Below are 57671 nucleotides of genomic sequence, written 5' to 3' on the forward strand. Positions count from 1 at the left end.
CGGCCTCATCGGTGTCCGTGAGCGCCCCTGCACGGGTGTTCTCCCGGGGGATCACGGGCACCGCGATCTCCGCCTCGACGATCGGCGTGTCACCGTTCGGCTCCGTCTCCCCCACCACCGGGGTGGCCGCCGAAGCCGCAGTCGCAGCCACCGCTGCCCGCTCCCCGGCGGCCCGGGCAAGACGCGCCGCCCTGGCCTTGCGCAGGGCGATCCGGGCCCGGGCGGTGCGGGCCGCGTGCGTGGCGCGGGCGAGCCGTGCGGCCCTCTTGGCCTCGGCGGCGCGTTCCGCCGCCAGCTCGGCCTTCTCGCACGCGGCGTCCAGACCGACGAGTCCCGCCTCGCGCACCCGCTCCCGCAGCACGGGCCGGACCTTGCCCTCGATCTGCCGGATGCGTTCCCGGGTGACACCGAACTCACGGCCGAGGTCGTCCAGGGTCGAGGGCTCGTCCCCGTCGAGCCCGAGCCGCCGCACCAGGATCCGCGCCTCCCGTTCGGTGAACGTGTCCACCACGGCCAGGACGCCCTCCGCGAACAGGGCTCCCACCACCTGCCGCTCCACCGACGGCAGGACATGGGTCTCCGCCACGAAGTCCGCCAGGGTCGCGCCGTCGCCGATGACCCGGTCCAGGGAGTCGGTGCGCCGGGTGAGCTTTCGGATCTCCTGCACCTTCTGCAGGGTCATGTCGCACCGCACCGCGACATCGGCGTCGTCCGCGCGCCGCCCCTCGGCCGCGAGGGCGCGTTCGGCCCTGGCCACCTTCCGCATCTGTTCGTGCATGTGCACCGGGACGCGGATCAGCGCGCCCTCGTCGGCGATGGCCCGGGTGACGGACTGCCGGATCCACCAGGTGGCGTAGGTGGAGAACTTGTTGCCCATGGTCGGGTCGAACTTCCGCGCCGCCCTGAGCAGACCGAGGAAACCGTGCTGGAGGAGGTCCTCGTAGTCGAGCCCCTGGTCCAGATAGGGCCGCACCAGGGAGTGCACGAGCCGCTGGTTGTGCACTACGAGGCAGTCCCGGGCACGGACTCTGAGGTCTTCGGCAGGGAGGGCCTTCAGTTCGCCCTCGTCCGGTTCCCGCGCGATACGGTCCGGTCCGCCCCGCAGCAGCACGGCCAGGCCGACCTCCGCCTGCGCGCTCAGCAACCGGCTGCCGGGGCGCCGCACCCGTCGGTCGGTGTCCAGGACGGCGTGCGCCGCGGCCACCGACTCCGCGAGGTCCCCTCGTGACACGTCCCCCGCGGACGCGTCCTCCCCCAGGTCGGGCGCCTCGGCTTCGACGTCCTCCGCGCCGTCGGACGCGTCCGGCTCCTCGGTCTCCTCGCCATTCCCGGCGCCCGGCTCCCCCTCCGGGTCCCGCACCAGAGCCCTCGCACGGAGCTGAGCGGCCTCGTGCGCGCCGAGCCCGGCGAGCCGGATCACTCCGTCCACGACCCTCGGAGTCACATACCCGTCGGCGTCCGCGTAGCGGGCCAGCAGGTTCTGTACGAGCGACAGGCGGGGGAACACGTTTTCCGCGCGATCCCGTGCAACCTTTTCACCACCGCGCTGGTCGCCCCCTGCGTGCATCTGCAATTCCCTCACGGGCAGCCCAAGCCGGGCCAGTTCCTGACGCAGCCGTTCCCGCTCGGCGTCCCCCAGGGCGAGCGCCCGCACGCTCTCGGCGAAGACGTGCTCCGGGACGACGCCGTCCACGGCCGCGCGCCGCAGCCGCGCCAGCACCTCACCGAGCGCCGCACGCAGACCGGACGATCCGGCGTCGACCGCAGACCACCGCGCCATTAGTTCACCCCTAAACTTCCCTCAACCACCCACGCTAGGCCCTGCGCGTTGATGATGTCAACGCACTGTCACCTATCGATTTGATCGCCCTTCGTGTACGGTTTCGCCTGCCACCGCTTCCCCTCTGTCACGATGGGTGGGCGCAGCGACACGCGAGGGGGTCCTGTCCGTCAGGGGCAGGGCGGGACGCGTACAAGGGGGAAGCAGCGAGTGAGGTTTACCCCGGTCCCTGCACGGCGATCGCCGCGTGCATCCCGACCACTTCCCACTGCGACAAGCCTCTTCAGGAGCAGGCGATGAGCAACGAGATTCAGCTGATCAGTGACGGTGACGGACTCGCAGTCATGGGGAATGCGACGGATGTCGAACGGTTCCTCGCCTCGGAGGTATTGCCGTCGAAGGACCTCGGGGTGCAACGGCTCAAGTCCGTCTTCGGTACCGGGGCTGCGGTCGCGCAGGCGGGTTCGGACATTGTCGCCGACTCGGGTCGCTGGGTGAAGCTGACCAAAGAGTCCGCGGAGCGTGTCAAGAAGTTCGGGCTGATGCAAAGCAAGACGCCAGGTGTCAGCCATGCGATGGTGGGAAAACCCGGCTCGATCAAGAATTGGCTCCAGGTCGAGAAGGGGGCCGGCTCGTTCCTGACCAGCCCTGCACGTCTGGCTGGTGTCGCGGGGGTCATGGCGCAGCTCTCGATGCAGCAGACCATGGACGAGATCACCGACTATCTCGCCACGATCGACGAGAAGGTCGACGACGTGCTCCGCGCCCAGAAGGACGCTGTGCTGTCCCGCATGATCGGAATGGACCTCGTGATCGAGGAGACCATGACCATCCGAGAGCAGGTGGGCCTAGTCTCCGAGGTCACGTGGTCGAAGGTACAGACCGCGCCGACGACGATCGCGGAAACCCAGGCGTACGCACTGCGTCAACTCGACGCCCTGGCGGAGAAGCTGGAGAACAAGCCCAAGATCGGCGATCTCGCCACGACGGTCAAGGAAGTCGAGCCCAAGGTTCGGGAGTGGCTCGCTGTTCTGGCTCGCTGCTTCCAACTGCAGGACTCGATCGCCGTGCTTGAACTCGACCGAGTTCTGGACGCGAATCCGGATCAGCTGGACCAGCACCGCCTCGGGCTTCGGGCTGCCCGACAGAACCGGCTGGATCTCATCTCACGGAGCACCGAACGCCTGGTGGCCCGGATGAACTCGGCTGCCGACACTGCCAACGCGAGGGTGTTGCTGTACCCGACCAAGTCCCCGGCTGTGGTCCAGTCGAGCAACCATGTGGTGACCGGCGTCCATGACTTCCATGCGCGGCTCGGGATCGAGTCCGGTCGCCAGTCGTCGGAGGCGAGACGATGGGTGGAAGCGGCGGCGGAGGTGAAGGACAAGGCGCTTGAGACAGGGGCGAAGGGCGTCGATGTCGCCAGAAGCCTCGGCAACGAGACCCTCAACCGGGCCGGCTCGGTCAAGGGCAGGCTCTCCAGCGAGATCGCCGAGCGAGCACGCCGCCTACGCGGGAACGAAAAAGAACGCGACGAGGAAGACTGAGTGAGCGTCGACCGCCCACATCGTGGGGCGAGCCATCAACCGCCCACCCCACAGCCGACCTCCGTCAGTCCCGCGCCACCGCGAAGCCCACGAAGCGCACCCAGCCCTCACGTTCTACGGCAAACGGCCGTCGGGCCACATCCTTGGAGTCCCGTACGTGGACGACCCGCTCCGTGACAGCTACCTCCACGCAGTCGTCGCCCTGTGCGCTGCTGTAGCTGGACTTGAACCAACCGAGTTCGGACGTGTTCATAGCGCTCCTCTGATCCGCATCAGCAGGCCCACGGAGTCCTTCGGGGAAAGTGCCTGCGAACGCAGTCTTGCATAGCGCATATGGATGCGGCTCACCTCTTTCGGGCCAGCGATCAAGCGGCCGTTCTCCTGGCCCTCGGAGTACGCCCGCCAGCGGCCGTCCGGCATCTCCAGCAGTCGTACAGGCCCCGAAAGGCATGCATGTTGCTCGCTGTCCGCAGGCATGACCTGAACGGTGACGTTGCGCAGAAGGCCGAGCTCAAGGATGAGATCGAGCTGCTCCGCCGTGACTTGCGTCCCTCCCAAGCGGCGCATGAGAACGGCCTCTTCGATGACGAAGTCGAACGTCGTGTTGGGATGTTCGCGGAGCAGTTGCTGACGCTCCATGCGCACCTGGACGGTGGTCTCCAGAGCATCATCCGACAAGGGTGGAATCTCGTTCTCGCAGAGAGTCCGTACGTACCCCTCCGACTGCAACAGCCCAGGGACCAGCCGACACTCATACGTGCACAGACTCACCGCCGTACGCTCCAGCCTGGCCCACTGCCGGAACCAGGCCGCCAACCCCGCGTCCCCCCGAGTCAGGAACCGCGCCGAGTGCCGCAGCGCCCCCGTGTTCCCCAGCGCCTCCTCCGCCCGCTCCACGAAGGACGCGTCCGGCATCCGCCGCCCCAACTCCACCGACTCCACCGTGTGCTTGGAGTACCGGACCAGCTCCCCGAACTGCACCCTGCTCAGCCCCGCGTGCTCCCGCAGCGCCTGCACGACCGCCCCGAACGTCCGCAGGCTGTCCGACGGATCCGGCTCCCGCTCGCACTCCCCGCCCGGCACCGCCGGCTCCACATGGTCGGTCGTCATCCGAGGCCCACCTCCAGGTTCGCGCACACCGGCTCCCTCTGATGAAAAACGCCGGGAGCAGCCAAGAGGACACTCGTACAACCCACCCATCATCCCCGTACGGTGACGCACCGTACGGGGATGGCATCCCGCATAGACGCTCACGCGAGAGCTGCGTGTCCGCAACCGGAAGGGACCTTTCGCCGTGGAGGCGAGCCCCCGCCCCCACCCTTGACCCCGCCACCACACCACCGACGCGCCGACCGCCTCACGGCAAGGGCATCTCCTGCTCGATCCACTTCGTGATCGACGGGCGCGAGGGGTGCCAGCCGAGGTCGTGAGCCCGGGTGGCACGTACGCGGCTGTTGGCGCCGAGGGCGTACCGGGAGAAACCCTCCCCCCACGCGGCCGCAGCGGAACCCAGATCCCACGGCTCCACCGGCCCCAGACCCAGCCGACGGGCGATCGCCTCACCGATATCGGCGAACGAGGCGTCCTCGCCGCCCTCCACGAAGTAGAAGCCCGTGGCCGCGGGGTCGGTGAGCGCCAGGTGATACAGGTCGGCCATGTCATCGAGGTGCACCGTCGACCAGCGGTTCAGGCCGCGTCCGACGACGCGGACGGTCTTGCCGGCCTGGGCCTGTGTGACCAGTGGCGGGATCAGCACGGTCTGCGGGCGCGGTCCCGTGCCGTTGCCGTAGATCAGTGAATTGCACAGCACCACCGAACGCACTCCCGCCGCACCGGCATCGACGACGGAGCGGTCGATGGCGTACCGGGCCCGCCGGATCTCGTGGTCCCCCGGACTGAAAGGCTTCGCGTCGTCGAAGACCACCTCGGATGCGTACTGGCCCTGGGCGTCGTCACCGATGACGCTGGTCCCGCTGGTGTGGATCAACACCTTGCCCGAACCCCGCAGGGCGTCGACGAAGGCGGCCACAGCGCCGCGGTGGTCGCTGTGAGCGGCGTTGACGACCGCGTCGGCGCGGTCGGCCTCTCGCTTGAGCAGCGCCGCGTCGTCGAGGTCCCCGACGACCGGTTCGATGCCGGCGGCGGCGAGGGCGTCGACCACGCCGGGCGTGCGGGTCAAGCCGCGCACCGTATGCCCCTCGCGGATCAGACGGCGGGCTACGGCTCCGCCGATGTAGCCGCCGGCACCTGTGAGAAAGACGTCCATGATGACTCCTGGCGATGTCGGGGTGGCGGGGGTGTCAGCTGCGGAAGCGGCCTGCGGCACGCAGGGCTTCATCCAGCGGCAGGCGCTGCTGTCGGTCGCCGAACTCGCAGATGCGAGTGATGCGCCCCTCGTGGACCGTCACCTGGAGGCAACGTGAAATGCGCACCGGGGTGCCGTTCTCCAATTCGCCCGAAGCGGTGGCGGCCAGAGCGAAGCCGTGGTGGTCGACATGGAGGGACCAGATGCGGTCGGCATGGTTTCTCACGAGGTCGGCGGTCGCACGGAGCATCCGCAGCATCGCACCCGCGAACTCCTTGCCGGGAAGTGACACGGTCTCGTGATCGAAGCTGTGCCAGACCTCCACGGTCTCGGCGAAGAGCAGATCGAACTCGGGGTCGACCTGCGTCAGGCCGTATGTTCCTGCGAACCGGCTGGCGACTTGGCGCACAGCGGCCAAGCAGGCGGACGGCTCGGAGTCCTGCTCGTCGGGCCGGCCCGCAGCGGCTGTGGCTGCGGCTGTGTCACTGCTGGTCATCGGTTGCCCTCTCGCACCTACCCCCATGCGGTCAGGGGCGCTCGAGAACCAGCGTCCGCGCCGCCGTGCCAGTTCGCGAAGGCGCCTTGCCGCTATGGCAAAAAATGCCGCGCGTGGGGGGAGCCGTCCACGCACGCGCGGGTCGTCGGCGGTGCGTACGCCCCGAAGGCGCGATGTCCTTCGGGGCGCGTGGCAGGGGTTCGGGTTCAGGCGTTGTAGCCGCCGTGGGCGTCCAGCACCGCACCCGTGACGTACGACGCGGCGGGACTCGCGAGGAAGGCGATCGCCGCGGCGATCTCGTCGGGGTGTCCCATGCGCTGCAAGGACAGCGAGCCGACCAGGACCTTGAGCGTCTCGGGGTCCGGCGGCTCCATGCCGCCCTCCATCAGTCCGGCCTCCACGACGTTGGCCGTGATGTTCCGGGGTCCGAGGTCGCGTGCGACGCCCATGGTGTACCTCTCGATCCCGGACTTGGTCGCCGCGTAGTCGGCGATGCCGGGAGCGCCGACCCGGGAGCCCAGTCCTGAACTCACCGTGATGATGCGGCCGCCCGTGCGCAGCACTCGGGAGGCGGCCCGGATGACGGCGATCACGCCGAGGTAGTTGGTGGCGTGCATCCGGTCCAGTGCGGCGGTGTCGGCGTCCGGGTCGTCCACCGTGCCGGCCACGGAGATCGCCGCGTTGTTGACCAGGATGTCCAGGCCGCCGAAGTGCGCGACCACGTCGTCGATCAGCGCCGGCGCCCGGCTCGTGTCCGCCTGGTCGGACTGGAAGGCGACGGCCTTGGCTCCCTTGCCGTGCACCTCGTCGACGACGGCCCGCGCCTGCTTCTCGGAGCTGACGTAGGTGAAGGCGACGTCGGCGCCCTGCTCGGCCAGCAGCCGTACGGTCGCGGCTCCCAGTCCGCGCGACCCTCCGGTGACCAGGGCGACCTTGCCCATGAGTGGCTTGCTCATTCTTCTCACCTCGTTGATTGACCCTTCCCGGCAGTCGCAACACTAATTGTTACGACAACTTGTTGCAACCTTCTCTGTTACGACTGCGCCGTCGTAACATGAACCGTTGCGGCCGAGAGGAGGGGTTCATGAGTGCCAACAGCAGGCTGACCATCGCCGCCCACGCGCTGGCCTGGATCGGCCTCTACCAGCGCCAGGGCCATGAGGTCGCCACCTCCGAGCAGATCGCGACCAGCGCGAACACCAACCCCGTGGTGATCAGACGACTGCTCGGCGAACTGCGCAGGGCCGGGCTCGTGGAGTCCCGGCGGGGTGCTGGCGCGGGCTGGTCGCTGGCACGCGAGCTGGAGTCGATGACCCTGCTCGACGTGTACGAGGCGGTGGAACCCGGCCCACTGTTCGCCATGCACCGCACCACCCCGAACCAGGGATGCGTGGTGGGTCACGGCATCCAGCCGGTGATGCAGGGCATCTACGAGGGCATCGAGGAGACCCTGAGACACGAACTGGCCCGCGTCACGCTCGAGACCGTACTCAGGGACGTACTCGCAGCACCTCGCTAGCCTCCCCGTCACGCCCTGACAGCACCCGGATCCCCCTCCACGCCCAGGCCGGTGAACAGCCTGGCAGCCGGTCACGCCGAAGACGGTTGCGCCCTCTCCCGCTCCGGGGCCGGCTTGCCGGTTCGCGCTCGCCTTGACCGGGCGACCTTCCAGGATCCGGTGCACGCTGGATCCCGAGCCGCTGGACCGGATCACCGCACGGCGCGCGGAGCTGGACGAAACCGAAGCCGCTCCGGAGGTCTCGACACACCGTCGGACCTGGTCAGGGGAGCCCGGACTTCCCGAGCCGACAGGCATCGGAGCGGGTGCCCGACACTCGCACCCCGCACAGCATGTGTCCGTACGATGACTCGACGTACGGGGCTCTCCTCTGGAACGCGCCCCCGCGCGCCCGCCACGGTGGCCCCATGAGCACAACCACCCCACAGCTCCCCGCCGCCGCGCGGACGTTCACGCAGCAGTTCTCGTCCACCCGGCGCGGTGCCCGCCTCGCCCGCCTGCTCGCCTACGAGCAGCTGCGGACCTGGCAGGTGTCACCCGGCGTCACCGACCGCGCGGAGCGGATCGTCGCGGAGCCGGCCGCCAACGCGGAGCTGCACGGCCACGTTCAGGGCCGCGACTTCCGCCTCGCCCTCACCCACGACCCGGCCGCCGGCGTCCTGCGCATCGCGGTCACCGACGCCCGCGGGGACCGGTTCCCCTCCCCCGTCACGGACTTCGTCACGCCATTGGACGACGAGTCGGGCCGGGGCCTGCTCATCGTCACCGCCCTGACCGACCGCTGGGGCAGCGAGCCGTGTCCGCCGGGCGGCAAGACCGTCTGGGCCGAGTGCGCGTGCTGAACGCCGTCATGTCCGCCGACCCGCTCGATGGGGTGAGGCCGCCGTCGCTCAGGTCTCCCATCAGCGATGAGAACGGTATGGTCGACGGTATGGCAACCAAGAAGTACACCGTCACGCTTCCCGAGGAACTCGCCGAGGCCATCCGGGCGGAGGTGGGCCCCGGAGGGTTCAGCCGCTATGTCACGCAGGCCATAGAGCGTCGGCGGGAGCAGGACCGGCTCGGCGAACTCGTCGACTGGCTGGAGACGGAATACGGCCCTGTCACCGAGGAGGAACTGGCCGCGGCCGAGGCCGAGCGCAAGAAGATCGAGCACGCCCATGCGGAGAGGGTCCGTGCGGAGCGTGTCACCGAGCAGCAGAAGGCCGGACAGGAGCGGCACGTCGCGTGAAGAACAGCATCGTCTATCTGCTCGACTCCGAGGGCCTGTCCCAGACCGTGCGGGGGGTCACCGCGATGAAGGGGCGCCTCAAAGCGGCCCACCTCTCCGGCATCCGCGTGATGACCACGTCCATGACCTTGATCGAGGCGTACGACGTACGGACCTACCTCCCGGCCTGGCACCGGGCCCTCTCCCGGATCCACGTCGAGCCGGTGACCGAGGACATCGCCAAGGACGCCGTCGAGCTGCTCAAGGAAGCCGGCCTCCACGGCCACAAGTACGCTATCGACGCGGCCCTGGCCGCCGTCGCCCTGCGACAGCCGGGGCCGGTCACGGTCTTCACCTCCGACGAGGACGACCTGCGCAAGCTGTGCGGGGACCGTGTGGTCGTCATGGGCCTGTGACCTGCCTGTCCGCTGCCCCACCCGCCTCGGGGGCGGAAGCGGCGGACAGGGCACGGGCCGACTCAGCGGGCCTCTCCTCGTCCTCGATCCGACAGGCGGCGCCGGCCACGACCAGCAGAAGTCACCAACCGGGACAACGGCTCCACCAGCACGAACCCCAGCCCTCGACGTACTCGCTGCCGCTGGGCGAGTCGAGGATCTGGAGCAGCGGGTCACGCGCCAAGGTGTCGAGCACCCATGACAGTTCGTGACGGCTCACTAGGTCCACGGGCCGTGCCTCGATCCCGTATACGGCGCCGAGCACCGCGCCCGTCGCACAGGCGACGGAGTCGCCGTCCGGCGCTCCCGCCGCGAACCGGAGTGCGGTTCCGAAGTCGGCTCGGTCGGGGGAAGGACACCGCGGCTCAGACGCAGAGGCCGCCGTACAACGCCGAAGGCGCGCCGGAACACCGTCACGAGGTGATGACGCCCGTCGCCGCGGCCCGGTGAACGGGGTCATCGGCACAGTGCACCTCCTGACTGACGCCGCGAACGGCCGTCCGGCGGACAACGTCCTTTCACGCAAACCGTGCTGATGAGTCATGTGCTCCCCCGGTCTCCTGCTCCCCGTGACCACTGTCCACTCTTGACGGTCCACATCGGCGATAGTACACACCCTGCAAAAAATAACTTGTTGACATAATCAACGCACATGCCTCATGCTCCAGTTCGCAACGGCATGACCAGCCCAGCCGCACCCACGTGCCTCAGCTGCCGTGCGCCCACCTCCGCTCACCGTCCCCGGGAGAGACCGTGAATCCGCAGAACCACCCGCAAGGTCCGTCCGACATACGGCCGTTGCGCAAGCGCAAGAGACTGTGGGCCGTCGGGGCCGCCCTGTTCGCCCTGGGAGCGATCGGCGGCACCCAGACCGCGCAGGACGAGGTGGACGCCGCCCAGGCCCTGGCCGCCAAGCCCGTGCCGACCGTCACGACCACCACCACGGCGACGGCGACGGCGACCGTCACCGCCGAGCCGGAACCCGCCCCCACGGTCACCAAGACCAAGAAGGTCACCACACCCGGCCCGACCGTCACCGTCACCAAGACCGCCCGGGCCGCCGCCGGATCCGGCACCAGCAGCAGCACCGGCAGCGACAACGGGACCTGCTCCATCACCTCCAACTCGGGCAACTGCTACCAGGCTGGGCAGTACTGCCGGAACAGCGACCACGGGGCCACGACGACGACCGCGGGCGGCACCCGGATCACGTGCAGGTACAGCTCGAACGCATGGCGCTGGTCCTACTCCTGACGGGCGGCACGGCGAGGCCGCGAGCCCGCTCCCGACGGCGCCCGCCTACAGGGACGGCTTGGTGCCCGGCACCCAGTCGAAGCCGAATCCGTAGGCGCGACCGAGGAGTTCACCCGCAAGGCGGCGCGACAGCTCGCCCTGCGCGCCCCCTCCCGTCCGGACCCGGTCGTCACGGACACCTGGTGCCAGCCCAGCCTCTACGGCGAAGCCCAGAAGTCGCTGATGACTCGCACCGAGGCCTGCCTCTTCTACGACATATCGTTCGTGGCGGAGACCAAGGCCCAGGACGGTGTGGTCCCGGTGAAGTACGAGGCGCGCTACGAGGTGCACTTCCAGGTCAAGACCGACGCCCACGGCGACTCCATCAAGACGTGGGTGCAGATCAACCCGGTCTACAACAACTTCCCCGGCGACGAGAACGCGGTCGTGATGGGCGCCGGTGATCCGAACGCCTGGTTCGACTCGATGTGCGTGAGCGCTGCCTGCAACGCCGGCGGCGACAGCAACCGGCAGAACATCGACTTCTACGGTGATCTGACCTGGAAGGGAGGCATCAGCGGCAACACCCCGGTCGACACCCACATGGCCACCGGCACGGCCGACCACAAGTGGAACGGCAGCGTGCAGAACGCTTCCGGCACCACCGACGGCGACCTGTCGGCGATCATGGCGGTGTCCTTCAACGCACGGCCGGTGACGTACGTGGACCCGCCGCCCGGCATCGACGGCAGGAAGCGCGAGTGGAAGGACGACTACACGGGCTGGCAGTCCCCGAGCCTGATCGTGGCCTGCGATAAGGTCGCCTTCAACGGCACCCCGGGATGCGTGCTGCCCCAGTACGCCCCCACCTACCGGTTCAACACCGCCGCCTACCCCGAGGCGGCCGCGCACGCCTGGGTGATCCAGAACAAGTCCAAGATCGCGGGCGTCGGGCAGAGCTGGGACGCGCCGCTGAAGTACCTGGCGCCGCAGGCCCGCAACAAGGAGGCCTACGAACCGCAGCGGAGCCGGGACGCGATGTGCACCCGGTACCAGGGGGCGAAGTCGGCGAGCACCGGGTGGGTTCCTCGCAAGACGTTCCTGCCGCATCCGAAGACGGCCCTGCACCACGTCGGGCCGCATCTGGACGAGGTGAACTGCGACGAGTTCCCGTTCGCCTCGACGTACCAGTCCGCCGGCATGAAGGCGGTCAACGGCGGCCTGAACGAGGCCCCGAACGGGGGCGCCGACTGCATCCAGACGGTGTCCGCCGTCGCCGACGACGGGAAGACGCACTTCCTGGACGACACCCGGTACGACGCGCCGTCGTTCACCGAGAACTGCGGCCGCTCCTCGATGTCCGGTGATGTCAATCAGGGTTCGATGCGGCCCTTCGGCGAGTTCGCCAAGGCGATGCGGCTGCTCGACACGCAGGACTACTTCCTCGACCCGGGCAACGCCTGGTTCAAGGGGTGCGACACCTCGAAGGCCGTCCTGGTCTGCACCATGGCGAAGCCGTAGTCACTCCGCTGTGAAGCCGGCGGGGCCCGTCCCGATCCCTCGGGGCGGGCCCCGTCCCGCTCAGTGCAGCGGTTGCCAGTCGGCGTGCGTCTCGTCCAGCCTCGGCAGCTCCGGGTCCTGCCAGATGAGACAGCTGTGGACGATGCCGGGCACCTGGGATCCCATCCGGCCGGCCGGGCCCTCGATGAGCGTCTGACGGACGGTTTCGAGATAGACGGCGAGCGTCGGATACGAGGGCTCGTTCATGTACACGCCCTCATAGCTGGTCCATTCACCCAGACCGGCCGCCGACAGGTACAGACCGGCATCGGTCGCCTCGGCGTAGTTGCCGAAGGGCGCCACCCACTCCACGCCCTCCCAGTAGTCCTTGCCCTGGGGATCGAACCCGGCGAGGCGCGGCCTGATCGACTGAGCGGGCGTGAGCAACAGCCCGTGGGGCAGGAACCGTCCGGTCGCCACCTCGCCCTCCTCGTCCAGCTCGTCGAGATCGAGCTGCCGTACCCCGCCGGCCTCCGCCCACAGGGCCAGGAGGTCGGGCGGGAAGCGGAAGTCGCAGCGCTCCCCCAGGCGGCCCTGCGCCTCCGCGATCTCGTCCGCCGCGGCAGGCGGCAGCAGGGAGGCGTACGAGGTCGGGGCGTGCACCCGCAGCCACTCGGTCAGCCACCGCCAGCCGTCCACCGTCCGCCGTACGTCTTGCGCGTTCACAGGTCACAACCCTCCGCAATCGGCTCATCAGCCGGACGCCCCACCGTACCGAGCCAACTCGCACGTCCACAGCCGGAGTGGATCGTCGAGCTCGGTATCGGCGCCGGCTTGCCGCCCCCCGCGGGTGGCGTGACCTCCTTCGGCGCCGCCTTCCGGCTACTGAAGGACACCATCGAGATGGATCTCGCCGCGCTGAAGGCGGAGAGCCACGACGTGTACCGGCCCGTGGTGCTCTCCCCCGAGCCCGCCGTCCACTCCCTGGACTGCGACGGCTTCCGCCGGGTGGGACGCGCGGCGGTCCAGGCCCAGGCCGCCACTCCGGACTGGAACGACCCGCTCGCGTCCTCCACCGACGCGACGGTGGACACGGACGCCTACAAGACGGCTCCGGTGGCGAGACGCATCGTCGCCCGGCAGCCGTACGTCAGACCGGGCCAGGACCTGGAACTCGTCCCCGGCTGCCTCGACGACCGGCAGAGCGACGGAGTGCGCAGGCTCTTCGCACAGGCCGCCGGCGAGCGCGGCAGCCGGCCCCGGCCGGGCGAGTGGCGGACCGTGTTGGGCGAGTGGCGGACCGTGTTGGGCGAGTGGCGGACCGTGTTGGGCGACCGCGGCGTCATCAAGCTCACCGCGGCCACGCCCCGGGCCCGGCCCGCCGTCGACCGCACGGTCCTGGACAGAGCGCGCGACCGGACACCGATCAGGCTGCGAGGGCCGGTGCAGTAGAGGACTACCGGTTGCTGGGAACCGGACGCCGGCTCAGGCTGACGCCGGTTCCCAGCGGTAGGCGCCGGCGGCCCCGCCGTACGGCCGCAGCAGCGGCTCCAACTCCCCGCGGATCAGGTCCGCGTCCCCCTGCGGCAGCGTCAGCGATGCGCGCCGCATGCGCACGCTCCACGTCGCCGGGTCCGGGAAGACCGACAGCCGGGGCACCAGGTCGCGCAGGACGAGACCGTCGCGGAACGGGGCCAGGCCGGACACCTCGATGCGGCAGCCCTCCGTGAAGGAGCGGTCGCCGAAGACGACCGGCTCGTCCAGCGCCCGTACGGGAGTGGCGACCGAGGCCCGGGCGATCACACGGCCCAGGTCACGGGTCGGGTTCCGGAAACAGCCTCGCGTCGTGTAAAGGAAGATCTCGTCACCCTCTTCCAGCGTCCGCGCCACCTTGGTCCGCCCGGCCGGGAACGCCATCCGCTGCTCGGTCACCACCCAGCTCAGGGCGGCCCGGTCTCCGATGATCAGCAGGTGCGAGGACGACATGCCGATCACCTTACCGAGGCCCCGGGCTCTCCCTCGCCCTCAAGGACGGCCTGTTCCACGTCCTGACGACCCATCCCGGGCTCGCCCGCGACCTGCACGGTGCCGCCGAGGCCTTTCCCACGGCCGCTTCCCCCGCCGCTGTGCTCCACGCCCTGGACCGCATCCGCTGCACGAGGCTCAACGCGCGCTATCGCGCGGCCCGCACCCGGGCCCGCCTCATCCTGCGCGGCGGTGGTGTGAGCGATCTCCTCACCGACCGCGGCATCGCGGCCGACGGACTGCTCCTGCGCATGCCCGCTCTCCGGGAGGCCGTCGTCCGGCGCCTCATGGTCGAGGCCGCCGCCCGGCACGGCGGTCGGGTCCTCCCCGGAAGAGGCGGTGCCGGAACACCGTTCGCGGGGACCTGGGCAAACCCTCCGCCTTCCGGCCCGACGTACTGTGTGACCGCCACGGCGTCAGCGCCGCGGACGTCCATCCAACTGCTCACCTACGGCGCCGGCTACAGCTCCCGCACCCGGCGAGCGCCGTCATCGCGCATCCGCGACCCGGTGGCCGCGCCCATCGCCTGCTGGAAGCCAACAGCCCTCGGGGCATGCTCCACGTCATCGGCATCGGCACCGACGCGCACCCCGAGCAGGCGGTCACGTGGATCGGGGACGCGCTCTTCTGAGCCGACCGCCACCAGCAGGCGCATCCTGGCGGTTCTCCACCACCCCCTTGTTCAACACGCGTAACCGATTGCCGTATCGAACACTCCTTCATGTGTACACATTTTCGAATTAACCTATTTCACTTAACTCGTTGACGATGCTCACAAGCAAGCGCCATCCTCTTGAGGCAAACAAGATGTCCATCGTTCTCAGGCGCACCTCATCTCGCGCTCCCACGAAAGGGACAGTCGTGACTGACCAACTGCAGACCTCCGCCGACTCGCCGACCTCCGTACGGGAGCTCCTCCTCGACCGACTCGACGGTTCGGACCTCACTGCCGAGGCGCGGTCCCTGCTGCGCGATCTGCTGCCGGACGAGCGGGTCAGGAGCCGCGAAGGGCGAGCGGGGCCGGTGCAGTTGCGGTCCATCACCGCGGCCGGCTGGCGAGGCATCGGTCCGCGGACCACCCTCGAACTGCCGCCCGGCCCCGGCCTGGTCGTCGTCGCGGGGCCCAACGGCTCGGGCAAGTCGAGCTTCGCCGAGGCCGCCGAGACCGCGATCACCGGACTCAATTCCCGCTGGGAGGGACGGCGGGCCGGCGACTGGCAGAAGGGCTGGCGCAACCTGCACAGCCCCGACGTCACGCCCGAGGTCGGAGTCGAACTGACCGTCGGCGAGCACGGCGAGGCCGTCACCGTACGGCGGAGCTGGTTCGGGACCAAGGTCGGCGAGGCCCGGACCGGGGTCGAGGGGGCGGACGGCTCGGAGCGGAGCCTGGACGAGGTCGTCGATTCCGAGGCGTTGGAGCTCGCCCGGCCCTTCCTGCCGTACAGCGAACTCGGCTCGATGATCAACGGCACACTCGGCGGGCTGCACGACGCCTTCTTCAAGCTCCTCGGGCTCGAGCTGCTCGCCGAGTTCGACGGCCGGGTCAAGGACGCGGTGGGCGAGTGCGAGCAGACGATCAAACGGGCTGACGCGCTCACCGTCCAGCTCCGTGAAACGCTGGCCGCACTCGACGACCCCAGGGCCCGCGAAGCCGCGCAAGCCCTGTCGGGCGTCCGGCCCGACCTCGACCGGGTGCGGACGCTGCTGGGCGGCCGTGCCCCGGCCGCCGAGGCCGAACTGGCCCGGCTGCGGCAGCGGGCGAGCCTGGCCGGGCCGGATCTCGCGGAGGTCGGCGGAGCCGTGGCCCGGCTGCGGAAGGCCGCCGCGGGGGCCGAAGAGGCCCGGTACGGCAGTGCCGAGGAGGCCCGACGCCTGGCCCGGCTGCTGGAGACGGCCATCGAGCACCAGCGGCGCTCCGGAAGCACGGACTGCCCCGTCTGCGGCACGGAGAACCGGCTCGACCGGGCATGGGCTGAGCAGGCGCGGGCCGAAGCGGAGCGGCTCCAGGCCGAGGCCGCCGACGCGCAGGCCGCCCGGCAGGACGTGGCGGTGGCGGTACGGGCCGTCCACGACCTCGTACAGCCGGTCCCGGTGTGGCTGCGCGGCGAGACGTCCCCGCTCGCAGCGGTGTGGCAGGAGTGGGCGCAGTGCCGGGACGTCACGCATCCCCGCGAGCTGGCGGACCGCGTCGAGCGTGCCGCGGCCACCCTGGACGACGCCTGCCGGCAAGTACGGGAGGATGCCTCCCTGCGCCTCGCCGAGCACGACGGCGCCTGGCAGCCGGCGGCCGCGCGGCTCGCCGAGTGGCTGGTCGCGGCGGAGGCCGCGGAGGTGGCACGGGAGCGGCGCAAGCACACGCGGAAGGCCCGCGGCTGGCTGCGCCCGATCATCGACGAACTGCGCGACGAGCGGCTGCGTCCCTTCGCGCAACGGTCGCAGGAGGTGTGGCAGAAGCTGTGCGAGCACAGCAGCGTCACGCTCGGCTCCGTCACCCTCGCCGGCACCCCCGGCCGCGGCAAGGTCGAACTCGGCGTCTCCGTGGACGACATGGACGCCCCCGCCTACAGCGTGATGAGCCAGGGCGAGCTGCACTCGCTGGCACTGTCCCTGTTCCTGCCGCGCGCCACGCACGCGGCCAGCCCGTTCGGGTTCCTCGTCATCGACGATCCCGTGCAGTCGATGGACCCGGAGAAGGTCGAAGGGCTGGCACGGGTTCTCGACGCCTGTGCCCATGACCGGCAGGTGATCGTCTTCACCCACGACACCCGGCTCCAGCAGGCCGTCGTCCACCTCGGCATCGAGGCGACCGTCCTGCGGGTCACCCGTCAGCCCGACTCGGTGGTGGGCGTGGAGACGGTGACCGACCCGGTGGAGCAGGCGCTCAAGGAGGCGCGGGACATCTCCCTGGACCCGAACCTTCCGCAGGGCGTCGCCGATCACGTGCTGCCCGCCATGTGCCGGGTGGCGGTGGAGGCGGCCTGTCTGGAGACCGCGCGGCGCCGACTGCGGGACGAGCGAGGGCTCGGCCTGCGGGACGTCGAGGAACGCGTCGCCTCCCTGGACCGCACCAAGACGTACGTGTCCCTCGCTCTGCTCGGGGACGAGCGGCAGCACGCCCGTGAGGCCGTCGAACGGATCTGCGCGGGCGGCTGGGCCCTGGTCGAAGTCTTCAACTCCGGTGCGCACGCGCCCCTTCCGACGGTGGAGGACCGCAAGAGACTGGTGCGCCGGACCGAGGCGCTGGCGGTGGCCATCCGGCGCAGCGGCGACTCCGAGGGCGTCGGAGGTGTCCGGTGAACGCGTCCCCGCAGGCCCTCGTGACCGCTGCCCGCAACCTCCTGCTTCCCGAACCCGGCACCGTGCACACCCTGGCGCCCGGTCTGCGCGCCCGCGCCGCCGCCGTGCTGCTCCGGATGGCGCTCGACGAGGCCCTGGACGCGTACTGGCGGCGGGTCACCCCGTCGATGACCCGGGTCGGCAAGCACCGGCTGCTGTGCCTGAGCTGGTACGCGGGCCACGAGACGGCCCGCCGCTGCCACACCACCTGGTCCGCGCTCAGTGCCGCCTGCCACTACCGCACCTGCGAACTGCCTCCGGCCCCCGCACAGATCCACACCCGTCTGCGGGAGGTCGCCGACCTGCTGACCGCACTCGGCGCCGCGGAGGACTGAGCGGTCGCCCCGTACACCCCCGCACGTCTCCGGACACGAGGATCCCGCCTTGGACACCCGCCGATACCGCATGGTCGTCACCAGCGGACTGGACTACGTCATGACCGGCGCACAGGTCGACGACCGGCTGCGCCGATGGCTCAGGGAACCCCCGAAGAGCTACGACGTCGACGCCTTCACCGAAGGCCGCAACGAGATAGCCTGCGGTGTCACCCTCGACCACGACTCCACCACCGGCGCATCGGGGGCGTACGGCCGCTGGCGGCTGCGCGAGACGCTGCCCGGCGGAACCTGGCAGACCACACTGCTGATCCGCCAGGCCGGAGACGGCCCGACCAGGGTCCAGCTGGACGTGGAACACCTGCCGGACGCCCCCGAGGACGTTCCCGTACCGGCCAAGACGCCCAGGCTCGCGCGCAGTCTCCTCGAGGTCCTCGACGCACGCGACGGCCGCGCCGACGTCACGGCCGAACCCCAGGTGGTCGAGGCGGAGGACGTCGACGCCGTCATAGACGAGCTGTGCGACGAGACACGGCGCCTGCCGGTCGTCGTGGCCAGCACGCCGTACGGAGCCGACTTCGACACCTGGCTGGAGAACAGCGTGGACCCGCTGGTCCGGCCCCTGGCCGGTCTGGCGATCCTCTACGTGCTCACCCCCGAGGCGGAGGCCCGCTTCAACCGCGCGCTGGAGTACCACCGGGTCTACGGCGGCGGCGTGCGCACTTACCTCCCGGGAGTCGACCCGGCCTGGCCCGCCGACGGGCAGCGGCACCGGGTGATGTCCCGCCGGCTGATCACCGACCGCCCGTCGCAGGCCCGCAGGATCATCGCCCAGCTGCCCCAGCGACTGGCCGCCCGTGCTCCCCTGCCCGCCGAGCTCGACTCCGTGCCGGTCATGCGGACCCGCACACCGGGTGACTCCGCCGCGCCCGAGCTGGAACGGCTGCGCGTCGAGAACGAGGTCCTCCACGAGATCCTGGAGGAGGCGGGGCGGGAACAACGAGTACGGGCCGACGAGATCCGCGACCTCAAGTACGAGCTGCGCAAGGCCGAGGACAACGAGACCCTACTGATCGCCGAGTACGACGAGCAGTACCGGGAACTGCACTCCGTTCGGGCGCAGTTGCAGGTGCTGCGCAGGCAGATGGTGGAGCTGGGCGCCGCCGCGGCCGCGTACACCCCGCTCACCGCGCCGGAGGACGGCCCGGAGTCCTTCGAGGAGCTCCTGCACCGCCTCGACGCCCTGCCCCGCCTGCATTTCACCGGCTCCCGGAAGGTGACGCTCGACCTCGACGCGCAGGCGTACGGCTCGTCCTGGGTGCGCATGACCTGGGACGCGCTGCTGGCGCTCGGAGACTTCGCCCGGGCGGCGACCGCCGGGCAGGTCGGCCGGGACTTCAAGCAGTGGTGTGCCGACGCCCCGGGCGGGGTCCGCACGATCTCACCCCGCAAGATCGTGCGGGACGAGTCCAAGTCGGTGAAGGGCAACTCCAGCTGGCGCCGGCAGCGTACGTTCCCCGTGCCGGAGCACGTCGATCCGGAACGGAAGGTGTTCATGGGCGCGCACGTACGCGTCGGCGGCGGCAACACGATCGCCCCGCGGCTGCACTACTTCGACGGGGCCTGTGCCGAGTACGGCATCTACATCGGGTACATCGGGCCCCATCTGTCCAACACGTTGACGTGACGGACCGCTGACCACCCGGAGGCGTTCAGCGAGTCAGCTGTGGACCGGCCCTCTCGTCATCGGGGACCGGCCCACTGATGCCGGCGTCGCAGCAGGATCGTCCGTGTCTGCCAGTACGCTGCAGACGGATCGACCAGCAGGTGCGAGAGGGTCTCCTGGCCGACGAATATCCGGAGTTCCGGCTCCGGCTGCCCAGTGGTGACGGCATCGACCGGGCACGCGGAGTGCTCCTGGACGAAACGGGCACCAACGGCAGCCGGAAGTTCCTCGTTCGGGCCGGTTCTCCGGCGCGGGATCATGTGATGCCCTCGCTGGGCAAGCATTTCAGAGCACCGACCAAACGCCGTGAGGAGCTCCGGGCACAGGGCTTGCTGGTGCCGTCGGTGCGCCGGCCCGGCTGGCTGGAGCTGACCGAGGACGTGGTGTTCGGCTCCCCCCTCCTTCGCCGCCGTCGTGCTGGTCGGAGCGCCGCGCAACGGGTGGGAGGAGTGGCGGACCGAGGACGACAGACCCCTGTCCGACTTCATGTCCGGGGTGTGGGCGGGTCCCCGTCGGACCTGGCTCGTACGCGGCTCCAACGTCACCGGTCTGGACCTGGTCCAGCGCCTGTGGCTGCCCGAGGGACGCGTCACCCTGGCCGCCTCCCGTCTGCGGCAGGGCGTTCGGCAGGGCGTCAGCAAGGACGAGCTGCGCACCCTGGTCCAGGAGGACTACGAGTCGACCGCCACGTACAGCCAGCGACAGCAGCTCGTGGAGGACCTCCACGCCTTCCTGTCGCGCATGAAGCCCGGCGACACCGTGTGCACGATCTCCGGCAGCCGGCTCTACGTCGGCGAGGTCACCGGTGAGGCCGAGCAGACCGAGTCCGAAGACCGCCGTTCCAATCTGCGGCGTCCCGTCGAATGGCAGCCGACCGGTTTCCCGTACGACGACCTGCCTGAGGAACTGCAGCAGAAGCTGTCGATCCAGCACGACGTCGTCGACCTCTCCTCCGTGCAGGCGCACGTCGAGGGCCTCGGCCTCACCGACCAGGAACTCGCCGAGGAGGCCCAGGCGACGGAGCGGGATCCCAGCGTGGAGATCCCCGCGCTCGCCGCCCGGCGCGAACTAGAACTTCCCGAGCCCCCACATGCGTTGGCGGCAGAACTGCTCGTCCACGACGTGGCGTGCTGCGCGAGGTGCGCGACCTGCTCTGGGACGAGCGGCAGCTCGTGTTCTACGGTCCGCCCGGCACCGGCAAGACCTACCTCGCTCTCAAGCTCGCCGAGTTCCTGGGCGGCGGCCCCGAACAGGTCAAGCTCGTGCAGTTCCACCCCTCCTACTCCTACGAGGACTTCTTCGAGGGGTTCCGGCCGCAGGAGGACCCGGAGACCCGTGAGGTGGCGTTCCGGCTCACCGCCGGGCCGCTGCGCGAGCTCGCCGACCTGGCGTCCCGCGAGGGCAACCGCACCCGGGTCCTGCTCACGACGTACACCAACGCCCTGGCTGCGGCCCTGCGCGAGAACCTGTCGCTGCTCCTGGACGGCGACGGGGAGTTGCTGGAGCGGGTGGACGTGACCACGGTCAACGCCTACGCGCACGGCGTCGTGGCCCGTCTCGACGGCAGGGCCCCGCGCCCGTCGGCGACCGCGAGGAGCGGCAGGTGTGGCAGCGGGTGGTCAAGAAGCTCGGGCTGCCGTGGACCGAGCAGTTCCTCGCCCAGGAGTACCGGCACGTCGTCCTCGCGCAGGATCTGCGCACGGTGGACGACTATCTCGCGGCTTCGCGGCGCGGCCGGGGCAGCGCGCTGTCCCCGAGCAGGCGGGAGCAACTGTGGCCCGCGGTCGAGCTGTTCGAGACGATGCTGCGTGAGCGGAAGGGGACGACGTACCTGAAGGTGTGCGCGCGGGCGGCCGAGTTGCTGGCGGCGTCGTCACCCACGCACGACCATGTAGTGGTGGACGAGGCGCAGGATCTGCATCCCGCTCAGTGGCGGGTGCTACGGGGCGCGGTGGCTCCCGGCAGCGACGACCTGTTCCTCACGGGCGACCCGCACCAGCGCATCTACGACTCGAAGGTCTCCCTCGGTTCACTGGGCATCGCGGTGACCGGGCGCACCCACCGGCTGCGGCTCAACTACCGCAGCACGGAGGAGATCCTGACCTGGTCCACCGGCCTGCTGAGCCCGGTGACGGTGGAGGACCTGGGCGGCGACGGCCACGACACACTGGCCGGCTACCGCTCGCTGCTGCACGGACGCAGACCGCACACGGCGGGGCACGGGTCGGAGCAGGAGGAGGTCACGGCGCTCGTCGCGCGTGTCCGGGACTGGGTCGCGCAGGGCATCCGGCCCGCGGAGATCGGCGTGTGCGCCCGGTTCAACGTCCTGCTCGACAAGGCGTACGACAAGCTCGCCGCGGCCGGGGTGCCGGTGGTCCGGGTCAGGGACAACCCGGGCGCCGATGTGGACGGGGTGCGGCTCGCCACCATGCACGCCATGAAGGGGCTGGAGTTCCGGTGCGTCGCGGTGCTCGGTGTGACCGCCGGTGCGCTGCCGTTCGGCCGGGAGGTGACTCCGGCCTCCGTGGACGCCCTGCAGCACGAGTCGGATCTGCTGCGGGAGCGGTGCCTGCTGTTCGTGGCGTGCACGAGGGCGAGGGAGGCGCTCGCGGTGTCGTGGAGCGGGACCGCGAGCCCGTTCCTCCTCCACTGAGGCCCGATACGGGAGACCGCCGCCTCCCGCGAGACGGCGGTCGCACTCGTGTTGTCCGTGCCCCGGGCACCGTCCGCTTCGGAACGGCCCCCGGCGCCGGCCCGTCACGATGCCGGTGGCACCGTCGTCCCGCAGTCGGGCACGCCGTCCAGCCACGCCGGTCCCTTGATGTAGATGTTGGTCACCCACGCCCTGTAGTCCGGCAGGTACGACCACACGTCGTTGGTGTAGCCCTCGGCGGTGACCCGCTCGGCGTGCTTCTGGCACTGGACGCGGATGGTGGTGGAGTACGGGAAGGCGTAGACGCGGGCGGCGCCGAGGGAGGGTTCGGCCTTGGTCCACACGTCGGTGCCCCACGTCTGGTGGATGTGACCGGTGACCGACCCGGTGTCGACGCGGACGGCGCCGAAGTAGTCGCCGCCCAGGCGGACGTCGCTGACCATGAGCCTGGTGCCGGACTCCCTGGCCTCGACCATCCTGCCCGCGCCCAGGTAGAGGGCGATGTGGTGCAGGTCCCGCGAGGTGCCCCAGGCGAGCAGGTCGCCCGGGACCAGCGGGGCCAGGCCCTGGGCGGCGGTGAAGCGGGCGGCGGCGCGGTGCGTGTAGTACTGCTGACTGGCGACGCCGTCGAGGATGTCGGAGCCCGCCGCCTCGGCGTACGCGTGGCGGACCAGGCCCGAGCAGTCGAAGCCGAACCGTTCGGGGTCGTGCTCGCTGTCCGGGTCGGTCGGGTCGACCTGGCCGTACGTGGGTCCCGGCCGGGCGCCGTGCCCGCCGCCCCACGTGTACCAGGTGCCGGCCGCGACCTCGGCGCAGGCGGCGGCGATCGCGCGTTCGGCCGCCGTGGAGGCTCCGGGCGCGAGGACGCCGCACGCCTCGGCGGAGGCGCGCTGTACGGGCGCCCGGGTGTTCGCGGCGGCCGCGGAAACCGGCGCGCAGAGGAGGAAGGCGAGTAAGACGGTCAGTGTGCGGATGAGATCGGTCCGGCGGACCATGCCAGGACCCCCGTTTCCTGTGGTCGTCGAAAGAGGTGGTCGCTCAGGAGCCTGCCGACCGTGCCCCGCGCCTGTCGAGGAACCGGGTGTCGCCTCCCGTCGACGGGCAACGGGAAACACCCGGGAAACCCCTCGGAGCAGGTGAGTCGCCGTCACCCCCGGCCGGTGCAGGGCGTCCCGTCGGAGAGGGGGACGCCGGGCAGGAGCCTCGCGCGCGCGGCCGCGTCGACGCTCGCGCCCAGCCGGCAGATCCGCTCCAGCCGGGCCCCGGGATCGAGGTCCCACAGCCGTGCGGTGCCGTCCGTGCCGGCGCTGGCCACCGTGCGCCCGTCGGGAGCGAACGTCACGCTCCACACCGCGTCGGTGTGGCCCGTCAGCGTCGCCCACGGACGCCGTCCGGCGACGTCCCACAGGCGCACCGTACGGTCGTTGCCGCTGCTGGCGAGCGTGCGGCCGTCGGGGGCGAAGGCGATGCCGCGGGTGGAGCCGGTGTGGCCGGTCAGGACGGCCTCCGAGCGGCGTTCGCGGACGTTCCACAGCCGTACGGTGCCGTCGTTGCCGCTGCTGGCCAGCGTCCGCCCGTCAGGGGTGAAGGCCACGCCGCGCACCGCGCCGGTGTGGCCTTCCAGCGTGCCGAGCGGGCGGTGCGAGGGGACGTCCCAGAGCCGTACGGTCAGGTCGTCGGCGGCGCTGGCCAGGATCCGGCCGTCGGGGCTGAAGGCGACGCCGTTGGCGAAGTCCCGGTGGCCGGTCAGCGTCGCCAGCGGCGCGCGCTCCGCCACGTCCCACAGGCGGACCGTGCGGTCGGCGCCGGCCGAGGCGAGACTGCGGCCGTCGGGGGCGAAGGCGAGGGAGAAGACCTGCCCGGTGTGGCCGGTCAGGGTCGCCAGCGGTTCCCGCGCGGCCACGTCCCACAGCCGGATCGTGCCGTCGGAGCCCGCCGAGGCCAGGGTCCGCCCGTCGGGTGTGAAGGACACCGAGAAGACCGCCTCGGTGTGTCCCCGGAGCGTCGCCAGGAGCCGGCGCCGGTCCGCCTCCCACAGGCGTACCGTGTGGTCGGCGTCGGCGGTGGCCAGCAGTCGCCCGTCGGGGCTGTACCGGGCCTGCCAGACCTCCGTGAACGGGCGGGCCGTCAGCACCGGGCCGCCGAGGTTCCACAGGACCACGGACCGGTCGAAGCCGGCCGTGGCGAGCAGGGTGCCGTCGGAGGTCACGGCCGCCCCCATCACGTAGTCGGTGTGGCCGGCGAGCACGGCGGTCTGCCGGCCGCTGCGGACGTCCCACAGCCGGGTGGTCCCGTCGCCGACCGCGCCGACGACCGTGGCGCCGTCGTGCGTGTAGGCGACGGCGTTGATGTCGTCGCTGTTGCCGGTCAGCGTCGCGTCGAGCCGGCCGCCCCGCACGTCCCACAGCCGTACGGTCCGGTCGACGCCTCCGGAGGCCACCTCCCGGCCGTCCGGGGAGAACGCCGCGCCGAGCACTTCGTCGGTGTGCCCCTGGAGCACGGCGAGGGACCGGGCCCGGTCGGTGTCCCAGAGGCGCACCGTCCGGTCGGCTCCGGCGGAGACCAGGGTCCGGCCGTCGCGGGCGTGGTCCAGGGCGTTGACCGTCCCCCTGTGCCCGCTGAGGGAGGCGGTGAGGCGGGGGACGCGCGTGGTGTCCCACAACTGGACCGGCCCCCGCGCGGTCGCGACGGCGAGCCGGTGCCCACGGGGGTCGAAGGACAGTGCCCGGGCGCCCTCGGTGCTGTCGGCGAGCACGGCCTTCCGCCGGCGCCCGGCGATGTCCCAGAGACTCACGGGCCCGCGTGTCGACGTCGCCGCGAGGGTGCGGCCGTCGGGGCTGAAGGCGATCGAGCGGACGGGCCCGGACACGGTGAACACGGCGGTCGTGCGGCGGTCCGACACCCGCCGCAGGATCACCGTCCCGTCGGAACCGGCCGTCACCAGGGACCGGTTGTCCGGTGCGAAGACCACCGCGTTGACCGGTCCCCGGTGACCGCCCAGCCGGCCGGAGAAGGGCTGGGACTGCGTGCTCAGCAGCGCGCCGCGCGCCTCGGCGGTGGCGTGGGCCCGGTAGGCCTCCCCGGCCAGCAGCATCGACGCCTCCGGCTGGCCTCCGGCGAGCGACGCGGACCGCACGGCGAGCGCCTGGGAACGCGCGACGCGTTCCTGGTCGAGGGCGCTCTCGCGCTGCTGGTAGGCGAGGCCTCCGGCGGTCAGGGCGAGTCCCAGCAGGACGACGAGCGTGGCGAGCATCGACTGCCGGAGCCGGACCTGGCGTCTGGTCTGCCTCTCGTGGCCCTCCTGCTCGGCCAGGCTCGCCCGGAGGAACGCTTCTTCGCCGGGGCCGAGCCGGCTCCAGCCGTCCAGTTCGTCGGCCCAGGAGCGCACGGTGCTCAGCCGGGTGCCGCGGTACAGCGCGGACGGGTCGCGGCCTTCGCGCTCCCATTCGGCGGCGGCGTGCGCGAGTTGCTGGTGGAGGAGCAGCCCGGTGCGGTCGGCGTGGATCCAGTCGCGCAGCCGTGGCCAGGCGTGCAGCAGGGCCTCGTGGGTGATCTCGACCGTGTCGCTGTCCATGGTGACGAGCCGGGCCCGTACGAAGGCGTCGAGCGCGGCGGACGCGCCGTCCGCGTCGGCGAACTGCTCCATCAGGGCGGCGCCGCTCATCCGGCGGCGGGTCGCCCCGCCGCCGTCCGCGACGTACACCAGGCGGGACAGGACACGGCGGATCGTCTTCTGTTCGGCCGGGTACAGCCGGGCGAAGACGTTCTCGGCGGTCCGCGCGATCGCGCCCCGGATCCCGCCGGCCCGCTCGTACCCGGCGACGGTCAGCGCGGACCCCTCGCGCCGCTGCCAGGTGGCCAGCAGGGCGTGGGAGACGAGGGGGAGCACGCCGGAGGGTGTCACGTCGGCGCCGGAGCCGGCGTCCGCCCCGCCGTCCGGCGGTGGAGCGTCCTGCCCGTCGCGCAGTCCCGCGTCGCGCAGGAGCAGGGACACCAGGCCCGGCTGGAGGGTCAGTCCGGCGAGCCGTGCCGGTCGGGTGATGGACTCCCGCAGCTCCCCCACGGACATGGGCGGCAGCACGAACAGCCCGTCGGTGAGGACCGGGGCCAGTTCGGGAAGGTCCAGGCAGTGGCCGGTGAAGTCGGCCCGGACGCCGAGCACCACGACGGCGGAGCCGTGCGCGCTCTCCTCCGGCCGGGGGGCCGCCAGAGCGCAGAGCACCCGGACGAAGGAGCGCCGCTCGTCCTCGTCCGCGCAGAGGGTGAAGAGCTCCTCGAACTGGTCGACGATCAGCACCGGCCGGCAGGGCGGGGGCCGGCGTTCCCCGGGCGGCGACGGCGGGTCGCCCACCATCGCGCGTACGGCGTCCAGCACCGCGTCGGGATTCCCGCGGACCTCCTCGACGGTGACGGCGAGGTCCCCGCCCACCGCTTTCGCGGTGCGTTCCAGGAGTTCGTCCAGGGGCCGTGAGGTGGGGGTGAACGTCACCACCGGCCACCGGTCGGCGCCCGGCATGGGGAGGTCACCGCGCCGCAGGGCGGGCACCAGCCCTGCGTTGAGCAGGGACGACTTGCCCGCGCCCGAGGGGGCGACGAGCATCAGCGGGCCGCTTCCCACCCGTTCGAAGACCCGTTCCACCAGTGCGGCCGTCGCGCGCTCCCGGCCGAAGAACCAGTCCGCGTCCTGCGGGGTGAACGCCGACAGGCCCCGGTACGGAGACTTCCCGTCGGGCTGCCGCTCGGCGGTGGCGGCCTCGGCGCCGCTCGCGCCGACGGCGGGCGGTCCCTCCCGTACGAGCCTCAGCAACTCCCCCTCGGCGCCCAGTACTCGGTCACAGATGCGGGCGATGTCGGCGGTCGCCCGTTTCGTACCGGTCTCGATCTTGCTGAGGTAGCCCTTGCTGTAATGCGTCTGCCGCGCCAGGTCGGTCAGCGACAGGCCGCGTGCCTGTCTGAGGCGTCTCAATTCCGTGGGGAAGGAACGCGTGGCCGGCGCGGTCCGGTCCCGCTCGTTCCCGTGGTCGGCTTCGTGCCCGTGCTGCGGATCTCCCACGGGGTCCCCCATGCGGTGCGGCCGTGAGACGGTGGACGCCCAGGTTACTGCCGGAGGGGTAAGGGCGCCCGAACCTTTCACCCGGTATGACGAAAACGCGGATGTCCGGAACCATGGTGCGGTTCCGGACATCCGTTTCCCGTCGCATCCGTTTCCCGTCGCACGGACGGGACGGGTCAGGTCAGGAAGGCCCCGCAGGCGCTGCGGGCCACCCAACGGTGGGAGGAGATGGTGTCGTTGGCGTTGACCCCGTTGGTGAACCGGTTGTCGGTGAGGTTGTCGGCGTAGAGCTCGCCCGGTGCGAGGCAGGCGTGGCCGCCGCCGAAACCGGAGTTCTCGTAGAACGCGACGTGGTCGAGGCCACCGGTGAAGCCGCGGTTCATGACGGACGTCGCCCTGTCCTGCGAGCCGACCCACCAGTCGCTGTTGCCCGCGGTGCTGATCAGCTGGGCGCCCGAGCAGTCCAGGTTCTCCCAGGCGTACATGTAGCCGTTGCGCGGCCCCCACTTGCTGTCGCAGCCCGGTCCGGCGACGGTGTTCCCGGCCGCCTGCGAGGTGGCGGGTACGACGACGCCCAGGGCGGTGAGCCCGAGGAGGGCGGCCGTGACGGTGAACTTGCGCATGCTGTTTCCCCTCGTTTTCCTCTGCTGGTGTGGTGCGTTGGCGGTGGTGCGTCGGTGAGGGGGCGTACCGGGCCGGTGGCCCGGCGTGCCCTCACCGGGGCGGTGTCCGCCCGGGAGCGGGTGGTCAGTCCCGCTCCGGGACGATGCGCACCGCCCGGTCGTAGGCCCGCCGACCGAGGTGCCGGTAGGTGTCGATGTCCTCGCCGAACCGGTCGCGCAGGCGGTCCAGGTAGTACGTCTCCCGTGCCGTGGCCACGGCGCGCAGGGAGGTCTCGCGGGCGCAGGTCGCGTCGGCGACGGCGGTCGTCCGCTCGGCGGCGAACGCCTCGTCGGCGCGGGCCGCGCCCAGCCGGCCGGTGTCGGCCCGGACGGCTTCGCGGGCGGCCCGGGGATCCTCGTGGGGTCGGCCCGCCCTCTTCATGCACCGGGACCAGGCCCGTACCGCCGCGGTCAGGTGGCGGTCCTCCATCAGCTCCTCGCCATAAAGGGCGTTGAGGCCGGTGGCGATCCTGCCGGTGCGGTACCACTCGGCCGGGTCGCCGTAGAGCGCTCGCTCGGCCTCCTCCGTGCAGCCGCCGACGCGTTTGCGCGTCTCCCCTCCGCCCGGCAGCGACGCCGTGAGCATGTGGGCGCCGGCGCCGCCGTCGAGCGCGGTGTCGAAGGCGGCGCGCCGGGCCGGGGAGAGGCTCCGGCGGTAGGTTCCGTTGGGGTTGCGCTCGTGGACGCGCAGGCTCTTCGCTTCGATCCGGCTGCCGTACCCGTACGCACGGGCCCAGGCCACGTCGTCCTGCACGTAGCGCACCGGGCGGCTCTCCCGGAGCGTCAGGCCGCGGTCCTCCCAGTAGGTGAAGCCCCGACGGTCCATGCACTGCTTGGTCAGACGTTGTTGCGCGTCGGCGACGCGCAGTTCCTGCTGCCAGGTCAGCGCCGGGGGACGCGGGCGCGGATCCTGTCGTGCCCGGCTGTCGCCGCCGTCGCCGCCGTCGGCGCATCCGGCCGTGACGGCCGCCACGACCGCGCACAAGGACACGAGTGCACGCCTCATGAACCCCGCCTCCCTTCGCTGCCGCTTACCGATGGACCCAGAGTCGCCCCACTGCCGGCAGGGGTCGACGGGTTTCCCGTTGCCCTCCGGGCGGCCGACCGGGAAACAAGGCGTGAGCAGGTGAAACCCAGGGAGGGAGGCAACGCGGTGGGGACGGTGGACAGCGGCTCCCCACCCCGTCCACGGGGACGCGCCGGCACGGAAGCCGCCCGCAGGGCATGCGAGCCGTGCTTCCCGAAAGGAACAGCTCACCGAACCCGCGACGAACCGGAGGCCGCGAACCGTGGACGCGCCGGCAGTGTCCCGGTCCGATCCGTTCTCCGCGCCGGGCCGCCCCGCACCGGACCACGCTCTCACCACCGTTCGGGCCGCTCGGGCCGCTCGGGCCACCAGCGTGTCCGGGGTCCGAGCGGTCCCCTCCACCGGCCTCGGGCAAGACTCGAAGACATGACGGATCACGGGCCCGGCACCTGCCCGCCGCGTTCAATGTATTGACACGTGCATTACATGGGCTTTACGTTCCGGCCATCTGAGAGCGCTCTCAGACCTTCTTCCCGTCACGACCTGAGGTGACGCATGCCCTCCCCACGCACCAGATCCGCCACCGTTCTGCTGCTGGCCTCCGCCCTCGCCGCCGTCGGCCTGGGCCCGGCCGCCGTACCGGCGGCCGCCGCCACCGTCCCCGTAGGCTCCGGCAGTTACTCCGACACCCGGCCCTCCGGCACGTCGGGCCCCACCACCAACACGGGAACGCCGGTCACGCCCAAGCTGACCGCCGCCGCCAAGGACCGGCCCGTGCCCACCAACGACTGGTGGTCCTCCCTCGCCTTCCAGCGCTACGGCGACAACCCGTACTCGACCCCCATGTACGGGCACCCCCTCACCTACCAGGCCACGGCCGGCGGACTCGACGTCGGCTACCCGACGACCCCCGCGATCGTCGGTGACGGCCGCCAGTACGAGTACGCCCACAAGCGCGACCTCACCATCGGGCTGGCCGGCCTCAACTCCCCCGACACCAGGGCCGACGACTGGTCCGACTGGACGGTCACCCCCTACTGGTCCGACGGCGCCCGCACCCTGCGCACCACCATCGGCCACGGCTCCCCGTTCGTGTACGCCAAGGGCTCGGGCGGCAACGCCCAGATCACCACCGCCGGCGCGCCCACCGTCTTCGCCGACCAGGGCAACGTCCTCGGCATCACCGTCGCCGGGCACCACTACGCCCTCTTCGCACCGACCGGCAGCGACTGGAACGTCGCCGGTTCCACCGTCACCGCGGGTCTCGGCTCCAAGGACTACTTCTCCGTCGCCGTGCTGCCGTCCACCGGCGCCCTGGCCACCTTCAAGAAGTACGCCTACAGCTTCGTCACCGGCTCCAAGGTGACCTGGAACTACACCGGGGGCACCGTCGGGGCCACCTACACGCTCACCACCGAGGCGAAGGAAGGCACCGAGCGCGGCACGCTCCAGGCCCTCTACCGCCACCAGTGGCTGAACACCACGGACCCCCTCACCTCCTACACCTACGTCTCACCGCGCGGCACCATGAAGGTCCGCGAGTCGGCCTCCTTCACCACGAGCCAGAAGGCCTCCGCGGTGCTGCCCTCACTGCCCAAGTCGAACGGCGTGGACACCGCCCGGCTGCGCGGGTACCTGAACGAGGTCGTGAACGCCTCCGACCCCTTCTCCGGAGCCACCGACACCTACTGGACCGGCAAGGCCCTCGGCCGCCTCGCCCAACTCGTCCCGGTGGCCGACCAGATCGGCGAGACCGCCGTCCGCGACAGGCTGCTCGGCCTGATGAAGGGCAGGCTCCAGGACTGGTTCACGGCGGGAGGCGCGAACGAGTTCAGCTACGACAAGGACTGGAAGACGCTCACCGGCTACCCCGCCTCCTACGGCAGCGACACCGAACTCAACGACCACCACTTCCACTACGGCTACTACGTCTACGCGGCGGCGATCGTCGCCCAGTACGACCAGGCGTGGGCGGCCGACTCCGCCTGGGGCGGCATGGTCGAGACCCTCGTGCGGGACACCGCCAACCCCAGCCGGACCGACACCGCCTTCCCCTTCCTGCGCGGCTTCGACGTCTACGCGGGCCACAGCTGGGCCTCCGGGCACCAGGGCTTCGCCGCCGGCAACAACCAGGAGTCCTCCTCCGAGTCCACCAACCTCAGCGCGGCCCTCGTCCTGTGGGGCTCCGCCACCGGCGACACCTCGCTGCGCGACCTCGGCACCTTCCTGCTGACCACCGAGTCGGAGTCGATCGCCCAGTACTGGTTCGACGCCGACGAGCAGGTCTTCCCGTCCTCGTTCGGCCACGACACGGCCGGCATGGTGTGGGGCAGCGGCGCCGCCTACGCCACCTGGTGGACCGCCAATCCCGAGGAGATCCACGGCATCAACGTCCTGCCCGTGACCGGCGGTTCGCTCCACCTCGGCGGCGAGAAGGCCGCGATCCGGCGCAACATCGCCGAGATGGAGCGGGAGAACGGCGGTCCGGCCGTCGAATGGCGCGACATCCTCTGGGAGTTCCAGTCCTTCGCCGACCCCGGTACGGCCAAGGCGAAGTGGGACGCGGGCCACGCCGGCTACACCCCGGAGGAGGGGGAGTCGAAGGCGCACACCTACCACTGGCTCACCACCCTCGACACCCTCGGCGCCCCGGACGCCACCGTGACCGGTGACATCCCCACCTCCGCCGTCTTCACCAAGGGGACGACCCGGACCTACGCGGCCCACAACCACGGACCGACGGCCCGCACCGTCACCTTCTCCGACGGCAAGACCCTCTCCGTACCGGCGCGTTCCACCGCGACCGGCACCGGGAGCGGTTCGGGAGACCCCGACCCCGACCCGGAACCGCCGACCGGCAACACCTTCCAGCTGCGCAGCGGTGGCGCCCTGACCACGGCGACCGGCGGCACGGCGGGCAGCGACACCATCGCCTCCGCCGGTGGCGCCAACCACGACGGCACCCCGTACCAGCCCCTCGTCTACGAGGTACGCGGCGTGAACGGCACGCTCACCCCGGGCGCCCAGACCGCCTTCCGCCTCCAGGTGGACGCGGGCGGCGCGGTCGGGCTGGGCCAGCAGGCCCGGATCAGCTACGACTTCACCGGCGACGGCAGCTTCGACCGGACCGAGACGTACCACTACTTCGCGACCGACCCGGTCACCGGATGGGAGGAGTACACGCAGGCCCGCGGCCTCAAGGCGTCCACGGGCACACCGGGCGACCTCAAGGGCGGCACCGTACGCCTCGAGGTGTGGAGCGCCATCGGCAACGGCACCTCGAAGCTCCAGACGGGCACGGACAAGTCCGTACTGGTGATCCCCTACGGCTGAGCCGTCGAAAGCGGTGCGGCGGGGACCGGCGTCCGGCCGGTGCCCGCCGCACGGTACCGCCGGCTCCCGTGGGACTGTGAATCGTTCGATGCAACTCCCGATCATGGAAGATCCATCGCTGGCCAGGGAGAACGTGGCCGGCTCCGGGGCTGGCGAGTCCGTGGAGGCGGTGCCGGCGAAGGCCGCGGACGATCAGTTGATCGACGAACTGGTGGGCCTGCGGCATGGCTCGCTGCGAGGCGGGTCGTCGCGGAGCGGACCGGCTCTCACACGGCCGGTACCGCGCCGCTGAATACGTCATGTGTCGCATTGACCTCACAGGACCGTCACGGTTGCATGCTTGTGGTCCTCCGGTGGGGAGCCGGAGGAGGGACCGTGTCCTTCCTGGGGGGAAAATGAGGAGAAACGCGAACCGGAGCACCACCGGACGTGTGCGGGCCGCGCTGAGCGCGGTGGCCGCGGTCTGCGTGGTCACGGCGGCGCTGCCGGCGGCCGCCTCGGCCGAGCCCACGGCCGTGGCGGGCGGCGCGGCCGACGGCGGAGCCGGTGTCGAGAGGATCAGCGTGGCGGCCGACGGCGCCCAGGCCGACGACGACTCCGCCGGCGCCTCGATCACGCCCGACGGCCGCCGCATCGTCTTCTCGTCGTCGGCGACGAACCTCACGTCCGACGGCACGACGGGAGGCGACCGGGTGTACGTCCGCGACCAGCGGACGAGGCGGACCGAGCGGCTCGGGGCCCTGTCCCCGCTCGAGCCCCCGGTGATCAGCGGTGACGGGGAATACGTCGCCTATTCGGCGCGGTGGTTCAACGACGTGCGGATTCGCCTGGACCAAGTGAGCACGGGAAGGGAGATCTCCGTCAACTGCCTCTACAGCTGCAGCCAGTCGTCGCTGAGCGCGGACGGCCGCCACATCGCCCATGCCGTCGTCTCCCCCAGGCAACCGTCGTTCGGCCAGCGCATCGAGGTTCAGGACTGGAACGCCAACGCCAAGGAGACCGTCGCCGCGCTCGGTCACACCCTGCCGTCCCGGCCGTCCATCAGCGGCGACGGCCGCCATGTCGCCTACCAGGACGGCCAGGCGGAGGACATCCTCGTGTGGGACCGGACCGGCGGCACCACCTCCGGCCCGATCGAAGGCCCGGCCGAGGGGGCGACGCTCGTCCAGCTCAGCGACGACGGCAGCAAGGTCGTCTACCTCTCGGGTTCCGACACCTACGTCCACGACATGAGCTCGGGCACCGCCCAACTGGTGGCGGACGTACGGGGTGTGGCCATCGATCCCACCGGCCGCCATCTGCTGTACACCCCGCACGACACGAACGGGCCGTCGCTCATGCTGCGCGACCTGCGGACGGGCACCGACGAGATCGTCTCGGACCAGCCCGCCTCGGCCGGGACCGACGCGGTCAGCACCGGTGGGCGCGACGTGGTCTTCCAATCCGCGGCCGACGACATCGTGCCCGGTGACACCAACGGCACGTCGGACGTCTTCGTCCGCCGCTTCTACTGACCGCGCCGGACACCACGCTCTCCGGGTTCCCCGTCGCTCCCGCGTTCGTGCGGGAGCGACGGGGACCCGGTGCGCAGCGCGTCCGTCATCCTGCGTTCGGTGGCGACGAAGGACGAGTCAACAGTCCGGACCGTGCCCCAGGTGCCGGTCAGCCGTCTCTTCTTTCTGCTCGGTTACAGCTTCGATCCCGCCGGTGACGAGATCGAGAGCTGGATGCTCTGGCCCGAGGATCCGACAACCGTGCCATACCTCCATCCATAGGGGTTCTGGGAGTGGCCGGCTGATCGGACGGGCGGTCGGTGACGCGACTGGACCGTACCGATCTTTCGTCGAACTGTCGTGCTGTGTAGGTTCGCTTGTACATACGGATGTTGACGAGGTGTGGGTGGCGGGGGTTGCGGGATGGTGGGTCATCGGCCGAGTGATTGGCATGTCCTTGACCTGGACAAGGACCCGACCCCCGGCGACCCGCAGCGGGTGCGCACCCTGGCCAGGGTCCTGCACGACTTCGCCGACGACGTCTCCGAGGCGCTGCGCCTGGTGAAGGGGATGGCCGGTGAGGGGACGTTGGCGGAGTGGGCGGGCAAGTCGGCCGAGGTGTTCAAGGAGGAGTTCTCCGGGGTTCCGAAGAACCTGCGGAAGCTGGAGAAGTCGTACGCGCTGTGCGGGGACGCGCTCGCCGACTACTGGCCGAAGCTGGAGCGCGCCCAGGCCCTCGCCGACAGGGCGCTGGCCAAGGCGCGCGAGGCGCGCGCCGACCTCACCTCGGCGCAGTCGAAGCTCACTTCGGCGGAGTCGTGGGTGGGCCGGGCGACGAAGGAGGCCGACAAGTACAAGGACGACCCCACGGGTTCGAAGTCGGACGCGGACCAGCCGGACGAGGCGAAGGTGCGGGCGGCGACCCGGGACGTGCGGAGCGCCAGGTCCGCCCAGGACAAGGCGCAGTCGGACGTGTCCGCGGCGCAGGGCGCGCTCGCGGCGGCGAAGAAGATGGCCGCCGACGCGCGCACGATGCGTGAGGAGGCCGCGCGGGACGCCAGGTCGAAGATCGACGAGGCCTCCGACGCCGGCATCCGGAACCGCTCCTGGTGGGAGGAGATCGGCGACTGGTTCACCGACAACTGGGACAGCATCGTCGCCGCCTGCAAGATCGTCGTCGCGGTCGTCGGCATCGTCGCGATGATCATCGGCGGGCCCATCCTCGGCGCGATCGTTCTGATCGCCGCACTCGTCGTCCTCGCCGACACCCTCTACAAATACAGCAAAGGCCAGGCGTCCCTGTGGGACGTGGGACTGGCCGCGCTCGACTGCATACCCGGCATGAAGGGCCTCACCACCCTCGGCGGACTCGCCAAGGGCCTCAAGGCGTTCGGCAAGACCGGACTCAAGGGCATGGCCCTCGGGGTCCAGGGACTGGGCAGGAGCACCAGTGCCCTGGGCCGGCAGATGAAAAAACTCGTCACGCGTGGCGACCCGGTCGATCTGGCCACCGGAGAGATGGTCATGTCCGCCACGGACGTGACGCTGGACGGTGTACTGCCGTTGTCCCTGGAGCGGCACCACCGGAGCCGCACGCGCAGCGGCCGCCTCCTGGGGCCCAGTTGGACCTGCACGCTCGACCAGCGACTGGTGCTGGACGCCGAGGGGGTACGGTTCGCGACGGACGACGGCATGGTGCTGCACTACCCCGTCCCGGACGCGGATGCCCCGGTTCTGCCCGTCACCGGGCCTCAATGGCCGTTGAGCTGGGACGGCACCGCCGAGGGCGAGATGGTCGTGTTCCGGACCGAAACGGGGCACCATATGCACTTCCGTCCCCTGCCCGGGCGCTCGGCCGCCGAACTGCCCCTCGCATCGATCCGCGACCGCAACGGCAACACCATCGACGTGACCTACCGGGCGGACGGCACGCCCGAGGAGATCGTCCATCACGGCGGCTACCGCATCGGCGTGACCTGCGAGAACAAAAGAATCACCGAGCTCGCACTGCGGAGCCACCCCGAACAGCCGACCCTGGTCCGGTACGGCTACGACAACCGCGGCAACCTCTCCGCCGTGTACAACTCCTCCGGCCTGCCTCTCCGGTTCGCCTACGACGACAACAGGCGCATCACTCGCTGGGAGGACCGCAACGACATCTGGTACCGCTTCGAGTACGACGGGAGCGGCCGCTGTGCAGCCGGCCAAGGCAGGGACGGGTTCCTCGACTACACCTTCACCTACGACGACCTTGCCCGTCGTACGGTCGCCGTCGACTCGCTGGGACGCACCACGCACTACCGGTTCAACGACGCCTACCAGCTCGTCCAGGAGACCGACGCGCTCGGACACACGGTCGTCCAGGAGTGGGACGACCGGGACCGTCTGATCCGCCGTACCGACCAGCTCGGGCGGGTTCTGCACCTGGAATGGGACGAGGCGGGACGGCTGACGTCCGTGCGGCTGCCCGACGGCTCCGCTTCGACGATCCGCTACAACGACCTGGGACTTCCGGCCGAAGTCACCGAGTACGACGGCGCGGTCCTGCGGCAGGAATGGGACGAGCGCGGAAACTGCGTCTCGGTGACCACCGCGGACGGCGCCACCACCAGGTTCATCCGCGAGCCCTCGGGCGCACTGGCATCCCTCACGGACGCCGACGGCGCCGTGTACCGCTTCACCAACAACGCGGCCGGGCAGCCGACCTCCGCGGTCGACCCCCTCGGCGCTGTGATCACCTATGCGTACGACCCCTTCGGACGCAACAGTGTCGTCACCGACCCTCTGGGCGGGGAGATATGTCGCACCTGGTCCACGGAGGGCCTGCTCACCTCGCTGACGGACGCGGACGGCACGTCGGAGTGCTGGACGTACGACGGTGAAGGAAACCAGATCAGCCACACGGACAAGTTGGGGCGCACCACCCGTTTCACCTACGGCGCCTTCGACGTGCTCACCTCACGCACGACACCGGACGGTGTCCGGCACACCTTCACCCACGACACCGAGCTACGACTGTTGCAGGTGGCCGACTCGCGCGGACTGACCTGGGACTACCGCTACGACCCGGTGGGCAACCTGGTCTCGGAGACGGACTTCGACGGGCGGACCATTACCTATGCCTACGACGCCGCACGCCAGTTGATGAGCCGAACGAACGCGGTCGGGCAGACGGCCGTCCATTCCTACGACGCGGTCGGGAACCGGACGGCGTCGGAACTCGACGGCCGTGTCACCACCTACCGGCACGACCGGGCCGGCCGCCTCGTCCACGCGGTCGGGCCCGACGCCACACTCTCGTACGCCTACGACGGGACGGGGCGGGTGACGGTTGAGAGCGTCGACGGGCGGGTCCTCACCACGGTCCACGACGCCGTGGGCCGTCCGGTCACCCGGACCACTCCGAGCGGCACCGTCACCAGGTACGCCTACGACGGAGCCGGCCGGCGCACCGCCCTCGCCACCGCCGGCCGCACCCTGACCTTCACGCGTGACCACCTGGGGCGTGAGACCGGCAGGAGGTTCGACACCGGCCTCGCCCTCACGTCGAGCTGGGACGCCGGGGACCGTCTGACCGTCCAGGAACTGACCGCCGCGGGACGTACGCGCCCCGTGACGCACCGGTCCTACACCTACCGGCCGGACGGCCACGTGACCGCACTCGCCGAGGGCTGGTCCGGGCGCCGCACCTTCGACCTCGACCCCGCCGGCCGCGTACTCACCGTGCGCGCGGAGGGGTGGACCGAGTCCTACGCCTACGACGCGCACGGCAACCAGACCCGGGCCTCCTGGCCGGACCGATACCCCGCGCAGGAAGGCCGGGGCGGACGTGTCCACCAGGGCGATCGCGTCCTGCGCGCGGGCGGGATCCACTACGAGTACGACGCGGCGGGCCGGGTCGTCCTGCGCCGCAGGACGCGACTGTCCCGTAAGGCCGACATCTGGCGTTACACCTGGGACGGCGACGACCGGCTCACTTCGGTCGTGACACCCGACGGCACGGTGTGGCGGTATCTCTACGATCCTCTCGGCCGGCGCGTCGCCAAACAACGGCTGGCGGCCGACGGGCGGACCGTGACCGAGGAGACCCGTTTCACCTGGGACGGCCCGCACCTGGTGGAGCAGGTCACGACTCGCACGGGATCGTCCGAGGTGTCCACGCTGACCTGGGAACGGGACGGCGTCCGACCGCTCGTCCAAACCGAGCGCGCCTCCCTCGCCGACGCTCCGCAGGACGTCGTCGACGAGCGCTTCTACGCCATCGTCACCGACCTCGTCGGCGCCCCGACCGAACTCGTCTCCGAGGCCGGTGAGGTCGCGTGGCGCGCGGACGCCACGCTGTGGGGTCTCATGGCGGACGAGGACGCCGGCGCCTCGACTCCACTGCGATTCCCCGGCCAGTACGCCGACGCCGAGTCTCAGCTCCACTACAACTTCATGCGGTACTACGACCCCGTCGCCGCCACCTACGTCAGCGCGGATCCGCTGGGACTGGACGCGGGCCCCAACCCCCGCGCTTACGCATCGAACCCGCTGACCTGGTTCGACTACCTGGGGCTTCTGACCTGTGCCGAGAACGCCGAACTGCTCGCGAAGAACCTCGCGAGGGAGGGACGGGCCAAGGGCCCGGGACAGGCTGCCGCCCACCTCGTCCCCTCCGGCATGAAGCGCAACAAGGCGGCGGATACGCGGGCTCTGCTGGAGAGGTACGGCGTCGACATCAATGACGCGGTGAACGGCATCCCACTCGGGCATCCACGGCCACACAACTTCACACACCGCAAGAGGTTCCTGCTCCGCCTCAACGCACAGCTCACCGACCTGACGGAGACAATGACGGAAGCCGGGTACGGCGCACGCGCCATTCGCGGTGCACTGCGCCAGGAACTACGCTCCATCGGGCAGCAGGTCGAAAAGGAACTGGCAGGAGGACAGCCAGGGCCTGGAGCGGTATGGACGGCACCATGAGGGAACAGGCCACATTCGACGCGACGACGAACACGGATGGTGACGCAATGGCCGAGACGTCGGAGAGGAGCCCGGCGGTGTACCGGCTTCTGCCGAGCCTGGCCGACTACCGGCAGCTCGACCCGAACCACTGGGATCTGCGTCAGCTCAAGCGCTGGCAACGTCTGGGGGCCGAGGAGGACCGGCCCGTCCGGTTGCGTGCCGATTGGATGGGAGAACGGCGTTGGCCCAAAGGTGACTTCGCCTCCGGTTATCCGGGCGCGCCCATGCTCAGCCGACACCTCATCGACCGGTTCGGAACCGATGCGCTGCGCACGGCCGGCAGCTTGGTGCCCGTTGAGATCGACGACTCGAAGGAGGACGAGTACTACCTCCTCCTCGTCGAGCAGGTGGTCGACTGCCTGGACCTGCGCAGGTCGTCGAAGCCGAAGAAGATGAACGGCGAGGTCAAGAAGGCGGTGTACCGCACGGACGCGCTTCCCGCGCACCTCCCGGCCTTCCGCTTGCCGCAGTTCCCCGGTGCCGTCCAGTGGAACGGCTGGGCGGTCGAGCGGCTGGTCGGTCTCACCGGCGACGAGATCGAGGCCCGGCTGCTCTGGTCCGGGGATCCGGCGGCCGTGCCGCATCCCGACCCGTGGGGCATCTGAGAGCGGTCGCCGGAGCGGTGCTGCTGCTCGCCCTGCGCCTGCCCTTCCACGGTCGCACAGAGATCTTCGAGAGCGTGCCCTTCCCCCAGTGGATGTGCTCGGCTGCCCGGTCGCCTTTCGCGTGCCAGGAAACAGAACGAGCGGGATGAGCACATGGTTGACGTGAGCGCGGAAGTGGCTCGGCTGGTCGAACTCGAAGAACTCGACGGTCCTGCGGTGGAATCGGTCCTCGCGGCGGCGGGCTGGTCGGGTGAGCGCAGGAATCCGTCGGCATCCTGGGCCACCACGTGGCGGCGTGACGACGCACATGCCTGGATCCAGGGCGACGGTCCGGTCGGCGTGGAGTTCACCCTGTGGTTCCGGGAAGTCGAGGATGACAGACCGGACCTGTACGCCTGGCTGGACGACCTCTACGCCGTCGCTGCCGCGAAGATTCCGGTTGTGGCGGCGCAACTCGGTTCCGGAAGCCTGGGTGAGCTGTTGGAGGAACCGGACGGTGAGATCGCGGACGCGGACTCCTACATCGAGTACCGCGCATGGAGCGTCATGGGCAAAGAGCTTCTCGTCGGAGTGAAGCAGGACGACACCGATACGCCAGTGCACCTGGTCGTGTCGCTTCGGAACCCCGGGGCTGATGACGAGACGTACGACGACTGGCTGTGAGGCGCATGAGGGATTTCGCCGGGGGCGCAGGGAGATCGGGGGCGCAATGGGGCGGGGCGGGAACACCATCACCCGTACCGCGCCGGAGCGATCCGCCCCCTGGCTCGCTGACGCGGGCCTGCTGCGGAGCCGGCCCGCTGTCGCCCCCTTCCTCAGCGCGAGGCGCACCGCCTCCTCCGCGGCGCGGTGAATCCTGGAGGAGCTGTCAAGGGACCCCGACAAGGCGTCAGTGGCCTGTGGTTCAAGACACCGTTTCCGATGGCTCTGTCAGAGGTGCCGCGTAAATTTCGCTCGTGCCCGAATCCTTGAGTGAAGATCTCAGACAGTTGTTGGACGCCTTGCCGCCTGGTCGGTTGGTGGGGCCGTGTCGTGCCCCGTATCCGATGGTGTGGATGAGCGACGGACCGGTCATGGACGCGGCCGACTGGTGGAAGCGTCTCTACACACGACGTCATGAGACCGGCCTCTACCCGATACTGCTGGAGTACCCCGATGACTCACTCGAGCCGGTGGGCGGTGACCACGGAGCCGGCATCGATGCCGTCTCGTACTTCCGGAGCCAGTGGACGGACGATTTCTGGTTGCCGTTCCAGGGGTGGCCCGGTCTCGCGAGGCCTGCGGCGGCGTTGACCGACGTCGACGTGTGCGCGGGTGAAGTGGCGTCCGCTGTCGTCCGCGACGGCCGAGCCCGGTGTCTCGCACTCGTCCAGGTCACGCGGGGCGCTGATGCGCCGGCCGCCCTGAGCTGGCTGGGAATGACGAATCACATGACCGCGCAGGAGCTGTCAGCGGTGCTGCGCTCCTGGGAGGACCGGTTCGGTCTGCGTGTCGTGGGCTTCGGGCACGGAAGCCTGTACGTCTCTGTTGCCGCTCGGCCGACGGATGTCCACCAGGCCCAGATCCTCACTGCGGAGCACTACCTGGCCTGCCCTGACGTGTTCCACGTGGATCCCGACCTGGACTGGTCCACGTACCCCGAGGACCTCATGAAGCGTCGCGAATGGTGGTTCTGGTGGGACTGAGAATCTTCCACCGGGTGAGGCGGGGGCGGCAGATGAGCAGGGCGGCAATGCATGTGTACAGCACGCCGGAACCGGAGCTTCATGCGCTCCTTCCGGGTTCCAGGTCAGTCGTCGGGAACACGTTTGCGAGAGGTGACGTCCGCGGGGCATACTCCGTCTCCCCCCACCTGTCCCAGCCGTGTGTCTCCCCGTGAAGGACTCTGCCCCGATGGGTGTACTCGTGTGTGCGCAAGGCTCCGTGGTGGGCGCCGTCTCCCTGGACGGTGCGTGACTCGTGGAGATCGCCCGTATCGTCGTCGTCGCGCTCGTCGTCGCGGTCGGTGTCGCCTACTACCGGCGGCTCATGAACGGCCCTTCCTCCTCCAGGCGTTCGTCACGGAGGGCCGAGGCGTTGGGCTTTCTGCCGCAGTCCGGGCAGAACACCCGGCAGGCGGCCGCCGATGCCGAGTTGGAGCGGGCCAAGACCGCAGCCGCTTCGGGTCGTTGGGAGCCGGCGGCGCGGCTGCTGGCCCGGACCGGGGAGCAGCGGGACTGGGCGCGTCGTTCGTTCTACGCCGACGCGCTCGGTTCGCACCGGGCCGCGCGTCCGGACGGCTGGCTGGACGCGTGGGAGGCGGCGGTCGGGCCGGACGACCCGGACGTGGCGCTGGTGCGGGCGCGGGCGACGGTGTCCCTGGCCTGGCATCTGCGGGGCGGTGGCTGGGCGAAGGACACCAGCCGGGAGCAGTTCGCCGGTTTCCACGGCACGTTGGCGCGTGCGCCCCGGTTGAACGCACGGGCGGCGGAGTTGAACCCGGACGACCCCTCGCCGTACGTCTCCGAGATCTGGACCGCGCTCGGTCTCGGTTACCCGCAGGAGAGGATGCGCCGGATCTGGGAGGAGGTCACCGCCCGGGACCCGTACCACTACGGCGCGCACTGCGCGGCGCTGCAGTACTGGTGCGCGAAGTGGCGCGGCTCGGAGGACCTCGCCGTGTCGTTCGCCCGCCGGGCCGTGGCCGGGGCGCCGCGCGGCAGCCTGCTCAACGCGCTGCCGCTGATCGCGTGGTACGAGCACCGCGACGACGACGCGGAGGAGGACGACTTCCGGGCGTCCTACGTGGTCGCCATGGTCGACGCGGCCCTGGCGGACGTGGCCGCGGCCCCGCCGGACCACCCGGACACGGCGTCCGTACGGCACCTGCTGGCCTACTTCCTGACCCGGCAGGGCCGCCACGAAGCGGCGTTGCGGCAGTTCCGGCTGGTCGACGGCTATGTGGACGCCCTGCCGTGGCGGTACTGGCAGGACCCGGCCGCCGTGTACTGCCTGTGGCGGAACCGGGCGGTCGAGGGCGTGCGGCGGAGCTGACCGCCCTCACTGCGGCGCCGTTGCGGGTCAGCGCCCCTGGCGCAGGAGCGACACCGGTTCCCGCAGGGCGTGCCGCAGTCCCGCCGCGAGCGGTACGACCGTGACGGCGAAGAAGACCCAGAACAGGAACTCGGCGCCGGGCGCGAGGTCGTGGACGGTACCGTCCTCCCAACGGCAGTAGGCGCGCGGCGGGAACGGGGTGGAGACGCCCGAGACCTTTCCGTCCCCGAGGATGCCCTCGCGCATCGGCTCACTGGGGCAGGGGGCGGTCTCCGGGAACAGGAAGGCGTCGTCCGCCGTCATGATCACGGCCCAGGTCACGGCGCCGAGCGGCACCGACCAGAACACCGCGGTCCGCACCCACCACGGCAGCAGCGGATGCGCCAGCAGCCCGCGCAGCGCTACCCAGCCGACCACGAGCCCTGCGAAGACCGGGAGCAGCGTCATGACACCACCGCGGTCCTCTTCCGGGCACGGAACCCGGATGCGCAGCCCGCGCCGGTGACGAGCAGGGCGGCGGTCAGGGCGAGGGACGCGGACGCCCGGTTCATCCACACGTAGTCGGGATCGCTGGAGTAGAGGGTGCCGTCGTCACGGACACAGTCGAAGCGGAGCGGCAGGTACGCGGACCGGTGGTGGGACAGGCCCTGTGTCGTCTCGGCGTCGAAGCCGTCGCGGCAGGCCGGGGCGGGGATCGAGTCCGCGCCGTCGCCGAACGCCTGCTCCGACGCCATGACGGAGAAGAATCCCAGGGAGTAGACGGCCGCGGCCGCCCACGCGGCCGTTGCCGCCGTACGGCGCAGCAGACGCGTCGCCCAGGGCTGGGGCCGACCGGGCAACGCCATCGCGACGGCCCCCGCTGCGGCGACGAGCGCGCCGACGGCGCAGACCACGGACAGACCCAGCCCCAGCAGCACGCCCACCACTCCCCCTTTGAGCCCCGTGTCACGAAGACCCTAGCCCCGCGGGACGTCCCTGACGTAGACGACCCCGTCGGTCCGGGGCAGGTGGGCCGGGTCGAGCGGGGCGTAGCCGAAGTACGGGGAGACCCGGGGAGCGGGGCGCGTGCCGGCGAGGACGGAGGCCAGCCGGGGGGCGTCGACGACGCAGCGGTCCTCCGGGAGGGCGTACAGGACTCCTTCGAGGGTGTCCGGGGGCGGGGTGTCCACCCCGTGGTGCCGGAGCGTGCCGAGGGCCGTGGCCAGGAAGGCGTACCGTTCGCCGAGCCGGGCGCTCACGAGGGCGCCGGCGCTCCACCACTCCAGCAGCGGGTGGTCCCACATGCGCATCGTGCTCCTGTCTCGCTGGAGGTGGCTGTTGTGGGCGTGGACGAGCGTCGGGCCCCGGTCGGCGAGGGCGAGGAGGTTGCCGGCCATCATGGCGTCCCGGGTGGCCAGCAGGCGGGTCATGCGGGCCGGTGAGGTGTCGGCCGTCCAGTGGTGGTAGCGCAGCAGGCCCGTGGCGGTACGGCCGTACAGGTGCGCACGGTCCCGGTCCTCCCGCGAGGCCGCGGTGATCAGGCGGGGCGTCTGTGTGTCGAGCAGCGCCACCAGGTCGTCGGTGAGCAGCCGTAGTTCCCCGGCCTCGGCCGAGCGGCCCACGGACCGGGACGGGTCCGTCATGACGGCCTGGTCCGTCCACGGCTCGTCGGGGCCGAGCAGGCGGTCGAGGGTCTCCGCGGTGCAGGGCAGCAGGTCCGCGTCGACGTGGGCCGCGAGGTGGTCGTGGAGTGCGGTGAGGGACTGCCGGGGGCTCTCGGCTCCGGTGATCTCCAGCGGGCCGTCGAAACCGGCGAAGCGGAGCCGCTCCGGCGCGGGCCGGTCCTCGTTGTACTCCCGCATCCAGCGGACCAGTTCGCGGTTGCCCGGGAACGCTCCCCATCCGTGGCTGAATCCGTGCTCCATGACCTCGTCGAGGGTGCCCGTGCCCGACGTGACGTAGGCGTCCACGACCAGTCCCCTCAGGCAGTCGCTCTCGATCGCGATCGTCCGGTGGCCCTCCTCCTCGACGAGCTGCCGGAAGAGGTCGTTGCGCAGGCCGAGCAGGGCCTCCTCACCGTGGGTGGGCTCGCCCAGGGCGAGGAGGCGCGGGCGGGCCGGAAGCAGTCCCATGACGGCCGCGGCCTCGACGGCATGGGCGATGTCCCTGATGTCGGTTGCCATGCCTTCAACGGTATCGTTGAACTGACGGTGGAAACTTGGGCGCGGTATCGTGCGCCGTGTGGGGCGCAACCTTCAAAGCGGTGAGAAACTCAGACCGGTCGACCTGGCACGGCGGCACGGTCTGTCCACGCAGGCCGTCAGGAACTACGAGGAGGCCGGCATCCTCCCCGCCGCCGGCCGCACGGCGACCGGCTATCGCACCTACACCCCGCTGCACGCACGTGCCCTGCGCGCGTTCCTCGCCCTGGTGCCCGGGCACGGTCACCGGACGGCGACGGCGGTCATGCAGGCGGTGAACCGGGGCGCCGCCGACGAGGCGTTCCGCCTGATCGACGGGAGCCACGCCCAACTGCTCCGCGACCGGGAGACGCTTCGGGCCGTGGAGAGCGCCCTGCGCGACCTCCCGCCCCCCGCGGACACCGTGGCGCCCCGCCCCCGCCGCACGTTCATCGGACCGCTGGCCGGGGAGCTCGGCATCCGGCCGGCGACGCTGCGCAAGTGGGAGGAGGCCGGGCTCGTGCGGCCGCGCCGCGACCCGCTGACCGGGTACCGCGTCTACGACGAGGCCGATGTGCGCGACGCGCGGCTGGCCCACCAGCTCAGGCGCGGGGGCTACCTGCTGGAGCAGATCGCCCCGCTGATCGCGCAGGTGCGGGCGGCCGGCGGGCTGGAGCCGTTGGAGGGCGCGCTGCGCGACTGGCACGGCCGGCTGTCCGCCCGCGGACGGGCCATGCTGAGCGGGGCGGCCGAGCTGGAGGCGTACCTCCGGGCACGCGGCTGAGGAGAGCCGGACGGCCTTCGCCCGGTACCGGGCCACGGAGACGGCCGCCCGGCACACGAGCGGACACGGGGCCGTCGGGCATCCGGAGGCCGGTGACGTCGTGCTCGACCGCGGCGTCCCGATCGTCCCCGGTGCGGGCCTGCGCGTGGTCATCCGTACGGCGCCGCCCGTCAGGAGATCCGGCTTCTCCGCGTCGGATCCGGCTTCTCCGCGTCACGGGTGGCCGTGCCGCCACCCGGCTCCCCCGGCGGGCCGCGCCGCGCTACAGTCCCGCCCGTGCCAGCAGGACCGGCAGGGCCTCCGGTTTCACCTTCTGTACCGATCTCACCTGGCCCAGGCCCAGTTCCTCGCGGCGCACCGGGTCGCGGTACAGCGCCTTCGTCGCCTCGGTCAGCAGGGTCACGGGGACCAGGAAGGGGGCACCGGGGTCCTCGTCGTCCGGCCGGGGCTCCGCGTCGACCTCGGCCACCGCGGCGACCGCCGACCGGGGCGGCGCGAAGAAGAACCAGAGGCGGTCGCCCGGCCCCATGCGGTTGCGGCGGCTGAGCCAGAGTTCCAGCTCCGGTTCCTCTTCCGCCAGTCGCAGCATCGTCTCCTGGTCGGACGGTTCCCCGTCCAGCGTGTCCCTGCGCGGATCGAGGATGTAGATCCAGTCCGCCATGGAATCCCCTTCGGTCAGGACGCTCGGCCCGCGTGAAGACGCATCGGTGCAGCGACTCATGGTGCCAGAGACCCGGGGGATGCGCGTACACGTTTTCGACACGAAGGTGTCAGGTGCCGGGTTTCAGCGCACCGTTGCCGAGTCCGTCCCGCGCCAGTGCCGCGATCTGCCGGCTGAGTTCCGCGACCCGCCGCGACCGCTCCTCGAACTCGCGCAGCGCGTGGAAGGCCGCCCCGTACGCGCGCTGCGCGGTGATGTCCATCTGCGGGATGCGGGCGCCCTTGCTGTCGAGCCGGAAGGTGCCGCTGACGGTGGTGGAGCGGCGGCTGTTGGCGGCGCTGTGCAGGAAGCCCTGGAGGAAGTCCGTGTCGAGCTGGTCGCTGACCGAGACCGGTTCCGGGTCCGCGTACTCGACCAGCCCGGCCCTGATCAGGTCGGCGACGCCGACGCTGGGGCCGTCCAGGGCGCCGGCGCCCTCGCCGGCGACCAGAACGGGGAGGAGCTCGGCCAGGCGCCGCACCTGTTCGGTCAGCTCCTGGCGCAAGGTGTCGTACTCGGTCACGTAGTCGCGGTGGGACTCCTCGACGTGACGGCTCGGGGTGAGGTCGACCAGGTCGTCGAGCAGGTCGATCTGGGGGACTTCGGTGATCTGCTGGGGCCGCGGCTCCAGGGGGTCGTCCGGGTCGTTGGACGTGAGGTCCACCATGCGTACGACGGTGGCCGCGTCGTCCGGTGTCCGCGGGCGCCGCAGATGCCACAGGTGCACGGGGAGGGAGTGCGCGGCGGCCGTGCCCGGGGCCAGCGCGGTGACCTGGGTGAGGATGCCCCGGCGGACGAGCTCGGCCCGGATGCGGCGGCCGGCCTTGCGGTAGGCCACCGAGGCGGGCATGACCATGATGAGACGGCCACCGGGCGCGGTGTGCGCGTAGGCGTGCTGGAGCCAGGCGAGTTCGCCCTCCGCGCGGGAGGGGGTGCCGAGCTCCCAGCGGGGGTCGAGGAGGAGTTCCTCCCGCCCCCAGTCGGTGTCGCTGACCGGCGGGTCGCAGACGACGAGGTCGGCCTTGAGGTCGGGCCACGCGTCCGCGCGCAGGGAGTCACCCCGCTCGATCTCGGTACGGGCGTGTCCCGCGAGGTCGGCCCGCGCCTGCGCGAGCCGCGCGCTGCGGGCGTCCGCTTCCTGGCCGCACCGCCCGGCGCCCCGCCCGGCGCCGACGGCGAGCAGGAGGGTACCGATTCCGCAGGCCGGGTCGAACAGCACCGCGTCGGCCGCCACCTCACCCGCGAAGTGCCGGACGGCCCGGACCACCCGGGGCGAGGTCACCTGGTCCGAACCCGCACGGCGCACGGACTCCGTGAAACGCTCGGCGAGGCCGTTCACCACGTCCGCGGCGGAACCGCCGCCGGCCATGTGACGGGCGAGCCGGACCGCCTGCTCGGGCAGCGCGGCCGGCGCCTCCCCGCCGGGGTCGGCGAGGGCCTGCGCGATGTCCGCGATCCCGCCGAGGATGTCGTCGCCGTAGGCCCCCCGCAGCACCTGCCACAACTGGACCTCGTCGGTGACGTCCTGCCCCTTGCTCTGCTTGTCCAGCCAGGCCCGCACCTCGGCCAGGTCGAAGAGCGGACTGTTGGCGCCGCCGCCGACGGGCGCCGGGAAGTCGTCGTACCGCCGCCGCCAGTTCGACACGGCGGCACGGGTGACACCCGCGATACGGGCGATCTCGGAACCGGTGACCAACGGGTCAGCCGGTGTGGCCGGGGTCTGTGGCATACCGACTACGGTACACAGCGCCCCGGTCGCGCATCAATGAAAGTCGGCCGTTGACGACGTCAACGATGATCGTCCCGCCCGCCGCCCCCGCGCCCGTCCCGCGCCGGGGGCGTTGTCAGTGGCCGCCGATAGCTTGATCCCGTTGCGCCGCTCTGGCGTTGACGTCCCCTTTCGCATGCATGGGAGATGGTGCGTTGTCGGTCCGGGAGAAGTCGAGCACGGCGCGGGTGGTGCCGCCCGCGCTGCCGCGGAAGCTCGCGAAGGTGCCGTTCGTGGAGCTGGCCGACGGACGGTTGCAGGGCGTGGTGTCCAGCGGGTCGGACATCGGGCGGGTGTACGTGTCGTCCGTCGGGGCGGGGACGTACGCGTTCGCGTGCAGCACCAACAACAACCGGCCCTGCGGCGGGGCGCGCGGAGGGTTCTGCAACCACATACGCGCGCTCGTCGGTGAGGCCGTGCTGCAGTACGGCGCCGAACGGGTGGCCCGGTACCTGAAGGTCGAGGTCGACGGGGAGGCGCCCGACGGGGACTCCGTCACCCGCGCGATGACCGCCACGCGGCCCGCGCAGGACGGCGGTTCGGCCGCGGCGCAGGTGTTCAGCCGGTTCCTGCGGCACCTGGCCTATCTCGAATTCGAGCCGACCACCGCCCCGTTGCCCGAGATGCAGTGGTTCCCGACGACGAGGGCGGTGGCGTGATGCGTGCCGATCTGCTGCACGACACCGTCGACGGGCTCGACGAGGCCCTCGCCGCCGTGGACGGGTTCGACGAGGCCCTCGTCGCCGGTCTGCTGCGTCCGCAGCCCGCCCGGGCGGGCGGGCTGGCCGCTCTCGCCGCGGCCGTCGCCGGGTCGCCGCTGGCGGCGCGGGCCGCCGAGGCGGCCGAGAAGACGGCCGCCGGGGCCGCGGGCGAGGACCACTTCGTGGCACTCGCGGCCGCGCGCACCGCGCTGCTCGGCTCCGTGCACGACGCGCTCGTCCTGCGGGCCGAGGAGGCCGTCGGGCGGGCGCGGGCCGCGGAGAGCGGCACGGCCGCGTCCGGCGCGGCGGAGCACGCGGTCAACCTGCACGCCGCCGCCCGTGGCTGGCTCTGCGATCTCGCGCGGGCCGGCTGGCACGGCATCGACCACGAGCTGGTCGCCGGCGCCGCGCCCGTCGTGTCCGCCATGCTGCCCGACCCGGCACTGCGCCGCCTGGCCACGCTGCTCGACGGCTTCGCCGCCGAACTCGCCGCCTCCTGTCCCGGGGCGTCCCTGGAGCACGTTCCCGTACGCCGGTGGGCGGACCTGTGGTCGCGCGCCCTGCTGCTGACCCTGCCCGGCGCGGCGTCCGCCCCCGCGGCCGGCGAGGCGACCGGGCGTCTGCTGCCCCTCGGTGTCGACGTGCAGGAGCACGCCACCGCCGTACAGGCCCAGGTGCACGCGGTGTTCGAGCCGGCGGACGGTGGCACGCCGAGGCTGGTGCGGGCCTCGGTGTCCACGCCGAAGCCCGACACCGTCGTCGGGGCGGGGCTGTGGCAGTTGCTCCGGCCGCACCTGTCCCTGCTGGCCGCCGTGGGCGAGGGGCACGCCATGGACCTCGACGCGATGCCCGTCACCGGTGAGGGCGATCTGGTCTGGGACGACGCACGGGCCCGCAGGGGCGAACCCGCCGAGGTCTTCGCCACCGCGCGGGTGGCGCTGCCCGCCGCCACCGCCTTCGCGACCGCTCCGCTCGACCGGCATCCGGCCCGGATCGCCGTGCCCGTCCTGCTGGAGGGGTACGCCGTGGAGGAGGACGGGCACGGGGTGGCGTTCCGGGTGGCCGGGCAGCGTCTCGCCGTCGACACCGACCGGGTTCCGGCCGCCGGTCCGCTCACCCCCGAGGTCGTCGCCTCGTCCGGGGCGTGCGTCGGGCTGCTGCGCTGGGACGACGGGGAGTTCCTGCTCCAGCCGCTCGCCGTGGAGCGGACGGTGCGGAAGAGGACCGTCGCCGTGCACGCCGGGGCCTGGGCCGGGGGTACGGCCGACAAGGCCGGCGTGCGCGCCGAGAAGGCCGCCACCGACGCCGTGACCGTGCTGCGCGAGCGCGCCGGAAGGCTGCTGCGGAAATGAGCGAGCCGACCATCGCGGGGGTCCCCGCACCCGATCCGGACGAGAACCGGCGGCAGGTGCTGTACTGGCGGCTGCTGGCCCGGCTCTTCGACCACGAGGAGCAGGCCGGCCTGGAGTCCGCGAGTCTGGCCGTGGTCGAGGACGTCGGCCTGCCGGCCGCGCTGCTGGATCCGCAGGCGTCCGTCGACTCCGTCGTGCAGCGGCACCCGGAGCTGGCCGCCGAGTTCGACGGGCTGATGACGCCCGCGCCGGACGAGGACGGTGCGCGGGACCGGGCCGCCGAGGTGCGGCGCGCGGCGCTCGCCTCGAAGGTGCTGCTGAACGTCTTCGCGTCCGGCTCGGGCACCGTCACCGCCGAGCAACTGGCTCGCTGGCAGTCGGACGCGGGCCGGCTGGAGCGGGCGCTGGGCTGCCGGCCCGGTGAGCTGCGCGGCGGACGCCCCCGGGGAGCCGGAGGGGGCGTCGGCCCGACCGGCACCGGCTTCGGCGGCCCCGCGCCCGACCTCAGCCGGCTGATCCCGGAGATCGGGCCGGAGCTGGGCTCCATCGAGGCCGGTCTCGTCAAGCGCATGCACCTGCGTGAGGTGCTGGCCGACCCCGCGCTGGCCTCCCGGCTGACGCCGAGCATGTCGCTGATCGAGCAGTTGCTGCGCGACAAGAACAACCTCTCCGGTGTCGCCCTCGCCAACGCCAAGGCACTGATCCGGCGTTACGTCGACGAGGTCACCGAAGTGCTGCGCACGCAGGTGGAGAAGGCCACGGTCGGTGAACTCGACCGGTCCGTCCCGCCCAAGCGCGTCTACCGCAACCTCGACCTCGACCGCACCATCTGGAAGAACCTCACCAACTGGGACCCGGAGGAGGAGCGGCTCTACGTCGACCGGCTCTACTACCGGCACACCAGCCGCAGGACGACGCCCCAGCGGCTGATCGTGGTCGTGGACCAGTCGGGCTCGATGGTGGACTCGATGGTCAACTGCACCATCCTGGCGTCCATCTTCGCCGGGCTGCCGAAGGTGGACGTCCACCTGATCGCGTACGACACGCAGGCGCTGGACCTCACGCCCTGGGCGCACGACCCGTTCGAGACGCTGCTGCGGACCAAGCTCGGCGGCGGCACCGACGGCACCGTCGCCATGGCGCTCGCCCGGCCGAAGATCGCCGAGCCGCGCAACACCGTCGTGGTGTGGATCTCCGACTTCTACGAATGGCGCACGGACGAGCTGTTCGAGAGCATGGCCGCCGTCCACCGCTCGGGGGCGAAGTTCATCCCGGTGGGTTCGGTGACCAGCTCCGGGCGCGGCAGCGTCAACCCGTGGTTCCGGGAGAAGTTCAAGGACCTCGGCACGCCGGTGATCTCCGGCCACATCAAGAAGCTCGTGCACGAACTCAAGACGTTCCTCACCTGATCACCGACCGCACCCTCGTTGTGATCACCGTACGGAAAGGCCTTCCCCTCATGTCCGACCTGCTGCGCGCCCCCGCCGAGATCAAGTACGCCGAGGAGCTCGACTGGCTGGAGTCGATCGACGACAACCCCAAGCCGTTCTCGTGGCGGCTCTCCCCGAAGATGGTCCGGCTGTTCATCCTCGGCTCCGAGCGGGCCGACGGACTGGACCGGGAGGTGTCGCAGAAGTGGTTCGGCGACCGCAGCTTCGTGGAGCGGTCGATCGTCACCCTCGCCTCCGACCGCGGCCTGCTGCTCATCGGTGACCCCGGCACGGGCAAGAGCTGGCTGGCCGAGCTGCTGTCCGCGGCGATCAGCCGCAACTCCACGCTGGTGGTGCAGGGCACGGCCGGCACCACCGAGGACCACATCAAGTACTCGTGGAACGTGTCGATGGTCATCGCCAAGGGCCAGTCGCGGGAGTCGATGATCCCCTCGCCGATCATGACCGCGATGGAGGCGGGCGCCATCGGCCGTTTCGAGGAGCTGACCCGTTCCACGAGCGACGTGCAGGACGCGCTGATCTCGATCCTGTCCGAGAAGTACATCTCCGTTCCCGAGCTGGAGAGCGGCGGCGGCGACGACAACATCGTGTTCGCCAGGCCCGGCTTCTCGATCATCGCCACGGCCAACAGCCGCGACCGGGGCGTCAACGACCTCTCGTCCGCGCTGAAGCGGCGCTTCAACTTCGTCCGCATCCCGGTGGTGACGAACAAGAGGAGCGAGGCGGAGATCGTCCGCTTCCGCACCGAGGAGCTGCTGCGCCGGCACTCGATCGAGCTGGACGTGCCGCCGACCCTGCTGGACGTGCTGCTGCAGAGCTTCGCCGACCTGCGCGCCTCCGCCGCGGCGGCCGGCAGCGACGACGAGAAGCTGGAGTCCGCGCTGTCCACGGCCGAGCAGATCGGCGTGCTGGAGGACGCGGTCCTGCACAGCAACTTCTTCGGTGAGCGCACCCTGACCGCCCGCGCCCTCGCCTCCTCGCTGGTCGGCTCGCTCACCCGGCGCGAGCCCGAGGACCTGGCCATCCTCAACAAGTACCTGCACGGTGTCGTCGAGCCGCGCAGCAAGGAGGAGGGCGGCTCCTGGCCCGAGTTCCTCGAGGGCGGCCGCGACGCGATCGCCACCCTGTCATGAGCAGGGCCCACGAGAGCGGCGTGTTCGCCGGGCTGCGCGGCCGGCTCCAGGACGCCGCCGCCACGTTCGCGGGCGGGCCCGACGCGCTGGAGGGCATCCTCCTCGGGATGGTCGACGACGTCGACCGGGCGGTGCGAGAGCCGCTGGAGATCTTCCCCGTCTGTCACCACTCCCCCGCGTCGGCGCTCGCCATGGCCCGCCGGCTGCGCGAGAAGCAGCCCAAGGTGGTGTACCTGGAGCTGTGCGAGGACATGGCGCCGCTCCTGACCGAGCTGCGCAACTGCCGGCTCCCGGTGGCGGTGCAGGCGTTCGCCGGTGACGTCGACGGCTTCCCGGCCGACTGGGCCCCGCTGTCGGTGGTGGCGCCGATCACGGAGGCGTCCGCCGAGTACCAGGCGATCGCGTACGCCCTGGACACCCCGGGCGTCGAACTGGTCCTCGTCGACCACTCGTCGGACCACGTCTTCCAGTGGGACCGGAGGGACGAGCGGGCCGAGGAGGGGTCCGAGCCTCCGGAGGAGGCCGGGACCGCGCTGCACGGCGAGGCCGTCGGCGTCGGGATCGGCGACCTGCGGCCGCGCTTCGCGGAGCTGGAGGAGCACCTGCTGCGCCACGGCAGGGTGCGGCACTGGTCGGAGTGGTGGCACCAGTACGTCGAGGTCCCCCTCGGGGACAGCGACCACGACACCTACCGCCAGGTCATGTTCCTCATCGGCAGCCTGTTCCGGCGGCTCGCCCCCGGTGAGGGGTCCCGGCTCCGGGTGGACGAGGACCGCGAGCGGTACATGTGGACCCGGATGCGCGAGCACCTGGCGGCGAGCGGCACGGACCCGGAGGACTGCCTGTACGTGTGCGGGGCGTTCCACGCGGCCAGCCGCGTCGAGGAGTTCGGCGTGCGGGGCCGTTCGGACACGTTCACGATCTCCCCGCGCACCGCCACCACCTGGCAGTACGGGCTGATCCCGTCCAGTCACGCGGCGATCGAGGCGCAGTTCGGCCTCGCCGCGGGCTCGGTGTCGATCGCGGCGACGGAGTGGGCGAAGGGCCTGAAGCGGACCCGGGTGAAGCCGTACGTGCTTCAGGGGCAGGCCGGGAGGAAGAAGTCCGCGGGCAAGAGGGCGGCCGTCGTGCCCGCTCCGCCGTCCGGTGCCGCCGCGGACAGGCTGTCGGGCTTCCTCCGCAGGCCGCCCGTGCTCGACGGGCTCGACGAGGCCGAACTGCTCGGCTGGTCGGTGGAGATCGTGCGGGCGGCCCGGCGCAACGGCTATCTCGCCTCGACCGCCGACGCCATCGCCGTCTTCGAGACGTCGATCCTGCTCGCCGGCATGCGGGACCGGGCCAAGCCGACGCCGTACGACTTCCAGGACGCCGCCGTCACCTGCATCGAGAAGGACAGCGTCCCGGGACGGCGGGACGTGCGGCGCCTCGTCGAGATCATGATGGGCGGCGACCGGATCGGGCAGGTCGGGTACGACTCGCTGCCGCCGCTCGCCCGCGATGTGTACGACCGGCTCGCACCGCTGGAGCTGAGGCTCGAGCAGCGCGGGGTGCGCCGGGCGCTGCTGGACATGGCCTCCCGGCCGGAACTGCGGGCGTGCTCCGACGTGCTGTGGATGCTGCGGCGTCTGCTGCCGCAGGGCGCGGCACGGCCGATCATGGGTGAACGGCGACTGGGTGAGCGGTCGATCCAGGAGTCGTGGGACCTGGCGCTCGGAACGCACCAGCGGGCCCTGATCGAGCTGGGCTACGAGGGCGTCAGCCTCGAGCAGGTCCTGGAGCAGCGGCTGCGGCGCGACGCGTACGGGCCGCAGGCGACCACGGCGACCGTACTGGCGGCCGTCGAGGACGCGCTCCTGTACCTGGGCGGCCACCGGCTCGCCGACGAACTCGGCACGCACGCGCTGAAGGTGCTCGCCGCCGAGCGGAGTGTCGACGGGGCGCCGGAGGTGCTGCGCCGGGTGCGTGCGCTGCTGGCGTACCACCGCACCGGTGAGCCGGTGCTGCCGGCGTGGATCGAGTCGTTCGTCAAGACCGGTTACGCCCACTACTGCACGCTGCTGCCGACGGCGTTCCAGGACGAGGACGCAACGGTGGGGCAGGTCGCGGCGATGCTCGGCTTCCTGTTCGGTATGGAGGGTCTGGCGCTGTCGCTGGGCTGCGACCGGACCCAGCTGGAGCTCGCGGTCGCCCAGTCCCACCCCGACGACCCGGCGAAGACGGCCCTGCTGTGGGCGGCGCAGGTGCAGCTCGGCACCCTGTCCCGGGCCGAACTGCGGGCGCGGTGCGACGGGCTGCTGGACAACCCGCTGGTGGTGCCCGCCTATCCGCGCTACCTCAGCGGCTTCGTGCACGCGCTGGGGCCCGTGCCGGGACTGGCGGACGTGGTCGTGGAGGCGGTGTCGAACGCGTTCGGACGCCTGCCGGACACGGTGCTGCTGCCGTGGCTGCCGCTGCTGATCACCACCCTGCGCTCCGGCGCGGCGGACCTCGCTCCTCTGCTGGTCCGCGAGGCCGGCCGGATCTTCCCGGGCCGGCTGGCGGAACTGGACGCGTGGGTGCCGCCGTGGCGGATGCCGGAGACGAACCCGTTCGCTGCCGAGCCCGTGCCCGCTGTCCCCCGTGGCGCGGCACTGCTCACGGCGCACCCGGCGGCGTGCGACGCGGTCGCGGAACTGCTGGGCTGCGACGACGGGTGGACACGGCCCGACGCCCCCGCTCCGTCCGGCACGGCGCTGCTGGCCGCGCACCCGGCGGCGTGCGACGCGGTGGCGGGGCTGCTCGGCTGCGACGGCGGCTGGGTGGCGGCGGCCGGTCCGTCCTCGCCGGGAGGTGCCGCGCTCACGGCTCGCCATCCGGAAACGGCGAAGGCCCTGGAGTCCCTGCTCATCAGCGCGTGACGGTGAGTGTCGGGTCCCGGTCCGCTGGGACCCGACCACGCTGAAGCCGGTTCAGTCCAAGGCGCACTATCCATCACTCAAAGGAGGAATAGCGCTCACCCGAGCGGATTCGTCCTCATTTTTTGGAAAACATTGGATCACCTTGGAAGTCAATGGCGAGATCGGTATGCTGCATGCATGACCTCGTCACTGGAAGACTTGGAGCAGCAGCTTGCGCAGCTGCGCGCCCAGCTACGCGAGGCCCGTCGCGCCCGTGACACCACCGCCGTCGCCCATATCCGCGGCGAGCTACGCAAGGTGGAGGTCGCATGGGAGCACGCGTTGGACGTCGAGGTAGCAGCCGACGCCGCGCCTGGGGAACAGCAGATCGCACTACGCCCCCTCACCCCGCCGGGAACGCGAGCAACGGCGCCCCCATCACGGTCGGCACCACGAGAGAAACGTTCCACTCAGGCAGCAGTGCCGATCCGTGAGCAGGTGCATCAAGCCCTCACCTTACTCGGCGCCCCGGCCTCTCCGAAGCTCATCTCCTCTGCATACGAGGCGTTCTTCGGCAAACCCCTCGTCGCGACCAAGCTCGCCTCCCTCCGCCGTGACGAGGAACGATCCTTCACTGCCCAGGGATACGCCCGGCCGTACTACATCTGCGCCGCCCTCACACACGACCGGCTCACACCCGCACGTGGCCTGCTGGCCGTGTCGGTGTGGCCGCTTCCGCGGCGCATCATGGGACCGCTCAGTCCACGTATGGACTTCCTCACCCATGCCATCGGTACGGCCGAGCAGATCCAGCGTCTCAACACAGCTGGTCATCCGCCGTCCGATGCAGCCTGGCAACTACTGCGCCGTTTCGCGCTCAATATCCCTGGCGCGCACGAGGGTGACACTCTCGATCCCGCCCGGGTGATCTCCGCGGCGCGCAACGAGATCGTGGTCCACCAGGAGTCGGACGACACTGCCCGAGACTCCGCCGCAGATCGCGCACGCACCCAACTCGACGATGTCCAGCAGCTCTTCGGCGCCGCACCGTTGCACAACACCCTGCGCGACACGGGCGGCGCAAGCAACTGATCGCCTGGTCGGAACACCCTGTCCGTGACGCTGCGCTCATACCGTGCCAGAACCCTCATAAGAAGAGAAGATGCCTCCGCAGCCCCCCGTTGGGCCTCCCAGCAGCCGGCTCACCACCCTGCGCGGGCCGCGCGCATCTGTCATGCGGTGCGCATGAGTTCCGCGTTGACGGCGTCGACCCGTGCGTACAGAGGCCCTCCGGTGACGATGTCCTCCCCCATGCCCCGGCGCCGTGGATCCACGTCGATCACGGTGACGAGCGCGTTACCGAGTCCGACCACTACCCACCAGAACCGCTCGTCCGCCCGTACCCGCCAGGTCGACTTCACCCACTTCCCGGTGTCTGTACGCACCTCGGCCGAGACCAGCTCCCAACTTTCCGGTTCGAAGCGGGTCAACATGTCCAGGGGTGCACCTCGCTGCTCCAGTCGATCGGTCACATGCCTGCCGTGGGCCTTCAGCCGTATCGGTTCGCTCAGGATGTGCCGGACCCGTGCGAAGAGGGAGTCGGGGCCTGACTCGACATGGAAGCGGGCTGTCTCGAAGCGGGGTGGCACCGGTGAGCTCCTTGCAACGGGCCGGCGGTTGTCGGCGGATACGTGATCAGCGGTGACGCCAGAGCTGGTGGAGCCGGAAGACCTCCATGCGCCAGTGCATCTCGAGGGACGTGCCCGGTACGCGCTCCCTGCCCAGGCTGTGGCGGATGTGTCGGTGGAGGCCGTGCGGTGACAGATCGGCACCGGCAACCAGCGCGGACAGCAACGGCTCGTTCACGGGTGTGTCGCCGTCGACCATCACGAGGATCTCTCCTTGGTCGTCCGCGGGTGTCCTCTTCGTCGAATCCCAAGATGGCCGGGGTCATCGAAGGCCGTCTCCTTGCTGCGCGCGCGAAGCCTTCCACCTGCGGTGATACCGCCTTGAGGCCACTCGTGGCGAAGTGTCGCATCCGTCCGTGGACCATGTCGATGGTCCGTGACGAGCAACGCATCCGTACGTGACGGCGTACACGGCAGACGCAGTATCGCGGGCCTGTTCCTGCTGGATCGTCCGGTTCAGCCACCGTGCTGGAAGCGTACGGGTTCCCTGAGCACTGCGCGGGCGCTCTCGAGGTCGGCCAGGCGGGCCGCGACCGTGGCGACGGCGAGGCGTTCCGGGAGGGCGGCGGAGAACTTCAGGCCGCGTACGGCCCGGGGGTCCACGTCGGGCAGGACCAGGTTCTCGCCGACGTTCTCGCGGGCCGCGCGCCAGTCGGCCGGGGTGAGGTCCTTACGCAGGCGCAGCCAGCAGTCGGTGGGGCGTTGCAGGGGGTCGGCGACCGA

At 71.1% G+C, this 57671-nt stretch carries 48 protein-coding genes and 1 pseudogene (2 of these 49 cut by a window edge); 27 read left to right on the forward strand and 22 right to left on the reverse strand.

Annotated elements, in window-relative coordinates:
• On the reverse strand, window positions 1-1780 hold the start of the coding sequence (locus ACFY3N_RS14545; RefSeq protein ID WP_390817005.1) for a sigma-70 family RNA polymerase sigma factor. 1889 nt of this gene lie to the left of the window's left edge; only the first 1780 of its 3669 coding nucleotides appear in the window; its start codon is at window positions 1778-1780; its stop codon lies off the left edge, out of view.
• Between the two features lie 296 nt (window positions 1781-2076).
• Between ACFY3N_RS14545 and ACFY3N_RS14550 the strand changes: the two genes are divergently transcribed.
• Window positions 2077-3327 (forward strand): hypothetical protein, encoded by a 1251-nt coding sequence (locus ACFY3N_RS14550; RefSeq protein WP_390817006.1) that lies wholly within the window; start codon window positions 2077-2079, stop codon window positions 3325-3327.
• Between the two features lie 64 nt (window positions 3328-3391).
• Here the strand turns inward: ACFY3N_RS14550 and ACFY3N_RS14555 are convergent, their stop codons facing one another.
• The 5 genes from ACFY3N_RS14555 to ACFY3N_RS14575 form a co-directional block, all read right to left on the reverse strand.
• Complete coding sequence (locus tag ACFY3N_RS14555) at window positions 3392-3580, reverse strand: DUF397 domain-containing protein (RefSeq protein ID WP_390817007.1); 189 nt, start codon at window positions 3578-3580, stop codon at window positions 3392-3394.
• Complete coding sequence (locus ACFY3N_RS14560; RefSeq protein WP_390817008.1) at window positions 3577-4437, reverse strand: helix-turn-helix domain-containing protein; 861 nt, start codon at window positions 4435-4437, stop codon at window positions 3577-3579. Before ACFY3N_RS14560 ends, ACFY3N_RS14555 begins: the two co-directional genes overlap by 4 nt.
• A 247-nt stretch (window positions 4438-4684) precedes the next feature.
• A complete protein-coding gene (locus ACFY3N_RS14565) occupies window positions 4685-5653 on the reverse strand; it encodes an NAD-dependent epimerase/dehydratase family protein (protein ID WP_390817009.1) in 969 nt (322 codons plus the stop codon).
• Window positions 5628-6128, reverse strand: a complete 501-nt coding sequence (locus ACFY3N_RS14570; RefSeq protein ID WP_390817010.1) for a hypothetical protein — start codon at window positions 6126-6128, stop codon at window positions 5628-5630. Before ACFY3N_RS14570 ends, ACFY3N_RS14565 begins: the two co-directional genes overlap by 26 nt.
• 206 nt (window positions 6129-6334) lie before the next feature.
• Window positions 6335-7084, reverse strand: a complete 750-nt coding sequence (locus ACFY3N_RS14575; RefSeq protein ID WP_390817011.1) for an SDR family NAD(P)-dependent oxidoreductase — start codon at window positions 7082-7084, stop codon at window positions 6335-6337.
• 128 nt (window positions 7085-7212) lie between these two features.
• Between ACFY3N_RS14575 and ACFY3N_RS14580 the strand changes: the two genes are divergently transcribed.
• From ACFY3N_RS14580 to ACFY3N_RS14595, 4 genes are all read left to right on the forward strand, one after another.
• A complete protein-coding gene (locus ACFY3N_RS14580; RefSeq protein ID WP_390817012.1) occupies window positions 7213-7647 on the forward strand; it encodes an Rrf2 family transcriptional regulator in 435 nt (144 codons plus the stop codon).
• A 407-nt stretch (window positions 7648-8054) separates the two neighbouring features.
• Window positions 8055-8489 (forward strand): ATP-binding protein, encoded by a 435-nt coding sequence (locus ACFY3N_RS14585; RefSeq protein WP_390817013.1) that lies wholly within the window; start codon window positions 8055-8057, stop codon window positions 8487-8489.
• An 89-nt stretch (window positions 8490-8578) separates the two neighbouring features.
• Window positions 8579-8878, forward strand: coding sequence for a hypothetical protein (locus ACFY3N_RS14590; protein WP_390817014.1), 300 nt, complete (start codon window positions 8579-8581; stop codon window positions 8876-8878).
• Window positions 8875-9273: a PIN domain-containing protein gene (locus tag ACFY3N_RS14595; protein WP_390817015.1), complete on the forward strand. Its 399-nt coding sequence runs from the start codon at window positions 8875-8877 to the stop codon at window positions 9271-9273. Before ACFY3N_RS14590 ends, ACFY3N_RS14595 begins: the two co-directional genes overlap by 4 nt.
• A 121-nt stretch (window positions 9274-9394) precedes the next feature.
• Here the strand turns inward: ACFY3N_RS14595 and ACFY3N_RS14600 are convergent, their stop codons facing one another.
• Complete coding sequence (locus ACFY3N_RS14600) at window positions 9395-9577, reverse strand: hypothetical protein (RefSeq protein ID WP_390817016.1); 183 nt, start codon at window positions 9575-9577, stop codon at window positions 9395-9397.
• A gap of 488 nt (window positions 9578-10065) precedes the next feature.
• Between ACFY3N_RS14600 and ACFY3N_RS14605 the strand changes: the two genes are divergently transcribed.
• Together ACFY3N_RS14605 and ACFY3N_RS14610 are read left to right on the forward strand one after the other, a co-directional pair.
• Window positions 10066-10566: a hypothetical protein gene (locus ACFY3N_RS14605; protein ID WP_390817017.1), complete on the forward strand. Its 501-nt coding sequence runs from the start codon at window positions 10066-10068 to the stop codon at window positions 10564-10566.
• A gap of 222 nt (window positions 10567-10788) precedes the next feature.
• Entirely contained in the window at window positions 10789-12066 is a 1278-nt protein-coding gene (locus ACFY3N_RS14610) for a hypothetical protein (RefSeq protein ID WP_390817018.1), read from the forward strand.
• A 60-nt stretch (window positions 12067-12126) separates the two neighbouring features.
• Here the strand turns inward: ACFY3N_RS14610 and ACFY3N_RS14615 are convergent, their stop codons facing one another.
• A complete protein-coding gene (locus ACFY3N_RS14615) occupies window positions 12127-12771 on the reverse strand; it encodes a hypothetical protein (protein WP_390817019.1) in 645 nt (214 codons plus the stop codon).
• Window positions 12772-12900: 129 nt separating this feature from the next.
• Between ACFY3N_RS14615 and ACFY3N_RS14620 the strand changes: the two genes are divergently transcribed.
• A complete protein-coding gene (locus ACFY3N_RS14620) occupies window positions 12901-13497 on the forward strand; it encodes a hypothetical protein (protein WP_390817020.1) in 597 nt (198 codons plus the stop codon).
• Window positions 13498-13530: 33 nt separating this feature from the next.
• Here ACFY3N_RS14620 and ACFY3N_RS14625 read toward each other — a convergent pair whose 3' ends face one another.
• Together ACFY3N_RS14625 and ACFY3N_RS14630 are read right to left on the reverse strand one after the other, a co-directional pair.
• Window positions 13531-14031, reverse strand: coding sequence for a hypothetical protein (locus ACFY3N_RS14625; protein ID WP_390817021.1), 501 nt, complete (start codon window positions 14029-14031; stop codon window positions 13531-13533).
• A gap of 499 nt (window positions 14032-14530) precedes the next feature.
• The gene (locus tag ACFY3N_RS14630) at window positions 14531-14725 is read right to left on the reverse strand and encodes a hypothetical protein (protein ID WP_390817022.1); all 195 of its coding nucleotides are present in this window, start codon (window positions 14723-14725) and stop codon (window positions 14531-14533) included.
• A 206-nt stretch (window positions 14726-14931) separates the two neighbouring features.
• On the opposite strand from ACFY3N_RS14630, the gene ACFY3N_RS14635 reads away from it, so the two are divergent.
• The 4 genes and pseudogenes from ACFY3N_RS14635 (at window position 14932) to ACFY3N_RS14650 (ending at window position 22120) form a co-directional block, all read left to right on the forward strand.
• Window positions 14932-17367 (forward strand): AAA family ATPase, encoded by a 2436-nt coding sequence (locus ACFY3N_RS14635; protein ID WP_390817023.1) that lies wholly within the window; start codon window positions 14932-14934, stop codon window positions 17365-17367.
• On the forward strand, window positions 17364-17741 hold the full coding sequence (locus tag ACFY3N_RS14640) for a hypothetical protein (protein WP_390817024.1): 378 nt from the start codon (window positions 17364-17366) through the stop codon (window positions 17739-17741). The genes ACFY3N_RS14635 and ACFY3N_RS14640 overlap by 4 nt, the downstream gene beginning before the upstream one ends.
• 49 nt (window positions 17742-17790) lie before the next feature.
• A complete protein-coding gene (locus tag ACFY3N_RS14645) occupies window positions 17791-19428 on the forward strand; it encodes a hypothetical protein (RefSeq protein ID WP_390817025.1) in 1638 nt (545 codons plus the stop codon).
• 155 nt (window positions 19429-19583) lie between these two features.
• Window positions 19584-22120, forward strand: a pseudogene (locus tag ACFY3N_RS14650) (DUF4357 domain-containing protein).
• A 104-nt stretch (window positions 22121-22224) separates the two neighbouring features.
• Here ACFY3N_RS14650 and ACFY3N_RS14655 read toward each other — a convergent pair.
• The 4 genes from ACFY3N_RS14655 to ACFY3N_RS14670 form a co-directional block, all read right to left on the reverse strand.
• The gene (locus ACFY3N_RS14655) at window positions 22225-23115 is read right to left on the reverse strand and encodes a C40 family peptidase (RefSeq protein WP_390817026.1); all 891 of its coding nucleotides are present in this window, start codon (window positions 23113-23115) and stop codon (window positions 22225-22227) included.
• A gap of 152 nt (window positions 23116-23267) precedes the next feature.
• Window positions 23268-27086 (reverse strand): helix-turn-helix domain-containing protein, encoded by a 3819-nt coding sequence (locus tag ACFY3N_RS14660; protein WP_390817027.1) that lies wholly within the window; start codon window positions 27084-27086, stop codon window positions 23268-23270.
• A gap of 263 nt (window positions 27087-27349) precedes the next feature.
• Window positions 27350-27796: a peptidase inhibitor family I36 protein gene (locus ACFY3N_RS14665; protein WP_390817028.1), complete on the reverse strand. Its 447-nt coding sequence runs from the start codon at window positions 27794-27796 to the stop codon at window positions 27350-27352.
• Between the two features lie 124 nt (window positions 27797-27920).
• Entirely contained in the window at window positions 27921-28841 is a 921-nt protein-coding gene (locus tag ACFY3N_RS14670; protein WP_390817029.1) for a hypothetical protein, read from the reverse strand.
• A gap of 576 nt (window positions 28842-29417) precedes the next feature.
• Between ACFY3N_RS14670 and ACFY3N_RS14675 the strand changes: the two genes are divergently transcribed.
• From ACFY3N_RS14675 to ACFY3N_RS14710, 8 genes are all read left to right on the forward strand, one after another.
• Window positions 29418-32195, forward strand: coding sequence for a glycosyl hydrolase (locus tag ACFY3N_RS14675; protein ID WP_390817030.1), 2778 nt, complete (start codon window positions 29418-29420; stop codon window positions 32193-32195).
• A 395-nt stretch (window positions 32196-32590) separates the two neighbouring features.
• Window positions 32591-33709 carry a WD40 repeat domain-containing protein gene (locus tag ACFY3N_RS14680; RefSeq protein ID WP_390817031.1) on the forward strand — a complete coding sequence of 373 codons (1119 nt, stop codon included), beginning with the start codon at window positions 32591-32593 and terminating at the stop codon, window positions 33707-33709.
• Window positions 33710-33808: 99 nt separating this feature from the next.
• The gene (locus tag ACFY3N_RS14685; RefSeq protein WP_390817032.1) at window positions 33809-33970 is read left to right on the forward strand and encodes a hypothetical protein; all 162 of its coding nucleotides are present in this window, start codon (window positions 33809-33811) and stop codon (window positions 33968-33970) included.
• Between the two features lie 141 nt (window positions 33971-34111).
• A complete protein-coding gene (locus ACFY3N_RS14690) occupies window positions 34112-38656 on the forward strand; it encodes a DUF6531 domain-containing protein (RefSeq protein ID WP_390817033.1) in 4545 nt (1514 codons plus the stop codon).
• 47 nt (window positions 38657-38703) lie between these two features.
• The gene (locus ACFY3N_RS14695; protein WP_390817034.1) at window positions 38704-39303 is read left to right on the forward strand and encodes a hypothetical protein; all 600 of its coding nucleotides are present in this window, start codon (window positions 38704-38706) and stop codon (window positions 39301-39303) included.
• A gap of 153 nt (window positions 39304-39456) precedes the next feature.
• A complete protein-coding gene (locus ACFY3N_RS14700; protein ID WP_390817035.1) occupies window positions 39457-39966 on the forward strand; it encodes a hypothetical protein in 510 nt (169 codons plus the stop codon).
• A gap of 392 nt (window positions 39967-40358) precedes the next feature.
• Window positions 40359-40988, forward strand: a complete 630-nt coding sequence (locus ACFY3N_RS14705; protein ID WP_390817036.1) for a DUF4253 domain-containing protein — start codon at window positions 40359-40361, stop codon at window positions 40986-40988.
• Window positions 40989-41262: 274 nt separating this feature from the next.
• Window positions 41263-42336, forward strand: coding sequence for a hypothetical protein (locus ACFY3N_RS14710; protein ID WP_390817037.1), 1074 nt, complete (start codon window positions 41263-41265; stop codon window positions 42334-42336).
• A gap of 27 nt (window positions 42337-42363) precedes the next feature.
• Here ACFY3N_RS14710 and ACFY3N_RS14715 read toward each other — a convergent pair whose 3' ends face one another.
• From ACFY3N_RS14715 to ACFY3N_RS14725, 3 genes are read right to left on the reverse strand one after another with little or no spacing between them, the layout of a single operon-like run.
• Window positions 42364-42783: a hypothetical protein gene (locus ACFY3N_RS14715; protein WP_390817038.1), complete on the reverse strand. Its 420-nt coding sequence runs from the start codon at window positions 42781-42783 to the stop codon at window positions 42364-42366.
• Window positions 42780-43259: a hypothetical protein gene (locus ACFY3N_RS14720; protein WP_390817039.1), complete on the reverse strand. Its 480-nt coding sequence runs from the start codon at window positions 43257-43259 to the stop codon at window positions 42780-42782. Before ACFY3N_RS14720 ends, ACFY3N_RS14715 begins: the two co-directional genes overlap by 4 nt.
• 33 nt (window positions 43260-43292) lie before the next feature.
• On the reverse strand, window positions 43293-44498 hold the full coding sequence (locus ACFY3N_RS14725; RefSeq protein WP_390817040.1) for an erythromycin esterase family protein: 1206 nt from the start codon (window positions 44496-44498) through the stop codon (window positions 43293-43295).
• Window positions 44499-44556: 58 nt separating this feature from the next.
• On the opposite strand from ACFY3N_RS14725, the gene ACFY3N_RS14730 reads away from it, so the two are divergent.
• On the forward strand, window positions 44557-45279 hold the full coding sequence (locus tag ACFY3N_RS14730; RefSeq protein ID WP_390817041.1) for a TioE family transcriptional regulator: 723 nt from the start codon (window positions 44557-44559) through the stop codon (window positions 45277-45279).
• Between the two features lie 262 nt (window positions 45280-45541).
• Here the strand turns inward: ACFY3N_RS14730 and ACFY3N_RS14735 are convergent, their stop codons facing one another.
• Together ACFY3N_RS14735 and ACFY3N_RS14740 are read right to left on the reverse strand one after the other, a co-directional pair.
• Window positions 45542-45940, reverse strand: coding sequence for a hypothetical protein (locus ACFY3N_RS14735; protein WP_390817042.1), 399 nt, complete (start codon window positions 45938-45940; stop codon window positions 45542-45544).
• A 109-nt stretch (window positions 45941-46049) separates the two neighbouring features.
• Complete coding sequence (locus ACFY3N_RS14740; protein ID WP_390817043.1) at window positions 46050-47708, reverse strand: N-6 DNA methylase; 1659 nt, start codon at window positions 47706-47708, stop codon at window positions 46050-46052.
• Between the two features lie 179 nt (window positions 47709-47887).
• Between ACFY3N_RS14740 and ACFY3N_RS14745 the strand changes: the two genes are divergently transcribed.
• From ACFY3N_RS14745 to ACFY3N_RS14770, 6 genes are all read left to right on the forward strand, one after another.
• Window positions 47888-48406 carry a hypothetical protein gene (locus tag ACFY3N_RS14745; protein WP_390817044.1) on the forward strand — a complete coding sequence of 173 codons (519 nt, stop codon included), beginning with the start codon at window positions 47888-47890 and terminating at the stop codon, window positions 48404-48406.
• The gene (locus tag ACFY3N_RS14750) at window positions 48406-49800 is read left to right on the forward strand and encodes a hypothetical protein (protein ID WP_390817045.1); all 1395 of its coding nucleotides are present in this window, start codon (window positions 48406-48408) and stop codon (window positions 49798-49800) included. The genes ACFY3N_RS14745 and ACFY3N_RS14750 overlap by 1 nt, the downstream gene beginning before the upstream one ends.
• A complete protein-coding gene (locus ACFY3N_RS14755; RefSeq protein WP_390817046.1) occupies window positions 49797-51209 on the forward strand; it encodes a VWA domain-containing protein in 1413 nt (470 codons plus the stop codon). The genes ACFY3N_RS14750 and ACFY3N_RS14755 overlap by 4 nt, the downstream gene beginning before the upstream one ends.
• Before the next feature lie 50 nt (window positions 51210-51259).
• Window positions 51260-52384, forward strand: coding sequence for an AAA family ATPase (locus ACFY3N_RS14760; protein ID WP_390817047.1), 1125 nt, complete (start codon window positions 51260-51262; stop codon window positions 52382-52384).
• Window positions 52381-55281: a hypothetical protein gene (locus tag ACFY3N_RS14765; RefSeq protein ID WP_390817048.1), complete on the forward strand. Its 2901-nt coding sequence runs from the start codon at window positions 52381-52383 to the stop codon at window positions 55279-55281. Before ACFY3N_RS14760 ends, ACFY3N_RS14765 begins: the two co-directional genes overlap by 4 nt.
• A 177-nt stretch (window positions 55282-55458) precedes the next feature.
• A complete protein-coding gene (locus tag ACFY3N_RS14770) occupies window positions 55459-56352 on the forward strand; it encodes a hypothetical protein (protein ID WP_390817049.1) in 894 nt (297 codons plus the stop codon).
• A gap of 140 nt (window positions 56353-56492) precedes the next feature.
• Here ACFY3N_RS14770 and ACFY3N_RS14775 read toward each other — a convergent pair whose 3' ends face one another.
• From ACFY3N_RS14775 to ACFY3N_RS14785, 3 genes are all read right to left on the reverse strand, one after another.
• Entirely contained in the window at window positions 56493-56753 is a 261-nt protein-coding gene (locus ACFY3N_RS14775) for a hypothetical protein (protein WP_390817050.1), read from the reverse strand.
• A 202-nt stretch (window positions 56754-56955) separates the two neighbouring features.
• The gene (locus ACFY3N_RS14780; RefSeq protein ID WP_390817051.1) at window positions 56956-57147 is read right to left on the reverse strand and encodes a hypothetical protein; all 192 of its coding nucleotides are present in this window, start codon (window positions 57145-57147) and stop codon (window positions 56956-56958) included.
• A 257-nt stretch (window positions 57148-57404) separates the two neighbouring features.
• Window positions 57405-57671: the final stretch of a DEAD/DEAH box helicase gene (locus tag ACFY3N_RS14785; protein ID WP_390817052.1), read on the reverse strand. 1917 nt of this gene lie beyond the right edge of the window; only the last 267 of its 2184 coding nucleotides appear in the window; its start codon lies off the right edge, out of view — the gene reads right to left on this strand; the stop codon is at window positions 57405-57407.

It is taken from the genome of Streptomyces sp. NPDC000348 (assembly GCF_042898795.1).
Classification (GTDB): domain Bacteria; phylum Actinomycetota; class Actinomycetes; order Streptomycetales; family Streptomycetaceae; genus Streptomyces.

Excerpts from the sequence above, each read along its gene's own strand:
- ACFY3N_RS14550 (WP_390817006.1), top strand. The coding sequence starts at position 2,077 with ATGAGCAACGAGATTCAGCTGATCAGTGACGGTGACGGACTCGCAGTC.
- ACFY3N_RS14555 (WP_390817007.1), bottom strand. The coding sequence starts at position 3,580 with ATGAACACGTCCGAACTCGGTTGGTTCAAGTCCAGCTACAGCAGCGCA.
- ACFY3N_RS14560 (WP_390817008.1), bottom strand. The coding sequence starts at position 4,437 with ATGACGACCGACCATGTGGAGCCGGCGGTGCCGGGCGGGGAGTGCGAG.
- ACFY3N_RS14570 (WP_390817010.1), bottom strand. The coding sequence starts at position 6,128 with ATGACCAGCAGTGACACAGCCGCAGCCACAGCCGCTGCGGGCCGGCCC.
- ACFY3N_RS14575 (WP_390817011.1), bottom strand. The coding sequence starts at position 7,084 with ATGAGCAAGCCACTCATGGGCAAGGTCGCCCTGGTCACCGGAGGGTCG.
- ACFY3N_RS14580 (WP_390817012.1), top strand. The coding sequence starts at position 7,213 with ATGAGTGCCAACAGCAGGCTGACCATCGCCGCCCACGCGCTGGCCTGG.
- ACFY3N_RS14585 (WP_390817013.1), top strand. The coding sequence starts at position 8,055 with ATGAGCACAACCACCCCACAGCTCCCCGCCGCCGCGCGGACGTTCACG.
- ACFY3N_RS14590 (WP_390817014.1), top strand. The coding sequence starts at position 8,579 with ATGGCAACCAAGAAGTACACCGTCACGCTTCCCGAGGAACTCGCCGAG.
- ACFY3N_RS14610 (WP_390817018.1), top strand. The coding sequence starts at position 10,789 with ATGACTCGCACCGAGGCCTGCCTCTTCTACGACATATCGTTCGTGGCG.
- ACFY3N_RS14625 (WP_390817021.1), bottom strand. The coding sequence starts at position 14,031 with ATGTCGTCCTCGCACCTGCTGATCATCGGAGACCGGGCCGCCCTGAGC.
- ACFY3N_RS14630 (WP_390817022.1), bottom strand. The coding sequence starts at position 14,725 with ATGCGCCTGCTGGTGGCGGTCGGCTCAGAAGAGCGCGTCCCCGATCCA.
- ACFY3N_RS14655 (WP_390817026.1), bottom strand. The coding sequence starts at position 23,115 with ATGGTCCGCCGGACCGATCTCATCCGCACACTGACCGTCTTACTCGCC.
- ACFY3N_RS14665 (WP_390817028.1), bottom strand. The coding sequence starts at position 27,796 with ATGCGCAAGTTCACCGTCACGGCCGCCCTCCTCGGGCTCACCGCCCTG.
- ACFY3N_RS14670 (WP_390817029.1), bottom strand. The coding sequence starts at position 28,841 with ATGAGGCGTGCACTCGTGTCCTTGTGCGCGGTCGTGGCGGCCGTCACG.
- ACFY3N_RS14675 (WP_390817030.1), top strand. The coding sequence starts at position 29,418 with ATGCCCTCCCCACGCACCAGATCCGCCACCGTTCTGCTGCTGGCCTCC.
- ACFY3N_RS14680 (WP_390817031.1), top strand. The coding sequence starts at position 32,591 with ATGAGGAGAAACGCGAACCGGAGCACCACCGGACGTGTGCGGGCCGCG.
- ACFY3N_RS14690 (WP_390817033.1), top strand. The coding sequence starts at position 34,112 with ATGGTGGGTCATCGGCCGAGTGATTGGCATGTCCTTGACCTGGACAAG.
- ACFY3N_RS14695 (WP_390817034.1), top strand. The coding sequence starts at position 38,704 with ATGGCCGAGACGTCGGAGAGGAGCCCGGCGGTGTACCGGCTTCTGCCG.
- ACFY3N_RS14700 (WP_390817035.1), top strand. The coding sequence starts at position 39,457 with ATGGTTGACGTGAGCGCGGAAGTGGCTCGGCTGGTCGAACTCGAAGAA.
- ACFY3N_RS14705 (WP_390817036.1), top strand. The coding sequence starts at position 40,359 with ATGAGCGACGGACCGGTCATGGACGCGGCCGACTGGTGGAAGCGTCTC.
- ACFY3N_RS14715 (WP_390817038.1), bottom strand. The coding sequence starts at position 42,783 with ATGACGCTGCTCCCGGTCTTCGCAGGGCTCGTGGTCGGCTGGGTAGCG.
- ACFY3N_RS14725 (WP_390817040.1), bottom strand. The coding sequence starts at position 44,498 with ATGGCAACCGACATCAGGGACATCGCCCATGCCGTCGAGGCCGCGGCC.
- ACFY3N_RS14735 (WP_390817042.1), bottom strand. The coding sequence starts at position 45,940 with ATGGCGGACTGGATCTACATCCTCGATCCGCGCAGGGACACGCTGGAC.
- ACFY3N_RS14740 (WP_390817043.1), bottom strand. The coding sequence starts at position 47,708 with ATGCCACAGACCCCGGCCACACCGGCTGACCCGTTGGTCACCGGTTCC.
- ACFY3N_RS14745 (WP_390817044.1), top strand. The coding sequence starts at position 47,888 with ATGGGAGATGGTGCGTTGTCGGTCCGGGAGAAGTCGAGCACGGCGCGG.
- ACFY3N_RS14750 (WP_390817045.1), top strand. The coding sequence starts at position 48,406 with ATGCGTGCCGATCTGCTGCACGACACCGTCGACGGGCTCGACGAGGCC.
- ACFY3N_RS14755 (WP_390817046.1), top strand. The coding sequence starts at position 49,797 with ATGAGCGAGCCGACCATCGCGGGGGTCCCCGCACCCGATCCGGACGAG.
- ACFY3N_RS14760 (WP_390817047.1), top strand. The coding sequence starts at position 51,260 with ATGTCCGACCTGCTGCGCGCCCCCGCCGAGATCAAGTACGCCGAGGAG.
- ACFY3N_RS14765 (WP_390817048.1), top strand. The coding sequence starts at position 52,381 with ATGAGCAGGGCCCACGAGAGCGGCGTGTTCGCCGGGCTGCGCGGCCGG.
- ACFY3N_RS14770 (WP_390817049.1), top strand. The coding sequence starts at position 55,459 with ATGACCTCGTCACTGGAAGACTTGGAGCAGCAGCTTGCGCAGCTGCGC.
- ACFY3N_RS14775 (WP_390817050.1), bottom strand. The coding sequence starts at position 56,753 with ATGTTGACCCGCTTCGAACCGGAAAGTTGGGAGCTGGTCTCGGCCGAG.
- ACFY3N_RS14780 (WP_390817051.1), bottom strand. The coding sequence starts at position 57,147 with ATGGTCGACGGCGACACACCCGTGAACGAGCCGTTGCTGTCCGCGCTG.